A 56892-nucleotide genomic window follows, 5' to 3' on the forward strand; every position below is an offset into this window, starting at 1 on the left:
CTGCTTGCCGCAGCGCCGTGAGCACGGCGCGGACATGCAGGTCGTGGCCCGGTCCGGGGGCGCATCGTGGTGGTTCTGCCGGGTGGGCCCGGGCCGTCTTCGTGGTCTGGTCGCGGTCCGTGCCCTGGTGCCGTACGGGCCTGCCTGACCCGGGCCGCCTTTGTGGTCTGGTCGCGGCTCGTGCCCTGGTGCCGTGTGGGCCTGCCTGACCCGGGCCGCCTTTGTGGTCTGGTCGCGGTCCGTGCCCTGGTGCCGTCCGGGCCTGCCTGACCGGGCGGGTTCCTCGTCCTTGCGGACGGGGTCTGCCGGGGTGCCGGCGCGACCGTCCGCGCTTCGTGCTGCTGTCCGCGTTCCGTGCTGCTGTCCGTGCCTCGTGCTGCTGTCCGCGTTCCGTGCTGCTGTCCGTGCCTCGTGCTGCTGTCCGCGTTCCGTGCTGCCGTCCGTGCCTCGTGCTGCTGTCACTGCGAACGGCCGGGGTGTTGCCGGTAGTCCGACTGCGGCCGTGTGGGGTGGAGGGTCTTGGGTGAGTGTGTCTTCGCGTGGTGGGAGTCCTGGTGGGTTTTTTGGCGGGCGGGGTGTTCCCCCCTGCCGTGCCGGTGCCGTCGGCCGGGTTGGTGATGCGCTGTTGGCCTGCTGCCGGCGTGGAGGGGGGGCGTATCGGGCCGGGGTGCGGCTGACCGTGTTCGGGTGCGGCGGCTGCGGTCAGGTCTTTTGGCGGTAGGTTCCGGGCGGGGTGCCGTGGGTGCGTTTGAAGGTGTGGGCGAAGGCGTACTCGGAGGTGTAGCCCACTTGGGCGGCGATTGATCTCAGTGGTGCGTTTGAGGTCCGCAGCAGTCGTGCTGCCGTGGTCATCCGCCACCAGGTCAGGTAGGTCAGGGGTGGCTGGCCTACCAGGCGGGTGAAGCGCTTGGCGAAGGGTGCCCGGGAGAGTCCGGCTTCCGCGGCGAGTTTCGCGACGGTCCACGGTGCGGCCGGGTCGTGGTGGATGGCGTGGAGGGCGGCGGTGACCGGCGGGTCGTTCAGCGCGGCGGCCCATCCGGTGGTGTGGCCCCCTGTTGGGGGGCGTTGGTCGAACCAGATGCGCAGGATGTAGAGCAGCAGGGTGTCCAGGAGGGCGGGGACGGCCGCGTCCGTGCCCGGGTTCGGGGTCTCCAGCTCGGCGGCGAGGAGCTTGACCGCCGAGTCCAGCTCGGCACGGCGGCCGGGGTGGGCGGGCAGGTGGATCAGATCCGGGAGGGACAGCAGCAGCGGGTGGGCGCGGGACGGATCGAGTTGGTAGGCCCCGCAGAGCAGGACGGTGGCCGGGCCGCCGTCTTTGCTTCTGTCGACGCTGTCCGATGCGTAGGCGTCGTAGGGTTGCGGGTTGTCGGGGCTGCAGGCAGGGGTCGTCACCGGGGTCTGGGGGCTGTCGGCCAGGGTGTGGCCTTTGCCGTGTGGCAGGAACACCACGTCTCCCGTGGCCAGGTGGACGGGTTCGGCGTTCGCGGGCAGCAGCCAGCAGGAGCCCTGCAGGACCGCCTGGAAGCCCGCCGAGCCTGGTACGGAGGAGAACTCCTGTGCCCACGGGGCGTGCCATCGCACATGCGCCGACCGGGGTCGGCCGGTCCGTGTCACCGCGACCACATCGCTCAGTACGTCCATGCCCCGAGCGTAGAGCGCGAGACGATCGCGTAGGGATGGGGGAGTTCTTGCGCATGGCTCGTCCTCGTCCGCCCTCGTAGGTTCACGGCATGACGATGATGAAGACCGCACGCATCCACGGGTTCGGCGATGCCTGCGTGATCCGCTACGACGATGTTCCGCGTCCGCGGCCCGGCCCCGGTGAAGTGCTCATCCGTGTCGCCGCCGGCTCGTTCAACCCCACCGAGGCCGCGTTGCGGGCCGGACTGCTGCAGTCGTTTTTTCCCGTGGACTTGCCCTACGTGCTCGGCTGGGACGTCGCCGGCACCGTGGCCGAGATCGGCGCGGGGGCAAAGGGGTTCGCGGTGGGCGACCGTGTCATCGGACGGCTCGACGGCGGCGGTGCGGCTGCCGAGTACGTCCGGGCGCCCGCCGCCGTGCTGACCGCGGCACCGAAGTCCATCCCGCTGGCTCATGCCGCAGCGCTTCCTGTGGCCGGCCTGACGGCGTGGCAGGCGGTGTTCGAGCACGGGAGGGTGGCCAGGGGCCGGCGGGTGCTGGTCAACGGTGCGGGTGGCGGTGTCGGAGGCTTCGTCACGCAGCTTGCCAAGCATGTGGGGGCCGAGGTGATCGCCACGGCCGGTCCCCGGAGTACCGAGGCGGTCCTGCGGCAGGGGGCGGACCACGTCGTCGACTACACCGCTCGGTCGGTGAGCGCCGCGCTCGACGGCCCGGTGGACATCCTGCTCAACCTGGTGCCGTTGAGCCCGCAGGACGCTGCGGCTCTGACTCCTGTGGTGCGGCGGGGAGGGCGGATCGTGTCGATCGCAACCCCGATCGAGCCTCCTGCCGACGCCGGCGTGAGCGCGGTGCACCTGGTCGCCCGCAACGATGTGGCGGACCTGGGGGCGCTTGTGGACCTCGTCGACGCCGGCGCGGTCCGCATCGACATCAGCTCATCGCGTCCCCTGTCCGACCTCGCCGAGGTCCACCGCCTCAGCCAAGCGGGCCGGACCCGGGGCAAGGTCCTCATCATCCCGTGAGTCCAGGTGGCCGGAGCCGGGATCCGGCTCTCGCGGACGCGCGGCCGCCAGGTACGTTCCCCCGTGCCTGGCTGGGCCCGTTCCCGTGCACGCCGGCACCTGCGGCTTCCAGGACGAAGACGGCTCGCTGGCAGGCGCGGGGCCCCGGCCGGTGCGGTGCTCTCCCCGGCCCCGCCCACCGGTTCCGTCGGGCCGTTCTCGTTCCCGGCCGCTGCCGGTCGGTTCCCGGCGTTGCGGGACCGGTACCGGTTCTGCCGGGCGGGCTTGCCGGCCGGTGCGGGGTGGTCCCCGGCCGGTACCGCCGTTGTCCGGTCCTGCCGGGCTGCCGCCGGTCCCGGCCGCTGCCGCCGTCCCGGTCCTGGCGGTGCGGGGCTGTCCTCCGGCCGGCGCCGGGCCGTTGGCCGGTCCCGGTGGGCCGTCGGCGGCGGGTGCGGGGCCGCCCCCCCCGGCCGGCGCCGGCCGGTGCGGGGTGGTCCCCGGTTCCGTCGGGCCGTTCTCGTTCCCGGCCGCTGCCGGTCGGTTCCCGGCGTTGCGGGACCGGTACCGGTTCTGCCGGGCGGGCTTGCCGGCCGGTGCGGTGCCGTCGGCACCGGCCGGTGCGCCGTTCCCGGTCCTGGCGGTGCGGGACCGTTTGCCGGTCCTGCCGGTCCTGCCGGGCGGGCCGTCACCGGCCGGGGCGGTGGCGGGTTCCGCCGGGCCGGCCCGGCCGGGGTGGGGGCCGTGGCCGGTGCCGGTGGCGGGTCGTCACGGTCCGGCGTGGGGGCCGGGCGGTGCCGGTGCTGCCGGGGTGCCGGGCGGGCGGGTGCCGGGCCGGGGCCGGCGTGGATGGGGTGGTGGTTACCGGTCATTGCCGGGTGGTTACCGGTCGTTGCGGGGTGGGGGCGGGGGTGTCAGTGGTCGGGGTGGGCGAGGATTGCTTCCAGCATGCGGCGCAGGGTGTCGATGTCGTCCTGGCCGAGGTGGCGGGCCCACATGCGTTCCATGTCGCCCAGGATGCGGGCGGCGGCGAGCTGGCCGGCGCGGCCGCGGTCGGTGAGGCGGATGAGTTTGGCCCGCCGGTCGCGCGGGTCGGGGGTGCGTTCGAGGTAGCCGTGGCGTTCGAGTTCGTCGACGACCTCGGCGATGGCCTGTTTGGTGAACCCGGAGCGTTCGGCGAGCGCGGTCAGCCGGGTGCCGTCGGGGTCGATGAACCGGAAGACCGAGCCGTGCCGGAAGCGGATCTCTTCGAAGCCCTCCTCGTGCAGGTGGCGGTGGAGCCGGTCGATGGTGAGGTCCTTGGCCTGCGCGAGCAGGGTGGGCAGCGGGAGGTGCCCTTCGCCGGGTTCGTGCGCTGGGGTGGTCATCTCGGGCCGCCTTCCGGACACAGCCAAGTAGTCAGGGGGCTTGACTAAAAAGTAGTAAGGTTGCTTGACTAACTTTAGCGGCCCCATCACCCGGCCGCGAGAGCCACCACGCCCCACCGGCAGCGGAAGAGGGACCACACAGCCATGAGCACTCCGGGCGCACCCACCCCCGACACCACTCCCAGCAGCGACTTCGACCAGGCCGTCGAGGCCTTAGCCCGGCAGGTCAAGGGCGTCGTGCTGACCCCCGGCCAGGAGGGCTACGACGCCCAGCGCGCCGGGAACCAGACCGGGCGCACCCACCGCCCGGCGGTCCTGGTCGGCGCCAGCGGCCCCGCCGACGTGCAGCAGGCCGTCGTCTTCGCCGCCCGCCACCACCTGCCCGTCGCGGTCCAGGGCACCGGACACGCCCTGGGCGCGGTCGCCGCCGACGGCGGCGTCCTGATCAACACCTCCCGCATGACCGGCCTGCGCATCGACACCCGGGCCGCCACCGCCTGGGTGGCGGCCGGGGTGAGCTGGGACCAGGTCATCCACGAGGCCGCCCCGGCCGGCCTGGCCCCGCTGGCCGGCTCCGCCCCCGGCGTCGGCGTCGTCTCCTACACCCTGGGCGGCGGCCTGGGACTGCTCTCCCGCCGCTACGGCTATGCCGCCGACCACGTCCGCAGCATCGACGTCGTCACCGCCGACGGCCGGCTGCGGCACGTCACCCCCGCCTCCGACCCCGACCTGTTCTGGGCCCTGCGCGGCGGCCGGGACAACTTCGGCGTGGTCACCGGCCTCGAGATCGACCTCATGCCCGTCCCCACCCTCTACGGCGGCGGCCTGTTCTTCGACTACGCCTCCGCCCGCGAGGTCCTGGACACCTACCTGAGCTGGTCGGCCGGCATGCCCGAGGAGATGACCTCCTCCCTGGCCGTGATCTCCTTCCCCGACGCCCCCGTCCTGCCGCCGCCGCTGCGCGGCCGCCACGTCGTCCACGTCCGCATCGCCTACGCCGCCGACGACCTCAGCCCGGCCAAGGACCTCATCGCCCCCCTGCGGGCGCTCGGCCCCTTCAACGACACCGTGCGCGAACTGCCCTACGCCGAGGTCGGCACCATCCACAACGACCCGCCGGTGCCCGGCTCCTTCGAGTCCGCCACCGCCCTGCTGGGCGAACTCGGCCCCGACGCGGCCGGTGCCCTGCTCGACCTGGTCGGGCCGCACGCCCCGGTCCCGCACGTCGTCGAACTGCGCCACCTGGGCGGCGCGCTGGCCCGCCCGGCCCGCGTCCCCAACGCCGTCGGTCACCGCGACGCGCACTACCTGATCAACATCGTCTCGCGGCTGGAACGCGCCGACCTCACCGACATCCAGCCCGCCCACGAACACCTCGTCCAGGCCCTCGCCCCCTGGAGCACCGGCGGCCGGGCCCTGACCTTCCTCAACGGCCGGCGCGACGCCGAACACGTGCGCTCCGCCTACGACCCCGAGGACTACCGGCGCCTGACCGAGCTCAAGGCCGTCCACGACCCCGGCAACCTCTTCCGCCTCAACCACAACATCCCCCCGGCCACCCCCGCCTGACCCGCCCCCCGGCCGGGACACCCCCCTGCGGCCACCACCGCCAGGACCGTCCCGGCCCCACACCGGCCCCGGCGCCCCCGGCCCCGGACCCGAACCGCCCGCACGCTCCCGCCCCTTGGGCCGCGCCCGGGCATCCGGACCCGGGCATCCGGGCCCGCTACCCGGGTCCGGACCGCCCGCCCGTGCCCGCCCCCGGACCGCGCCCGGGCACCCGTGCCCGGGCATCCGGGCCGCACACCGCCGCACGCTCCCGACGCTCCGGTCCGGCCGTGCGTGCCCGGCACCCGGCCCGCACCCCGTCCGTACGCTCCGGTGCCCCGGGCCGGTCGGTCCGCACCCGGTACGCCCCGGGACCGGTCCGCCGGCCGGCGCCCGGCCCGTACACCGCCCGTACGCTCCCCATGCCCCGGGCCGTCCCGTCCGCCCCCGGTACCCGTGCCCGGTCTGCCGGTACGGGTCCGGGACCCGCACCGTCCGCGCCCGGCGCCCCGGACCCGGACCGCCCGCACCCCCCGGGGCCGTACGCCCCGCCCGGGCCGTACGCTCCCGGTACGCCCCGGGACCGGTCCGCCGGCCGGCGCCCGGCACCCGGCCCGTGCACCGCCCGTACACGCCCGGCCCCCCGGCCCGTCCCGTCCTCCTCCGGTACCCCCCCCGGGCTCGAACCGCCCGCACGCTCCCGCCCCTTGGGCCGCGCCCGGAGCCCGGCCCGGCCTGCCGGTACGGGCCCGGCACCCGGGCCGCACCCCGTCCGTACGCTCCCGGTACCCCGGGCCGGTCGGTCCGCACCCCTGCCCCCGAGCCGTACGCTCCCGATGCCTCCGCGCCCGGTCCGCCGGCCGGCGCCCGGGCCGTGCACCGCCCGTGCCCGGTACACCCCGTGCCCGGTCTGCCGGTACGGGTCCGGGACCCGGGCCGTGCACCGTCCGTACGCTCCCGGTGCCCCGGGCCGTGCCCCGGCTGCTGGCTGCCTGTGGGGCCGGAGAGGGGGTGACGCGAACGGCCGGACAGGCCCCCCTCTATTTTCTCGGGGGTCTGTCCGGCCGTTCGCCGTTCCCGGCCGGCCCGGGCCCCGGGGCTGGGGCTGGGTCCGGGGCTCGGGGTCAGTGTTTTTCCGGGCCCAGGTGGACGGGCAGGCCGGTGACGGAGTTGGAGAAGATGGAGGGGACGGGCTGGAGGTCGGCGGGGTCGACGGCGAGCCGGAGGTGGGGGTAGCGGGCGAACAGCGGGGGCAGGGCGGCCATGGCCTCGAAGCGGGCGAGGGCGGGGCCGATGCACACGTGGGGGCCGGTACCGAAGGCGAGGTGGCGCTTGACGGGCCGGGTGATGTCGAACCGGTCGGCGTCCTCGCCGTACTGGCTCGGATCGCGGTTGACGCCGCTCCAGGGGGCCAGGATCGCGTCGCCCCGGGGGATGGTGACGCCGGCGACGGTGATGTCCTGGGTGGGGAAGCGGGCGGGGAAGTTGCCCACCGGGGAGTCCCAGCGCAGGGTCTCCTCCACCACCTCGCCCCACAGGGCCATGCCGCCCTCGCGGACCATCGCGAGCTGGTCGGGGTGGGTCAGCAGGGCGCGGGTGGCGTTGACGATCAGGCTGATCGAGGTCTCGTGGCCGGCGCCGATCAGCGTCCACAGGGTGTCTTCGAGTTCCTCGTCGGTGAACGCCTCCTCGCCCTCCTCGGTCCCGGCGGCCAGCAGCGCGCTGGTCAGGTCGTCGGCCGGCTCGGCGCGCCGCATCGCGAACAGCCGGGTGAACAGCTCGTGCCGTTCGGCCTGGGCGGCCAGGAACTGCTCGGCGGTGGTGTCGGCGCGTATGACGCTGTCGATCAGTTCGCGGAACCTCGCCCACCAGGCCTCGGGGATGCCGATCAGCTCGCAGATGACCTGCATGGGGAACGGGTAGGCGTAGTGCCTGCGCAGGTCGACGACGCCGTCGGGGCCGGCCTGGCGGGGCAGGTCGTCCAGCATGCCGGCGACGATCTGGTCGATCCGGGGGCCCATGCGTTCCACCCGGCTGCGGGTGAAGGTCCGGGTCAGCGGGCGGCGCAGCCGCCGGTGTTCGGCGCCGTCCCGGGCCATCATGTTGTTCAGCCGGATCATGCCCAGCAGCGGCCAGTCGTCGGGGATCTCCCCGCGCCGCAGCGCCTCCCAGGTGCGCCAGTCCCGCCCCACCCGCGGGTCGGCCGACAGCTCGGCCAGCAGCGCGTAGTCGGTGACCACCCACATGCGCACCCCGCCGGGCAGCACGGCCCGCACCACCGGGCCCAGGGCGCGCATCGCGGCCGCCTCGCCGTGACGGTCCACGCCCGCGGGATCGATCGGGAACAGCGGTGCAGAGGCGGTACTGAGCGTCGTGTCGGTCATGACGGCGTTCCTCCTGGCGTGCTTGAGACCGGATCGCGGCCGGCTCGAGTCCGGATCCCGGCCGGCTTGAGGTCGGATCGAAAATGCCACCAGGCTCTGCTTGACAACGACTAACCCCCCACCACAGTCCGCAGGTCACACCCCCTCTTCCCGCCCCGCCCCCGCCCCGCCCCCGCCCCGCCCCGCGCGCGGCGCGGGGGCGGGAGGCGAGGGCGGCTCCACCGGGGCTCCACGCGGCGTTGCTAGCCTCCGGCCCCGATTCCGGCCAGCCACCGGCAGCGCGCGAGACGAGCAACGAGCGACGAGCAACGAGCAACGAGCAACGAGCGACGAGCAACGAGCGACGGGCGACGTGCCGGGCTCGCGCGAAGAAAAAGTGAACAAAGCGATGGGGGAGTGCCGCCATGAGCGCACCGAGCACACCGAACAACGACACCCGCCCGCACCCTGAGGCCGCACGCGAACTCAGCCCGGGCGAACGCTGGTACTGGATCATCGACCAGCTCTCCACGCTCAACGTCTGCGCCCGCGTCCGTGTCCAGGGCGAGCTGCCGGCCCGGCAGCTGCGCACCGCACTGGCCGCGCTGCAGGCCCGCCACCCGCAGCTGCGCACGGCGATAGCCGCCGGCCCGCAGCCCGGCGGCGGGCCGTGGTTCGTGCCCACCGGCCGGCCGATCCCGCTGCGCGAGATCGTCCTGGACGGCCCCGAACAGGACCGGTGGGCGGGGGAGATCGACGCCCGCGAGCTGACCGATCCGGTCGACTGGGCCACCGGCCCGCTGGCCCGCGCCGTCCTGATCAGCACCCCGGACCGGCGCACCCACGATCTGCTGCTGACCGTGCCGCACTGCATCGCGGACGGCACCACCGCCCTGTCCCTGCTGCGCCAGTGGGTCCGGCTCGCCGCCCAGCCGCCCGCCCCCCACACCCCCACCACCACCGGCGGTGCGGGTGGGGCGGGTGGGGGTTTTCCCGAGCCGTTCGAGGCCCTCTTCCCGCCCCGCCCCGACCCGGCCACCCGGCCACAGCCCGCCCAGGAACAGGAGCAGGAGCAGGGGGTGGTGGGCCGGCTGCGGCCGGAACACTTCGTCCCCTTCGACCGGCGCCGCACCCGCATGCTGCACCGCTTCCTCGACGCCGACGTCCTCGACCGCCTGGCCTCGGCCTGCCGGCGGGAGGCCACCACCCTGCACGGCCTGCTGGCCGCCGCCCTGGCCTGCGCGGTCGCCCACGACGCCCAGGCCGCGCCCCGGGCCTGGTTCGCGGTCGGCTCCCCGCTGTCCCTGCGCGACGAACTGACCCGCACGGTCCTCGAGGACGAGGCCGGCTGCTACGTCTCGGCCCTGCACTCCCAGGTCCGCTACCAGCCCGACGACGTGTGGGCGATGGCCCGGTCCATCAACGACGACCTCGCCGCCCGCAAGAAGCACGGCGAACAGTACGACGTGTTCGACCTGCTCGCCGTCCAGGGACCGGCCGGCACCGCCGACAGCGAGCCCTTCATCCGGCACTTCGAGGAGAACGGGCCCTTCAACTTCTTCGTCTCCAACATCGGCCGCTTCGCCTTCCCCACCGAACTGGCCGCCCCGACGGGCACCTGGCAGCTGTCCGGCGCCCAGTTCGTCGGCGGGATCTCGGTGGTCGGCTACCTCGGCTCCTCGGTGACCACCAGCCAGGGCCGCCTGTCGTGGAACTTCACCCACATCGAGCAGGCCGTCTCCGCCGAACGCGCCCGGCGCATCGCCGACGACAGCATCCGCCGGGTCATCGCCGCGGCCGGAAACTGACCCACCCCGGCCGCGGCCGGAAACCGACCCGCCCCGGCCGCAGCCGGAAACCGACCCGCCCCGGCCGCAGCCGGAAACCAGCCACCGGACACCGAAAAAAATTAAAGAAAGAAAAAAGGGGGGGCCGGCCGCGGTCGCACCGGGACCATTCGGCCCGGTGGCCGCGGCCGGCCCCCTTCCTTATTTTCCTGCTGCTTCTTTTCCTGTTTCCCGCAGGTCAGTGCAGCTTGAGCGCCAACTGGACGCCCTGATGCACCGGAAGCGTCAGCGACAGATACCCGTTCGCCGGATCGTCGATGTGGGCCCGGAACTCCTCGTACACCCCGCGGCCGATATCCAGATCGACATCGTCGATCACCACCAGCGCACCGGGCCGCAGCCGCGGCTCGACCAGCCGCAGAACCGGCAGCCGCAGATCCAGCCACCCGTCCAGCAGCACCAGATCCACCGGCCCGGACAGCTCCTTGAGCGTCTCGCGCGCGTCACCGACCCGCAGGTCGACCAGATCGTCCAGGCCCGCGGCGGCGAAATTCTCCTTCGCCGCGCGCGCCTTGTCCTGCTGCAGCTCGGTCGTGACCACCCGGCCGCCGCCGTTGTCGCGCACCGCGGACGCCAGATACAGCGTGGAGATCCCGAACGAGGTCCCGAACTCCACCACCGTGCGCGCCCGCACCGCACGGGTCAGCAGATACAGCAGCCGCCCGCCCTCCCGGGACACCGACATGATGATGTCCTTGGTGCGTTCGGCCAGCTCCGCGGCGCTCATCTCGGCCGGGAAGTCACCGGCCAGATCCACCCCGGCCGCCGCCCACTCGGCCGCCAGGTCCTGCTCGTCCTCCGCCGCCAGCAGCCGGTTCAGCGTCGCTGCGACAGCATCCGATTCCAACGTCGAAGACATCGACGTCACGCTCCTCGTCTCATACGGCCACCGGCCGGTGCCGGGCCGTCGGCTTCAGGGGATCAGAACGGTCTTGCCGACCGGCTTGAACACCGCGAGGTCCTCGTGCACCCCGCGCAGCTCCGCCAGCGGACGGCGCTGCGCCACATGCACCCGCACCTCGCCGGCGTCCACCTTCGCCACCAGCTCGGCCAGCCGGGCCGCGTCACTGCGCCCGAACACCTGCGCGTTGCGCACCCCGCGCCCGGTCTCGGCCACGCCCGGGGGAACGGTGTTGGCGAACACGCCGCCGTCCGCCACCAGATCCACCAGCTTCGCCAGCTCCTCCTGCTGGGGCAGGAACACCAGGTTCAGCACCACGTCGAACCGCTCACCGGCCACCGCCTGGGCCACCGGGGTCGCGGTGTAGTCGATGACCCGCCCGGCCCCGTAGGACGCCACCCGCTCGGCGCTGTCCGGGCCGGCGGTCGCCGTCACCGCGGCACCGGCCTGCGCGGCGAACTGCACCGCGTACCCGCCCACCGCACCGCCGGCGCCGTTGATCAGGACACTCTGCCCCGCGCTCAGCCCGGCGTGCTCGAACAGCGCCTGCCAGGCCGTCAGCGCCACCGACGGCAGCGCCGCCGCCTCGGCCAGCTCGATGCTGCGCGGCGCGGCCGCCAGCACCTCGGCCGGCGCCACCGCGTACTCGGCGGCCGCACCGGGACCGGCGATCGGCAGCCACGCCACCACCGCGTCGCCCTCGCTCCACCCGCTCACGCCCTCGCCGACCTCGGTGACCACACCGGCGACGTCGTAGCACGGCACGTGCGGCAGCGCCAGGTCGAACACCTCCCTGACATAGCCCGCGCGCAGCGACGCGTCGACCGGGTTGACCGCCGCGCCCGCGACCCGCAGCACGACCTGGCCCGCCCCGGCCCGCGGCACGTCCGTCTCCTCGTGGACCAGGACATCGGCATCGCCATAGGAATGGAAACGCACTGCCTTCATGATCAGAACTCTCCTCGTCAATTGCCTCAGAACTTCAACCGGCCCCATGCTCCGGCGGCATCCCCATGACGGCCCGGCCGTGAACTCCCTTTCCCCCGCGAACGCCACCGCATCATTTGAGCACCCCTCAGTTATTAGCATCGAAACACCGGCGCCGACCAGACGGATCAGCGCCACCCCAGCACGCTTCGAGGAATACTCAAGCCGCCTTTGAACAGGTGTCCGTAGCGTCGGCCAACGATCCCTGATAACCGGGGGCGAAAACCGGGGAAGAGGCTCTTGCATGCCCCCGCGTCGCTGTACACAACCCGGTATACGGCTATCCGGAAGGGCTCGGCATGACGCACACCACGCTCCTGACCACCGCACCGCCTCCGGGCCGCGCACGATGACCGGCACACCCCCCGCCGCCGGGCGCACCGGCCGGCCGGCCCCGGCCCGCTTCCACGCCCTGGGCCCCGTCCAGGCCACGGTCGCGGGCCGGACGGTGGACCTGGGCGCGCCCAAACAGCGCACCCTGCTGGCCCTGCTGGTCAGCCAGGCCGGCCGGACGGTGAGCACCGACGTCATCCTGGAGGCCCTGTGGGAAGGCAGCCCGCCGCCCTCGGCGATGACCTCCCTGCAGGCCTATGTCGCCAAACTCCGCAAGGTCCTCGAACCGCACCGCGCACCGCGCACCCCGGCCGCCGTGCTGCGCACCCGCCCCGGCGGCTACGTGCTGGACGCCCCGGCCGCCGACATCGACGTGCACCGCTTCACCGCGCATGCCGAGGCGGGCCGCCGGGCCCGGGACCGCCAGGACCCCCAGGGCGCGCTGCACGAGTTCGACGCGGGCCTCGCGCTGTGGCGCGGGCAGCCCTTCACGGAGGTCAGCGGCGTCTCCTGCGTCGTGCCGGAGGTGGCACGCCTGGAGGAGACGCGGCTGGCGGTCGTGGAGATGCGGTGCGCGGCCCTGCTGGCCCTGGGCGCCCACGAGGCGGCCGTGGCCGAACTGCGGGCCTTCGTCCAGGCCAACCCGCTGCGCGAGTACGGCTGCGAACTGCTGAGCCTGGCCCTGTACCGGGCGGGCCGGCAGGCCGACGCGCTGGAGGTCCTGCGCGCCCTGCAGGCGAGCCTGTCGGAGGAGCTGGGCGTGGACCCCACCCTGCGGCTGCAGCACATGCGCCAGCAGATCCTCCATCAGGACCCGGAACTGGACTGGCGCCCCGCCCCCCGCGTCCCCGCCGCCCGGCCGGCCCCGCACGACGACCCCGCCCCCCGCACCTTCCCCCACCCGCCCGGCCCGGCCGGCCCGGCCGCCTCGGTGCGGGGAGCCGGTGAGGAGGTGTTCGTCGGCCGGGAGGCGGCCGTGCGCCGGCTGACCGAGGCCCTGGCCGCGGCCGAGGCCGGCCGCGGCCAGGTGGTGCTGGTGTCGGGGGAGCCGGGCGCCGGCAAGACCAGCCTGCTGCGCCGGTTCGCCGAACGCTCGGGCGTCCCGGTGCTGTGGGGCACCTGCGCCGAGCACCTCGCCCCGCCGCCGCTGTCGCTGTGGCAGCAGGTGCTGCGCGCGGCCGACACCGCCTTCCCCCACCACCCGGCCCCCCGCACCCTGGCCCGCCTGCTCACCCCCACCCCCCACCCGCCCACCCCCGGCACACCGGCCTTCGGCCCCCACCCGAACCCCGGTACGCAGCCCCCCGGTACACCGGTCCTCGGCACACGGCTTCCCGGTACCCCGGCCCCCGGCCCCCACCCGAACCCCGGTACGCGGCCTCCCGGTACACCGGTCCTCGGCACGCGGCCTCCCGGTACCCCGGCCTTCGGCACCCACCCGCCGGCCCCCCACCCGCCGGCGCCCGGCGAGCCGGGGCCGGCCGACGCCCTCGCCCGGCACCTGGCCGTCCTGTCCCGGGCGGGGGCGCTGGTGGTCATGCTCGACCATGCGCACCGGGCCGACGAGGCCTCGCTGCGGATGCTGGCCCGCCTGGCCCGCCGGGTGCCCGACAGCCGGCTGCTGCTGATCGTCGCCTACCGCACCGAGGAGGCACCGGCCCTGCAGGGGGTGCTAGCCGCGCCGGCGGGCACGGGGCCCGCCCGCATCGAGCTGCGCGGGCTCGGCCCCCGCGACACCCGGGCCCTGGCCAGCGCCCTGGTCGGCGGCGAGGTCAGCCCCCGCACCGCCGAAGGCCTGTGCGCCCGCTCCGGGGGCAACCCGTTCTTCCTGCGCGAGATGATCCGGCTGCTGGCCGGCGAGCAGCGCACCGCACCGTCCCCCGGCCCGCCGGTCGCCGCCCCGGTGCGCCAGGTGGTCCTCCAGCGCCTGGCCCGGCTGCCCGAACCCGCCGCCGAACTCCTGGCCGTGGCCGCCGTCGCCGGTCGGCACTTCGACGTCGAGGTCGTCGCCGACGTGGCCGGCGTCGAGATCGACACGGCGCTCGCGGTCCTGGACCACGCGATCGCGGCCGGCCTGGTCGACGAGGACCCCCGGCACCTGGGCTGGTTCCGCTTCACCGACACCGTCGTCGCCGAGGCCCTGTACGAGACCACCGGACGCATGCGCCGGGGACGGCTGCGGCTGCGGATCGAAGCGGCCGCCGGCCGCGCCTGGACGGCCGGCCGGCCCGGCGCACACCTCGCCCCCGCCCCCACCGCCCGCGGGACATGAACCCGCCCCACCCGCCCGCCGCCACCGGCGCGGCGGGCCGGGGCGGCGGGCGGGCGTGCCGGCGCCAGCCCGCCCCAAGCCCCGGTCAAGCCGCACACCACATGCTGAGACAAGGCAGCCGCGACAAGGCACCGGCCCTTGCGCGACTCGAAGGGAACGCCCCATGACTGCACACGCCACCCTCGCCCGATTCCGCGAGTACATGGTGGGACCCGCACGGTTCATGAACCTGCTGTCCTGCTTCGAACTCGGCCTCATCGACGCGCTGCGCGACCAGCCCGGCATGACCGCGGCCGAACTCGGCGCGGTCGCCGGGGCCAAACCCGACGCCATCGCCCAGCTGCTCAACCTGCCCGTCAAGGAAGGCTTCCTCGCCCACGACGAGACCGCCGGCACCTACCGCCTGGACGCGCTCGCCGACGTCGAGGCGGCCGACCTGCAGCGGGTGCTGGACTTCATGGGCAAGATCAAGGCCACCACCCTGCGCCAGCTGTACTACCTCACCGAGAGCGTGCGCACCGGCACCCTGGTCGGGCTGAAGGAACTCTACGGATTCGACGGCGACCTGTACGGCGCGATGGCCGTCCACGCCGACCTGCGCGAACCGTGGTCGAAGCTGATGGACTCCGTCACCGACCGCATCGACCCCTGGTTCTTCGACCACATCGACGTCCCCGCCGGCGCCCGGGTGCTGGACCTGGCCGGACACACCGGCCTGGGCGCCATCCACACCCACAAGTTCAAGGCCTCGCCCGGCCTGCACGTGACCACCTTCGACCTGCCGGACAAGCGCGAGGACTGCCTGGCCAACTTCCGCGCCCACGGCCTGGAGGAGGCCACCGCGTTCATCGGCGGCGACGTCTTCCAGGGCGTGCCCGAGGGCTTCGACACCATCCTGATCAAGCACTTCCTGAACATGTTCGACAAGGACGACGTGCTCAGGATCCTGCGCAACGTCCACGCCTCCCTCCAGCCCGGCGGACGCCTGCACATCCTGGTCCCGATCTACGCCGAGGACATCAAGGAGTCCTGGAGCGTGGACTACTACCCCTCCTTCTTCCTGGGCTGCGCCACCGGACAGGGCGGCCCGCAGAAGCTGTCGACGTTCGCGAACTGGCTGGAGCAGGCCGGGTTCACCGTCACCCGGCAGCTGTCCCAGAACCCGGCGGACCTGCCGCCGGACGCCCTGCCGCTGCAGGGCATCTTGAGCGCGACGAAGAACGGCTGACCGCCCGCACCACCACCCCCTTTTTTTTCGTGTCCACCTCACCCGGGAGGGTCATGTCCCGCCGCCTGTTCACCTCGGAGTCCGTCACCGAGGGCCACCCCGACAAGATCGCCGACCAGATCAGCGACACCATCCTCGACGCCCTGCTGCGCGAGGACCCCGCCTCACGCGTCGCGGTGGAGACCCTGATCACCACCGGCCAGGTCCACATCGCCGGAGAGGTCGCCACCACCGCCTACGCCGACATCGCCGGCCTGGTCCGCGACACCATCCTCGCCATCGGCTACGACTCCTCGAAGAAGGGCTTCGACGGCGCCTCCTGCGGCGTGTCGGTGTCCATCGGCGCCCAGTCCCCGGACATCGCCCAGGGCGTCGACACCGCCTACGAAAAACGCGTCGAGGGCGCCGGCGACGACGACCTCGCCCGCCAGGGCGCCGGCGACCAGGGCCTGATGTTCGGCTACGCCACCGACGAGACCCCCAGCCTGATGCCGCTGCCCATCCACCTCGCCCACCAGCTCTCCCGCCGCCTGACCGAGGTCCGCAAGAACGGCACCATCCCCTACCTGCGGCCCGACGGAAAGACCCAGGTCACCCTCGAGTACGACGGCGACACCCCCGTGCGCCTCGACACCGTCGTCGTCTCCTCCCAGCACGCCTCCGACATCGACCTGGAGGCGCTGCTCACCCCCGACATCCGCACCCACGTCGTCGAACCCGTCCTGGCCCACCTGGCCCACGACGGCATCAAACTCGACACCGACGGCTACCGGCTGCTCGTCAACCCCACCGGCCGCTTCGAGATCGGCGGCCCGATGGGCGACGCCGGCCTGACCGGCCGCAAGATCATCATCGACACCTACGGCGGCATGGCCCGCCACGGCGGCGGCGCCTTCTCCGGCAAGGACCCCTCCAAGGTCGACCGCTCCGCCGCCTACGCCATGCGCTGGGTCGCCAAGAACGTCGTCGCCGCCGGCCTGGCCAAGCGCTGCGAGGTCCAGGTCGCCTACGCCATCGGCAAGGCCGAACCCGTCGGCCTGTTCGTCGAGACCTTCGGCACCCACACGATCGACACCGAGAAGATCGAACACGCCATCGCCCAGGTCTTCGACCTGCGCCCGGCCGCGATCATCCGCGACCTCGACCTGCTGCGCCCCATCTACGCCGCCACCGCCGCCTACGGCCACTTCGGCCGCGACCTGCCCGACTTCACCTGGGAGCGCACCGACCGCGCCGACGCCCTCAAGCAGGCCGCCCGCACCGCCTGACCCTCCTCCCGCGCCGGGCCCCGGCGGACCCCGGCCGGGACCCACCGAGCCAGTGGTGCGCGGTACCCCCCACCGCCGCGCACCACTTCCCCCCTGCCCGTACACGACCGGAAGGACCACGATGACGCCGCAGCAGGCGGGCCACGTGCTGATCGTCGGTGCCGGGATCGCCGGCATGGCGGCGACCCTCACCCTGCGCCGCATCGGAGCGCGGGTCGACCTGATCGACCTCGCCCCCGACTGGACGGTGATCGGCGCCGGCCTGACCATCACCGGCCCGACCCTGCGCGCCCTGAAACAGCTCGGCGTCTACGACGAGGTCGCCGCCCAGGGCTACGTCGGCGAGGGCATCCGGGTGTGCGGCGTCGACGGCACCCACCTGCACGACATCCCCACCCCGATGCCGCCGCAGGCCGGCGTGCCCGGCTCCGGCGGCATCGGCCGCCCGGTGCTGTACCGGATCCTGTCCTCCCACGTCCTGGCCCACGGGGTACGCCCCCGGTTCGGCACCTCCCTCACCGCGCTGCGGCAGGACCCGGACGGCGTCGACGTCACCTTCAGCGACGGCACCACCGGCCGCTACGACATGGTCGTGGCCGCGGACGGCATCTACTCGCGCACCCGCCACCAGGTCTTCCCCGGCGCCCCCGAACCGCAGTACACGGGCCAGAGCGTGTGGCGCATGTTCGTGCCCCGCCCGCCGGGGGTCGACAGCCGGCACTACTTCCTGGGCGGGCCGGTCAAGGTCGGCTGGACCCCGGTCTCGGCCACCCAGATGTACATGTTCGTCGTCGAACGCACCGAGCGCAGGGTCCGCGCACCCCACGAGCTGCCCGGTGCCCTGGCCGACCTGCTCAAACCCTACGGCGGGCACGTCGCCGCGTTCCGGGAGTCGATCGGCCCGGACACCCCGATCGCCTACCGGCCGCTGGAGTCCTTCGACCTGCCCGGCCCCTGGCACCGCGGGCGGGTCATCCTCGTCGGGGACGCCGCCCACCCCACCACACCGCAGCTGGCCTCCGGCGCGGGCCTCGCGGTCGAGGACGCGCTGGTCCTGGCCGAGGAACTCGCCCGCCACCGCACGGTCCGCGACACCTTCCGCGCCTACTCCGCCCGGCACGAGCAGCGCTGCCGGTTCGTGGTCGACAGCTCCATCGAGATCGGCCGGCTCGAACAGCGCCAGGCACCCCCCCGGGAACAGACCGCCGTGGTCCAACGCGCCCTGGCCCGCCTCGTCGAACCGATCTGACCCCACCCCGCCGCCCCCCGGCCCGAACCCGGCCCCGGCCCGACCGGACGGACCCACCCCGACCGGACGGACCGACCCGGCAGGGCCGGCTCACCCCGACCGGGCCGGCCCCACCCCGACCAGGCGGGCGGACCCGGCAGGGTCGGCCTCACCCCGACCGGGGCGGGTTCGTCCCGGCCGGGCGTACCCCGGCAGGGCCGGCGTATCCCGGCCGGGCAGGCTCACCCCGGCGGGGCGGGTGTACCCGGCAAAGGGGGGCTCGCCCGGCCGGGTCATCCCGGCCGGCAGGGCCGGCTCACCCGGGCGGGGCGGGCCCACCCCGGCAGGGCGGGCCCACCCCGGCAGGCCGGACGTACCCCGACCGGCCAGGCGTACCCCGGCCGGGGCGGTCCATGCCGGCCGGACGGGTTCACACCGGTCCGGGCGGGCTCAAGCCGGCCCGGGCGGGTGCGCCCCGGCCGGGACGAGCCGGCTGAGGTCGGCGCGGGGATAGCTGCCCAGGACGAAGGCGGCGTGGCGCCGGGCCAGGGCGGCGACGACCGGGCCCAGGGAGGGGTCGTCGACGTGGCCCTCGCACTCCAGCAGGAAGGAGTACGTGCCCAGGCCGAAGCCGCCGGGGCGTGAGAGGACCGCGGTCAGCGGCACGGCGGAGCGGGCGAACTCCTCCAGGACGGTGTGCAGGTGCTGCATCTGGTCGGCCAGCGGCACCACCAGACTGGTGCGGTCGACCCCGGTGGGCAGCACGCCGGTGTGGGGCCGGGCCACCTTCACGAACCGGGTCACCGCATCGCGCCGGTCGCCGATGCCGCAGGCCAGGACCTCAAGGCCGTAGCGGCGCAGCGTGGCCGGCGAGGCGATCGCGGCCCGCTCGGGCACACCGGCGGCGCCGACCTTCTGCGCGGCCTGCGCGGTGGAGCCGGCGGTCACCACCTCCACCCCCGGCAGATGCTCGTTGAGCCAGGTCCGGCACTGCGCCAGCGCGACCGGATGCGTCAGCACCTGCCGTACCGAGGCCAGCGACCCGGCGGGCGGCACGGCCAGCGCGAACTCCACCCGCAGCAGCGTCTCGCCCACGATGCACAGGTCCCGCCCGGCGGTCAGCGAGTCGACGGACTCGGTGACCGACCCCTCCACCGAGTTCTCCCACGGGATCACACAGGCCGCCGCCTCACCCCGGCGCACCGCGTCGAGCGCCTGCCGGACCGTCGGATAGGGCACCGCCGCCTCCGGCGGCACCTCCAGCCCGCTCAGGGCCGCCTCGGTGAACGAGCCGGACGGCCCCAGATAGGCGATGGACTTCAAGGGATACCTCCCGGCTCGACCGGTCAGAGCGCACTCCAGGCCCCGGCGACGGCGACGGCCTGCCGGGGGTTGAGCCGCGGATCGCACAGCGTGGTGTACCGGGTGGCGACATCGGCCGACTGCGCCTGGCTCCAGACGCACTCGGTCACGTCGTCCGGCGTGGTCTCCAGGTGCAGGCCGGCCGCGATCCCGCCGGCCGCGTCGACCGCCTGCTGGAAGGCCACCACCTCCTCGATGACGGTCTGCACCGACCGGGTCTTGACCCCGGCGGGCGTCTTGACCGTGTTGCCGTGCATCGGGTCGCACAGCCAGGACACCGGATGCCCGGCCTCCCGCACCGCCGCCACCAGCGCCGGCAGCCGCTCGGCGACCTGCCCCACCCCCATCCGCGCGATCAGCGTCAGCCGGCCCGGCTCCCGGCCCGCATCCAGCCGGCCGCACAGCTCCACCAGCTCCGCCGCCGCCATGCCCGGCCCGACCTTGCAGGCCACCGGGTTGGCCACCTGCGCCAGCAGCGCCACGTGCGAGCCCTGCGGATCACGGGTGCGTTCCCCGATCCACGGCAGGTGCGTGGAGGACAGATAGCTCTGCCCGCCCGCGCCCCGGCGCAGCAGCGGCCGCTCGTAGTCCAAAACCAGCGCCTCGTGACTGGTCCACACCGGCGCCCCGGTCGGCGGCATCCAGGCCCCGGTGCGCTGCCGCAGCAGCGTGGTGGCCTCATCCGCCGCCTCGTAGCACGCCAGCATCCGCTCCGCGTCCGCCCGCCGCTCCTCCAGCGTGGCGGCCGGACCGTTGACCAGATGCCCCCGGTAGACCGGCAGTTCCACGCCGTCGACGACCTCGGTGGGGGAGCTGCGCGGCTTGGCGAACTGCCCGGCGATCCGGCCGATCCGGATGACCGGCTTACCGGTGTTGATCTTCATGACGCCCGCCAGCGCGTCGATCAGACCGATCTTGCGGTTCACCGCCCGCGGCGAGCACTCGGCGGGGTCCTCCGCGCAGTCCCCGGCCTGGATGACCTGGTAGGTGCCGGCGGCCGCCTCGGCCATCAGCATGCGCAGCATCTGCACCTCCTCCCAGCCCACCAGGCCGGGCCGGGCGGCGAGCTCCGCCCGCACGGCGGCCGCCCGCCCCGAATCCGCCCACACGGGCTGCTGCTCCGCAGCGACCAGCAGGCCCGGGGCGACCGCGCCGGCCGCCGCCGGCCGCAGATCGCGGTCACGAACAAGAGACGCGAGAGGCATCGCGGACATGGTCATGCTCCTTGGGGCAGAGGGGAGTCAGTTCCCGGGGGCGGGGCACCCAGGTCGGGGCGCAGCGCGGAGGCGCCACCCAGATACACGTGGTGCATGGCGTAGCGGGGCCGCGGGCTGTGCACGTGCGCCAGGATCCGGATGACGCGGTGCAGCGAGCCGGGCACCGCGATCTCGGCGGTGCACAGCAGCGGCACATCGGTCAGGCCCAGCTTCCTGGCCGCGGCCGCCGGGAAGGCGGAGCGCAGGTCGTGGGTGGTGGTGAACACGATGCTGATCAGGTCCGCGTCGCTCAGATCGTTGCGCCGAAGGATCTCGCCGAGGAGTTCGGTAGTGGCCTGCTCGATGAGCGCGGGATCGTCGGAGGCGACCTGGGTGGCACCGCGCACGGCACGCACCGCGAGAGCGCCCGGCTCGATCACCTGACGGGTCGGGGTCGTCACTGGCTGGCTCCTGAGGTCTGCGAGGAGAAAAAAGAGGGGGGCCGGTGCGGCCGGGCGGTCAGGCCGCCTGCCGGGTCAGCAGCTCGTGCAGCGCGAAGACGGTCCGCGCCCCGGGCAGCTCCTCCAGCGGCAGCGCCACCCGGTACTGCTTCTCCACCTGCGCGACGATCTCGATGAGGTTGAGCGAGTCGGCCTGGTACTCGTCGAACAGGTCCGCGCGGTCGTCGATCTCCTCCACGCCCAGGGCCAGGATCTCCGCGACGATCGCGCGAAGGCCGAGGATCGAGTGGTCGGTGCTGTTCATCTGCCGTCCTTCGATAAAGGGGTCAAACGGAATCGGTGGGGGAGGGGAGCAGGGTGGCGGAAGGGCGCGAGACGACGAGCATCGAACCGACGCTCACCACCGTGCGGCCGTCCGCCGTGCGCGTCTGGCCGGTGAACTCGCCCACCCCGCCGGAATGGTGGGAAAGCCGTACGTGGTGTTCCAGGACGTCTCCGGGCAGCGCCGGCGCGCCGTAGACCAGGCCGCGGATGCCCACCATCAGCGGGACCTCCTCGGCCGGGCCCAGCTCGGCCAGCGACCACAGCAGCGACACCGCCTGCCCGAACGACTCCAGAAGCAGCACCGCCGGATAGGCGAAGCCGTCGATGCCGGCCCCCTGGGCCATGTCCCGGTAGCAGTCCTCCCCGCCGGTGACGGCCTTGGTGGCCACCAGCGCGTCGGGCGGCGAGAACTCCCGCACCGTGTCGAGCAGCAGCATCGGAGGACGCTGCCGCAGCCGGGCGCGCACCTGGGCGTGATCAAGCATCGGCCACCACCGCACCCAGCGTCAGGGACAGCTCCGCCGCCGGCTGCCCGTCGGAGCGCACCCCGCGGGCCCGCACCGCCACCTCGCCGTCCGCCCCGGCTGTCATCCGCAGCGACAGCTCCAGCTCGTCGCCCTCGAACAGCGGCCGGGCGAAGCGGGCCCGGTCGATCCGGCACAGCCGCAGGGGCGCACCCAGCGCCGCGGCGGCCGCCTGGCGCACGCAGTCGACCAGCAGCACCCCCGGAAAGATCGGGAAGCCCGGATAGTGGCCGGCCATCTGCGCGGCGGCCCGCTCCACGGGCACCCGCACCGTGACACCGGTGCCCGTGGAGTCCCGCTCGACCAGCGGCGCACCGTCCAGCGCGTCGAACACCTTCGCTGCCTGCGAGGAAAGGGCCACCGGACGCCTCAGCCCAGGCCCGGCTCGGACAGCAGCCGCGCCGCGAGCTCCTCGACGTAGTCGGTGATCGTCACGTCGTGGTCCAGGTACGGCACCACCTCCCGCACCTGCTCGTACAGCCGGCGCGTCGCCGGCGACAGCCCCTCGGTGCCCCGGATGTCGACGGCCTGCGCCGCGCACAGCAGCTCGAAGGCCACCACGTAGGCCACGTTCTGCAGCACCTCCGCCGCCCGGCGGGCCGCGACGAAACCGAAGGACACGATGTCCTGGAAGTCGCCGGTCGAGGTCAGCGACTGGATGGACATCGGCATGCACTTCGCGCGGGTCTCCGCGGTCAGCGACGCCGTCATGAACTGGCCGCCCATCAGACCCAGCCGCAGGCCCGGGTTCTCGTTGCACAAGAACGCCGGCAGGCCCTCGCTGTTGCTCTTGTCGAGGTACCGGTCGATGCGCCGGTTGGACAGGTTCATCAGCGTGGTCAGCGAGATCGCCAGGTGGTCCATCGCCATGGCCACGTACTGCCCGTGGAAGTGCCCGTTGTGGAACACCTCCTCCTCGTCCGGGTCGATCAGCGGGTTGTCGTTGGAGGAGTTCAGCTCGTCCTCCACGGTCTGCTCGATCGAGGCGAGGCTGTCCACCACCGGCCCCAGGATCTGCGGCGTGCACCGCACCGAGTAGGCGTCCTCGATGGACTTCGACCCCGCCTTGGCGGTGTCGCCCATCTCGCCCGACAAAAGGTGCTCGGTGTCCAGCTCGTCGACCGCCAGCGTGGAATCGGCCAGCGTCTCCCACAGGAACCGGGCGACCTGCTGCTGGCCCTTGTGCGGCTTGAGCGCATGCACCCGCGGGTCGAACGGCTTGGTCTTGCCGGCCAGGCCCTCCACCGACAGCGCCGAGATCAGCAGGTAGCTCTGCAGCAGCCGCTTGGCGCGGGCGATGTTCAAACTGCCCAGACCCACCATGCCGGAGGTGCCGTTGATCAGCGCCAGGCCCTCCTTGAAGCTCAGCTCCATCGGCTCGATGCCCACCCGCCGCAGCGCCTCGGCGCCCGGCAGCACCTCACCGTCCAGCCGGGCCTTCCACTGCCCGATGCACACCAGGGCGATCGCGGCCAGCGGCCCCAGGTCGCCACTGGTGCCCAGCGAACCCTTCTCCGGCACGCACGGCACGACACCCGAGTTGCGTATCGCGATCAGCTTGTCCAGGTTCGCCATCGAGATGGCCGAGTTGCCGCGCGACAGCGACACGATCCTGGAGGTCATGATCGCGCGGACCGTGGTGTCGTCCAGATGGTCGCCCACATTGGTCGCCACCGCGTTGAGCAGGTTCTCCTGCAGCTGCCGGGCCATCGTCACCGGCACCAGGTAGTTGACGAACCCGCCCATGCTGGTGTTGACGCCGTAGATGACCCGCTCCTCGGCGACGAACTTCTCCAGCGTGCTCCGCGAGGTCTGCACGCGGGCGCGCACCGTGTCGTCGATGGCCACGTCCTCGGCCGCCACCGCGGTCGAGGCGACATCGGTCAGGGGAACCCGCCGGCCGATGGACAGGGTGTAAGTCACGTGTGGCTCCTAAGCGTTCGTAGCGTGTCGTAGATCCGAAGCCCCCCGCGCGGAGGCCAGCGTCTGCGTGAGCAAGGCACGGTCGACCTTGCCGTTCTCGGTCAGCGGAAGCTCCGGCACGGTGTACACCGAGCGGGGCACCATGTAGGCGGGCAGCTCCCGCGCGCAGAACGCGAGCGCCGCCGCAACGTCGAGCTGCCTCTGGGGCCCGTCCAGGACGACGGCCGCCGCCAGCACCTGGTCACCCGCGCGCGGCACCAGCACGGCCGCGGCCGAGCTCACCCCGGCGATCCGGGTCAAGGTGCCCTCGATCTCGCCCAGTTCCACCCGGTTGCCGTGGATCTGGACCTGGAAGTCGGAGCGGCCCACGAACGACAGCTCCCCGTCCGCGCCCAGCCGGGCCAGGTCGCCGGTGCGCAGCACCTTCTGCCCGTGCCGCGGCTCGACCGGATCGTCCACCAGCACTCGGGCCGTGGCCTCGGGATCGTTCCAGTAGCCGGTGAACAGCGCCGGGGTACGCAGGTAGATCTCCCCGATCCGGCCCGGCTCGGTGACCACCCGGCCCCTCTCGTCCACCAGGGTCATCTCCGCCCCCGCATGCGCATGCCCGATCGACAGCCGCTCCGTACCGGCCGGCAGCGGATCGGGCACCTCGGTGAACGAGGCGGCCATCGACTCCGTCGCCCCGTACCCGTTGACCAGCCGGGCACCGGGCAGCATCTCCTGCAGCCGGCGCAGCTCGGGCAGCGGGAACTCCTCACCCGCGAACACCACCGAGCTCACCGTTCCCAGCTCCTTGAGCAGGTCCGGGTCGTGCCGCAGCACCGGACGCCACAGCGAGGGAACGCCGTGCACCTGGGTGACGCGCGCGTCCCGCAGGAAACCGATCATGCGCCGCGGCGAGCCGAGATCCTCCCGCCGCACGGGCACGAGCGTGCCGCCACTGCTGAGCGCCACCCCGATCCCGAACAGCGCGAAGTCGAACTGCAGCGGCGAAGTGCTCGCCACCCGCTCCCCGACACCGGCCAGCCGGTCCTGCAGCATCGCCCGCAGGAACGTCACGATCGAGCGGTGGCTCATCACCACGCCCTTGGGACGCCCGGTCGACCCGGAGGTGAAGACGATGTACGCGGTGTCCGTGGCCAGCACCTGACGGCGCCGCCTCACGCGGCGCGCCGGCGGACGCTCCACCACCAGGCCGCCCGGGCCGAAGTGCGCACTGCCCTCCGCCGCCACCCGCTCCCGGCGCGCCAGCTGGCCGGCCCGGGCATGCAGCGCGGGCTCGACCGCCTCGACGATCGACGCAAGCCGGGTGTCGGGGGTCTGCGGGCTGACCGTCACGAACGGCAGGCCCAGCATCGAGCAGGCCAGCAGCATCGCCACCGACGCCGCCGAGGTGTCCGCCTCGACGATCACCCGGTCGCCCACATCCAGACCCAGACCGTCCAAAACGGCCGCGTACTGCCGGGTCAGCGCGTCCAGACGACCGTAGGAGATCTCACGCAGCACTCCCTCGCCGTCCGCCTCCACCACCGCCGGCCTGTCCGGAGTGACGGACGCGGGCCCCATGAGCAGCCCGTAGAGATTGTCCGCCGAAGGACGCGGGCGTTCCATAACGTCTCCCTTGTCAGTTGAGTGACGGCGGCGAGCGAAGCCGCCGGTGCCGCCGTGTCGCTTCGGGGCCTTGGCACCACACCCTGGGGCACCGCGATGGGCGTGCGACTGGAGCGGGTCTTGAGCGGCGGTGTACCGGCAGGTCGGCGCCCCGCACACGCACGGCCGCGGGGAACAGATCCGGCCGCCCGCCGCCCCCGCCCGCCCGCTCCACCGCTTCACGAGGGACAGCCGAGGACGGCGCCCTAGCGTCCCGGTCCGTACCCGAACCAGCCGATGTCTGAAGGAGAACCCCATGGCCACCGAGGAGCACGCGTTCCAGCTGCCCGGCGCGGACCTGCCGCAGCCCGACGCCGAACTGCGCAAGAGGCGCGAGGCGGTCGTCGCGGAGCACACCATCGCCGAGTCCGCCTGGGACATCGACGGCGTCCTCGCCACCTTCCCGCGCGGCGGCGTCTACCGGGTCATGGCCTACGAGGAGAGCCCCTTCATCGGCGAGGAGGCCATCAAGAAGGGCTACTTCGCCGAACTGCAGCGCGCCTTCCCCCACCCCGAGCACGACCTGTTCCACGTCCACCACACGCCCACCGCCGTCATCCTGGAGGCGCAGATGCGCGCCAAGCAGGAGGCCGACTGGCGCGGCATCCCCAACCGCGGCAAGACCGTCGAGGCCCCCGTCGCCGTCTTCTTCCACTTCGACGGCGACGTCCTGATCGACGAGACCCTCTACTTCGACATGGCCACCTTCGCCCGCCAGCTCGCCTGAACCACCCCCCGGGCGCCGGGGCGCACCGACGCGGGCACCCCGGCAGCAGGCCCCCACCGCCGCCGACCGACAAGGACCACCACCACCATGAGCGCGTCCCGGACGGGCCGCACGGCCCCGCCGCAGACCCACTCGGCCGGCGTACGCCCGATGCTGCTGGAGGCCGCGGGCCTGACCCTGTCCGGCCTGCTGGCCGAACCCGCCGAAGCGCCGCCCAGGGCGACCGTCGTCGCCGTCCACGGCGGCGGGATGCGGGCGGGCTACTTCGACGGGCAGGCCCACCCCGACCTGTCCCTGCTCACCCTGGGCGCCCGCCTCGGCTTCACCGTGCTGGCCCTGGACCGCCCCGGCTACGGCCACTCCGCCGCCCAGGCGCCCGACGGCCTGACCCTGGAGGAGCAGGCCGCGGTCCTGACCGCCGCCCTGGACGCCTTCGCCCAAGGCCACACCGTCGGCCGCGGCTTCATGCTGCTGGCCCACTCCTACGGCGGCAAACTCGCCCTGACCACCGTCGCCCGCACCCCCGGGCTGCTGGCCCTGGACGCCTCCGGCATCGGCCACCGCTACGGCGTCGCACCGCGCGAACGCCACCGGCTGCGCCGCCACCTGGACTGGGAACGCAACTGGGGCCCCCTCGGCCTCTACCCGCCCGGCACCTTCCGCGCCGCCGAGCACCTGGTCGCCCCCATCCCGCCCCGCGAGGCAGCCGAAGTGGAACGGTGGCCGGACATGTTCGACGACCTCGCCCCCCGCGTCGACCTCCCGCTGCGGCTGACCTTCGCCGAACACGAGGCCTGGTGGCTGCACGACGAGCCCGACCTGGCGGACCTGGCCGCCCGCCTGTCCAAGGCGCCCGTCCTGCAGATCGAACGCCAGCCGGGCGCCGGCCACAACATCAGCCTCGGCCGCGCCGCCCGCGGCTACCACCTGCGCGCCCTGGCCTTCTTCGAACAGTGCCTGCAGGCCCACCAGGACACCCCGACCCGCCCCACCCGCGCCCGGCCCGCGGCCTAGGACCTGCCCGTCCACCGCCGCTCCAGCCGCACTCCAGCCCCCCGACCGCCCCGGTGCCCCACCATGAGCCCCAAGGCCCCGACGCGACCCGGCGACCCCCGCCGCCGTCGCCCGACCGACCAGGGAGACACCATGGCAAGGCTCTGGAAGCGCGCCCGGTTCGCGATCTTCCGATTCGCCGCCCGGCTGTGACGGCCCCGGCACCGCCACCCCCGCGCGCCGCCGCCCCCCGGCACGGCCCGGAAGCACGCGCCCGGCCCGCGCGGCCGCCCAACGGACCGCGCACGGCCCACGCCGCCGTCAGCCGCGGCGAAGCCGGCAGCCCCACCCCGCCCCCGGACGCCACCGGCGCACCGCGGGACCAACCGCGGGCCGTCGCAGCGCTGTTCACCCCCCCCGGCGAGACCCGGGGCGAGGCCCCCCGGCGGGGGGCCTCGCCACGCGCCGGTGCCCGCCGGCGCGCAGGGACGGTACGGTGGCGCCCTCGCCACCGGCGACGCCCTCGCCCCGACCAGGGCCCGGCCCCGGTCACCCCGGTGCCCCCACCGGCCCGGCGGCGCCGGGCCGGTGGCTGATCGGCGTCCCGACCGCCGGAACCACGGCGGGCGCGGCCACGGCCCATGATTTCCTCACGTTTTCGGTGTGAGTCCATCGCTGCTGAAGGCACGGCAAGCGCATTCATACTGAGGCGCGAGCGAGTCCGCGGGGGAGGAGCCAGCCTTTCGGTCGGCTCCCGTTACCCCCAGGAGGTGTGCTGTCGGTGATCCCGCCCCCGGAAGACTCCCCCCTGCGCCTGCACCACCTGTGGTCCCTGTGCGAGGACACGGCGGTGGGCTGGGACGAGGAGGGCCAGGCCCTGGTGCTCAGCGGCCCGCAGGGCACCGAGCGCATCGAGGCCCCCGCGACCGTGGTGACCGAGGCCCTGCACCGGATGGAACTGGGCCCCATCCGGCTCGCGAACCTGCTCCAGCCCAAGGACGAGGCGCCCGCCGGACAGGACGGCTACACCACGGTGCTGTCGGTGCTGCGCAGCATCTCCCACCTGGTGATCCGCACGCTGTCGCTGGAAGACCTCAAGGGCCCGGTGCTCTCCGTGGTGCCCGCCGCCCGCACCGCCCGCTTCGCGCCGGCCATGGTGCCCGCACAGCGCCGGGTGCGGCTGCGGACCGACGTGACCATCACGGTGCGGGGCAACGCCTTCCTGCTGGAATGCCGCAGCCTGCAGCACCGGGTGGAGATCCACCGGCCCGAGGCGATGTGGGTGGTGTCCCTGCTGGCCTGGCCCACCACCCCCGACGCCCTGGTCGACGTGGCCCCGCTGCCCGCCGAACTGACCCTGGCCATCCTGGGCCACCTGGCGGGGGCCGGCATGACCGTGCCGGCGGGCTGAGCGCCCTACAGCAGCCAGCCCGACTCCCGGGCGATGCGGATGGCGTCGACCCGGTTGCGGGCGTTCAGCTTCGCCACCACCGTGGTGAGGTAGTTGCGCACCGTGCCCACCGACAGGTGCAGCTGCGCGGCCATCTCCTGCGGCTCCGAGCCCTGCGCGGCCATCTGCAGCACCTCGGTCTCCCGTATGGTCAGCGGGCTCTCGGTGCCGCCCCAGGCCGCCAGCGCCAGCTGAGGGTCGATCACCCGCTGGCCGGTCACCACCCGGCGCACCGCCTGGGCCAGATCGCTGGGCGGCGCGTCCTTGAGCAGGAAACCCGACACGTGCGCCGACATCGCCCGGCGCAGCGTCCCGGGCCGGCCCAGACTGGTCAGGATCAGCGTCTTGCACTCGGGCAGCCGCTCGTGCAGCAGCTCGGCCGCGCTCAGCCCGTCCATCCCGGGCAGGTCGATGTCGATGATGGCCACGTCCGGCCGGTGCTCGCGCGCCCGCCCCAGGATCTGGTCACCGCGCTCCAGCTCGGCGACCACCTCCAGGTCGTCCTCCAGATTGAGCAGGGCCACCAGCGCGCCACGGACCATGTGCATGTCTTCGGCCAGCAGGATCCGAATCATCGTCGCCGTCCACCGTTCTTCCCCGTACCAGAAATCTTGCCGGATCCCGCCGCCGCGGCCCGGGCCGCCGGCGTCACCTCGACGGCCGGACACCGGCCGCGGGCGCCTACGCTACGTCCTCCGTGCGGCCGTAGCCCCGTCCTTTGTTCATCAGCACGTCCGCGGGCGGCTCCTCGGCCCGCGCCCGGCCCAGCGGTGTCTCGGCGGTGAGCCGGAACAGGTCCGTGTCGGAGGCGTCGGGCAGCCGCTGCGCCACCAGCCGGCCGCCGATGTCCTCCAGGCGCCGCTCCAGATTGCCCAGGCCGCTGCCGCTGTGCGGCGAGCGCAGATGGGAGCCGACCAGACCGTCGTTGACGATCGCCAGACGCACCGTGTCGTCCTCGACGCGGGCGGAGATCCAGCACCGCGAGGCCTTGGAGTGCCGCAGCAGATTGGTCACGCCCTCCCGCAGCACCGTGGCCAGCACGGTGGACGTCACCAGCCCCAGCCCCTCGATGCCGTCCTGGACCTCCACCGTCACCTCGACGTCCGCGGCGGCCAGCACCGACTCCGCGGAGGTCAGTTCGGACAGCAGCGACATCTCCCGGTAGCCGCTGGCGACCCTGCGCACATCGGCCAGGGCCTGCCGGGAGATGTCCAGCACCTCGTCGACCTCCTCGCACGCCCGGTGCGGGTTGGCCGGAATCAGCCGCCTGATCAGCTCGCTCTTCAGCGTCACCGCCGACAGGCTGTAGCCGAGCAGATCGTGCAGATCGCGGGAGAACCGCAACTGCTCGTTGCTCACCGCCAGCCGGGCCAGGTCGGCCCGCGCCTTGTGCAACTGGTCGACCAGACTGGTCAGCCGGCTCAGGCCGTACACCACCAGACCCGTCAGCGCCGTCGTCTGCACCAGGTACACCGTGTCGACGACGTCCCGGTCGTACACCACCCCGGGCACCACCATGCTCAGCGCCGTCAGCCCGTACAGCGTCCAGCCCGCCGCCGGCCGCAGCAGCAGCAGCAGCGAGCCGGCGAAGAACCCGGCCATCGCCCCCCAGAACGCCCCGAACCACACCAACGGCAGGTACGACAGCACCCCTTGGGCGGACAGCGTGAGCACCCTGGTGCGCAGCCTCGCCCGGGACATGTTGGGCGAGGAGTGCACCAGCTGCAGCAGGAACACCAGCAGCAGACAGGCCACCGCACGGGCCAGGCCGTACGCGCCGAGCGACAGGGAAAGGATGTTGAGGAGCGTGATGCCCAGATAACAGGCCAACGCGGCCAGCAGCACCCCCCGGGCGGTTCTCGTGGCGACGCTCCCGTAGTCCTGCGACGGGCTGGCAGGTAATGGGGACCTGTCCGGACCGGTGCCGTCCATCTCTTGTCTCCCAGCTCCCCTCGTGGCTCGATGACAATTCGAACAACAGGGCCACATTCTAAGCAGGTTGGCTGAATGGCCGGTGATGATCCACAGGACCGGGTGTGTCCCCGGGCCGTCGCCCCGCCGACGGCGTCGGCGCTGGTCCGCAAGGGGGCGGACAGCCCTGCGGGCGGCCGGCCCGCCCCGGGAAGGGAGGCGCGCCGGCCGCCCGCACGGCCCGGGTCACACGAACAACGGGATCGGGTTGAGGTTCTCGTACGGGGTGGGCCCGGGCAGCCGCCCGAGCGCGACCGGCACGTCGAACAGCCGGCCCGGCGCGTACCGCGCCCAGAAGTGCCGCATCCCCGGCACGATCACCTTGACCACCGGCAGGCCCACGTCCGGCCGGGTCTGGTCGAGCACCAGCAGCTCCATGCCCTTGGCGGCCACCAGCCGGGTGACGGCCTCGACGTCGTCGAGCAGATCGTCGCGCACCACGTGCTGCCAGTCACCGGGAGTCCGCGGCCTGACGGCCGGATCCGGCACCAGATAGGGCTGGTTGGCGATAGTCGCCTGCTGCCACCAGCGCACCGGCAGCGCGTCGGTGATGCCGTACCCGCCGCCGGGCCGCTCCCGGCTCACGGCCGGCAGCAGCTGCCCCGTCTCGGTCAGCGCCCGGCGCAGCGCGACCGCCGGGTCGAAGTGCGCGCCGAAACCGAAGACGATGTCCTCGCTGGGACCCTGGGTGCGCCGGGACACCGCCACGATCGCCGGAATCCCGAAGTCCGAGGTCAGATCCAGCGCCCACAGCTCCCGGCCCATCCGGCGGTACCCCTCGCGCAGCCGCCCGATGTACGGCTCGCCGAAGGAGTCCAGGTCGATCCCCGGCTGCCGGGTGCGGTTGTACCACCACAGGGCGACCGCGTCGCGCTCCACCAGCTCCATGAACCCCTGCAGCAGGGCGTCCTCCGGGCTGCTGCCGGCCGCGTTGCCGTTGGAGTCGGCGTACGGCCCCGGCTCGCCGGGACTGGCGCAGAAGTAGAGCATCGAGGTCGGCAGCAGCCGCCGGCGCTGCCCGGTCAGCGACCACACCGGCGTCCACTCCACCGGCCGCCGCTCGTCGAAGGGCTCGGGCACGTAATGGAACGGCGAGCCCGACCGGTTCCACCGCGCCCGGTCCCGGAACTGCTCCTCGGCGTACAGCTGGCAGGCGTTGGGGTGCAGGGCCTGCTCGCCCAGCGCCCGCAGGGTGTCCACCACCACCGGCTCGTCACCGTGCCGGGTGCCGCAGTAGCGCTCCACCGCCTCGCACAGGGCGCTGGTACGGGCCTCGGTGTCGGTCAGGCCCTTGCCGCCGCTCTGCGACCGCAGGCCCGCCGGACCGCGCTCGCGCATCGCCAGGTTGTGCCCCGACACATAGGTGGTGGCGAACTCCGGCGCACCGGGGGAGGGTTCGAGGACCGGCACGATCCCGGTGATCGGACTGACCAGGTGCGCATGTTGTCTGAGCAGCTGGTCGGGGCTGAGCGCCCGGTCGCCGCCGCCCTGCCCGGCCTTGGTCCGCGACACCGGCACGAACGGCGCCAGCACCCGCCGCTCGAGCAGCCCCGGCTCGCCGCAGGAGGGGCACTGGGGGATCCGGGACACCGCGTGGACCCGGGTGCGCAGGTTCAGGGTGTCCACCGTGCGCAGCGCCCCCTGGTCGCCGTAGCGCAGCCCGGCCAGCCACTTGGCCGCCTCCAGCACCGCGCTCTGCGCCGCCATCACCCGCCCGGCCGACAGCGAGGCGATCGGCCGCACCAGCGGACGGTCCAGGCCCAGGGCCTGCTGCAGCGGCCCCTCGTACCCGCGGTGCTGCTCCAGCCGGTAGGCCAGGCACGACCAGCACGGCCCCTCGCCGGGCCGGAAGAACGGGCCGATCCACGGCTCGTAGCCGCACAGCCGGGTCAGCAGCCACGGCCGGCCCGCCGCCCGGTGCTCGGCGTCGACCCGCTCCAGCTCGGGGGAGAGGTAGTCGTCGCACAGCACCAGCGTCAGGTCGCTGTCCGACTCGGTCACGCTCAGGCCCGACTCCACGCTCGCCGCGAGCACCGGCGCGGCGTCCACGTCGCCCAGCGGCAGGATCCGCAGCCGGGAGCCGTCCAGGCCCGCCGCGGCCCGGGCCCCGTCCAGGCCGGCCAGGTCCCAGTACGCCTCGGCGACCGGGTCGGTGCCCGCCGCCAGGGCCGGGTGGCGAAAGCGCAGCAGCCCCGCCTCGCTGAGCAGCCGCAGCCCGTCCTCGGTCTCCTCGGCGCTCAGCGCGGGCGAGGCGGCGCGCAGGACCTCGGCGACCGAGCGGGACCCGTCGAGCAGCGGCACCAGCACGTCGGCCAGGACACCGTGCAGGGTGGTCACGCCCTGGCGGGAGACCAGGTACGTCGCCTCGCCCGGCACGGTCGCCGGCCGCAGGTGACGCCGGAAACCCACCAGGGCCGAACCGTCGCGCAGCGCGGCCCGTGCGGATTTCCAGGGAAGGGACGGCTCAGAGGTCATATCCAGGCCCCCGCGACCGCATCACCCTCGACGGACGCGGAGACCGGGACGGGGGACAGGCTCGCGGGGGGCGGACCGGCGCACAGGGTGAACGCCGCGACGCCCGGCGCCGCGGGGACGGGACCGGCGCACAGCGTGAACAGCACCGTGGAGCCGAAGGTGTGGTCGGTGCGTTCGACCACGAGGAGCGGACGTGCGGGAACTGCCTCGGTGAGGCGTGCCGGGAGAGTGGCGATGGCACTGGCGTGACTCATCGGAGATGATCCTCACTGACGGGGTCGGCGTTGTGCTCCAATGGCCGGGATTCTTCGCGAGTCAGTCAGGTCGCGCACAGTGTCGCCTTCACCGGAGGCGGGTGAAGTTCTCACTCAACCGGAGGCGCCACCTCCGTCGGCCGCCTCCTTCAGCGGCTCCCACCAGGCCCGATTGTCCCGGTACCACCGCACGGTCTCGGCCAGCCCCTCCTCGAAACCCCTGCGCGGCTTGTACCCCAGCTCCTGGCGGATCTTCGTGCAGTCCACCGAGTAACGCCGGTCGTGGCCCTTGCGGTCCGCGACGTACTCCACGCTCTCCTCCCAGCTCGCCCCGCACGCGGCGAGCAGCATCGCGGTCAGCTCCCGGTTCGACAGCTCCGTGCCGCCCCCGATGTTGTAGACCTCACCGGCCCGGCCCCGGGTGCGCACCAGCTCGATGCCCTGCACATGGTCGTCGATGTGCAGCCAGTCCCGGACATGGCCGCCGTCGCCGTACAGCGGCACCTTCCCGCCGTCCAGCAGCCGGGTCACGAACCGGGGAATCAGCTTCTCCGGAAAATGATGATGACCGTAATTGTTCGAACAGCGGGTCACCCGCACGTCCAGACCGTGCGTCCGGTGGTACGACAGCGCGATCAGATCGCTCGACGCCTTCGAGGAGGAGTACGGCGAGTTCGGGCTCAGCGGATCGGTCTCGGGCCACGAACCCTCCTCGATCGACCCGTACACCTCGTCCGTCGACACGTGCACGAACACCTCCACCCCCGCCCGGTGCGCCGCGTCGACGAGCGTGTGCGTGCCGACCACATTGGTCCGCACGAACTCCGCACCCCCGTCGATCGACCGGTCCACGTGCGACTCCGCCGCGAAGTGCACCACCTGGGCGTGCTCGGCCATCAGCTTGTCGACCAGCTCCGGATCGCAGATGTCGCCCTGCACGAAGGAGAAGTCCGGGTGCGCCCGCACCTCGTCGAGGTTGGCGGGATTGCCCGCGTACGTCAGCTTGTCCAGGACGGTGATCGACACGTCCCCCGGACCGTCGGGGCCCAGCACCGTCCGCACGTAGTGCGAGCCGATGAAACCGGCCCCACCGGTCACCAGAACACGAGTGGTCATGACACGGTCCCCTCTCAGGCCACGTGGGCGGTCGGTATCGTACGGCGGCGGTGGGAGACCTCGGTGACATAGGCGCCGTACGCCGTGCCCGCCATCTCCTCGCCCAGCCGCCGGCACTGCTCGGCGGTGATGAACCCGCGGTTGAGCGCCACCTCCTCGACACAGGCGATCCACTCGCCCTGCCGCTGCTCGACCAGCTGCACGTACTGCGCCGCCTGCAGCAGCGAGTCGTGGGTGCCCATGTCCAGCCAGGCGAAACCGCGGCCCAGCTCGGTCATCCGGGCCCGGCCCTGCGCCAGATAGGCCAGGTTGACATCGGTGATCTCCAGCTCGCCGCGCGCCGAGGGGGAGAGGTTCTTGGCGATCCCCACCACGTCGTTGTCGTAGAGGTACAGCCCGGTCACCGCGATGTTCGACCGCGGCTGGGCCGGCTTCTCCTCCAGCGACAGCAGCCGCCCCTCGGCGTCCATCTCCCCGATCCCGTACCGGTGCGGATCACTCACCCGGTAGCCGAACAGGTGCGCCCCGTCCAGCCGGCGCAGCGCGTCGTCGAGCAGCAGCGAGAACCGCGGCCCGTGGAAGATGTTGTCGCCCAGCACCAGCGCGACCTGCTCGTCCCCGATGAAGTCGGCGCCGATCACCAGGGCCTCGGCGATGCCGCGCGGCTGCTCCTGCTCGGCGTACTCGATGCTCAGGCCGAGCCGGGAGCCGTCCCCCAGCAGGGTGCGGAAGCTGTCGGAGTGGTCCCGGGAGGAGATCACCAGGATGTCGCGGATGCCGGCCAGCATCAGCACGGACAGCGGGTAGTAGATCATCGGCTTGTCGTAGACCGGCAGGATCTGTTTGGACACTGCGCCGGTCAGCGGGCGCAGCCGGGTGCCGCTGCCGCCGGCGAGGATGATGCCCTTCATCTGAGCTTTCCTTACGTTGATGGTGAGTTGGTTCCGGCCGCCCGCGGGATCGGCGACGATCCCCCGGACCCCGGGGGCGGCGGCCGGGCCGGATGCGGCCCCGCCGCCGGGCGGACCCCGGCCCGCGACCCGGCGGCGCAACCGCACGGCCCGCACCTCCCGGCTCGCCGCCCCGGCCGCCGGCGCCTGGCCGAGTCCTCCTGCCCGATGGTGCGGCGCCGCGATCGAGAGCGGGCGGAGAGGCGGCGGAGAGGCACTGGAGGCGGCCGCCGACCACCGCCCGCCCCTCCCGGCTCGACCGGCGCTTGAGTGCGCCTTTCTAGCCTCGGCCCGATGCCCTGCGCCTGCGCGTCGGGCCGGCGCTTCGCCGCCGACCAGGCGACGAAAGCCCGTTGCCCCCTCCATGGTGAAGTCGGAAGGAAATCCCTGAATGAGTACTGACAAGCTCGCCGCCGCCGGCGACGCGGCCGGGGGAGGGAAGTCCCCGGGCATGGCCATCCTGATCACCTCCCTGGCCACCTTCATGGCGGGCCTGGACAACCTGGTGGTCCTCGTCGCACTGCCCACCATCAGGGGCAAGCTCGGCGGCAGCCTGGAAGACCTGGAATGGACGGTGAACGCCTACACCCTGTCCTTCGCCGTCCTGATGCTGTTCGGCGCCGCCCTCGGCGACCGGTTCGGCCGCCGCCGGGTGTTCATGGCCGGCCTGCTGGTGTTCACCGCCGCCTCCGCCGCGGCCGCCATGGCACCGGGCATCGGCGAACTGATCGCCGCCCGCGTCGTCCAGGGCGCCGGCGCCGCCGCCGTCATGCCGCTCTCCCTCACCCTGCTCACCAGCGCGGTGCCCGCCGCCAAGCGCGGCGCCGCCCTCGGCATCTACAGCGCGGTGGGCGGACTGGCCATCGCCGGCGGCCCGCTGGTGGGCGGACTGGTCACTCAGCACCTGTCCTGGACGTGGATCTTCTGGATCAACGTGCCGGTCGGCCTGCTGCTCATCCCGGCCGCCTGGCGCGGCCTGGCCGAGAGCCGCGGCCCCAACAACCGCCTGGACGCCCCCGGCACCCTCCTGGTCAGCCTCGGCATCCTCGGCATCGTCTACGGCCTGATCCGCGCCAACGGCCACGACGGCTGGGGCGCCCCGATGGTCGCCGGCCCCATGGTCGCCGGCGTCGTGCTGGTCGCCCTGTTCGTCCTGTGGGAGCAGCGCAGCAGCGCCCCGATGCTGCCCATGCGCATGTTCCGCAACCGGGCCTTCAGCGCCGTCAACGCCGGCGGCCTGCTGCAGGCCTTCGGCATGTACGGCGTGGTTTTCCTCATCACCCAGTTCATGCAGAGCATCCAGCACATGTCGCCGACCGAGGCGGGCGTGCGGATGCTGCCCTGGACGGCGATGCCGCTGCTGATCGCGCCCGTCGCGGGCATCCTGTCGGACAAGGTCGGCGGACGTCCCGTCGCGGTCGTCGGCCTCGCGCTGCTGGCCGCCGGCTTCGCCTACTGGGCGCTGGTGATCAGCCCCGACTCCTCCTACGTCGAGCAGCTGCCCGGCTACCTGCTGGGCGGCGTGGGCGTCGCCTGCTTCTTCGCCCCGCTGATCAACCTGACGATGAGCTCGGTCGACGAATCCGAGCAGGGCATCGCCTCCGGCTCGACCTCCGCCATGCGCGAGCTCGGCGCGGCCTTCGGCATCGCCGTCCTGACCAGCGTCTTCACCCACAACGGCGGCTACGGATCGGGCCGCAGCTTCGTCGACGGCTTCATCCCCGCCCTGTGGGTCGGCGCGGCGGCCATGGCGCTCGCCGCGGTCGTGATGCTCTTCGCCGCCCGCCCCGCCGCCGCGCAGCGGCAGGAGCAGGGCGGCGAGCCGGAGCGCGCGCAGCCGCACGCCGAGCCGGCCACCCGCTGACCCCCGCACCCCCGCCCGCGGCCCGGCGCGACGCAACCCCGCGCCGGGCCGCGGGAATTCGGCATCCCGCCACCCCCCCGTCACGTCACCGGCAGAAAGGCCGCGCACGACATGAAGGTCCTCTTCGCAAGCCTCGGAAACTACGGACACATCTTCCCCCTGATGCCGCTCGCCCAGGCGGCGAAGGCGGCCGGACACGAGGTCTGGTTCGCCACCAGCGAGCAGTTCCACCCCATCCTCGACAAGGCCGGGCTGCGCCCGGTCGCCGCCGGCCTGACCGTCCCCGAGGCGTTCATCGAGGCCGCCGGCGGCCAGGCGTTCCTGGAGGCCAACGGCGGCGCCGCCCAGGCCAGCGACATCCCGCCCGAGGTGCTGGCCCGCCTGGCCGTCAAGGCCTTCGGCTCGGTCCTGCCGCGCAGCGTCTTCACCGACCTCGCCCCCGTCCTGGACTCCGTCGCCCCCGACCTGGTCGTCCACGAGATCCTCAACCCCGGTGCCGCGTTCGCCGCCGCCGCCGCCGGCATCCCCGGCCTCTGCCACGGCATCGGCCGCGTCTCCGCCGACCCCGCCATCGACCCGCTGATCCAGCAGGAACTGTTCGCCACCGCCACCGACCTGGGCGTGGCCGGCAAGATCGGCCACAGCCAGTCCCTGGGTAACCCCTTCATCGACATCTGCCCGCCCTCCCTGCAGAACCCCGACTTCCTGGCCTCGGGCGTCCAGATCGTCCCGCAGCGGCCCGTCGCCTTCGCCGAACCCGGCGAGCTGCCCGCCGGCGTCACCCAGGGCGAAGACCCCCTGGTCTACCTCAGCTTCGGCACCGTGGTCACCTCCGCGCAGCTGCTGCGCACCGCGATCGACGGCCTGCTGCCGCTGGAGGCCCGCGTCCTGGTCGCCACCAGCTCCGTGGTCGACCCGGCCGAGCTCGGCCAGCTGCCCGACCGCGTCGTCGCACTGCCCTGGGTGCCCCAGCCCGAGGCCCTGCGGCACGCCGCCGTCGTCGTCCACCACGGCGGCCACGGCACCACCCTGGGCGCCCTGGCCGCGGGCCTGCCCCAGCTGATCCTGCCCGCCGAGGGCGACGGCTTCAGCAACGCGCCCGCCGTCGCCGCCGCCGGAGCCGGCCGCCTGCTCATCGGCGAGGACGTCTCCGCCCCCGGCGTGCAGGCCGAGGTCCACACCCTGCTGACCGACCCCGCCTACCGCGCCGCGGCCCGCAAGATCGCCGACGAGATCGCGGCCCTGCCCGACCCGGCCGCCACCGTCGCCCGCTTCCCCGAGTTCATCGCCTGACCCACCCCCGCACGCACGCCGCGCCCCGCGCTCACCAGGAGCGCGGGGCGCGGGTGCGGGTACGTGTCCCGGGGGAGCGGGTGTCAGGCCGCACCCCGGATCCGGCGCACCGTGCGGGCGTACAGCGACGGCCCCACCAGCCGCCATATCAGCCGCACCGGCGCGGGCAGATTGCCCAGCATGATGGCGCGCTCCCGGGCGTCGGCGTCCTCCATGACCATGCCGAAGTACGTGAACAGCTTGGTCTTGGGCGTGTTCAGCACGAAGTGCTCGCCCAGCGCGCCGAACTCCTTCGCCGTCAGATACCGCTCGGCCAGCGGCAGCAGATGCGCCTCCTCGTCGTCGAGGTGCTCCACGAGCACGGCCCGGTGCTCTGCCAGCGCGGCCACCACCCGGTCCCGGGTCGGCGCGTCCGCGACCGGCGCCCACCGCTCGACCAGCGCCGCGAGCGCGGTGAGGGTCTCGGCGACCCGCTCGTGCTGGGCCTCCATGCGCACCACCACCTCACGCTCCAGACCGACCCGGTCCAGCATCAGCGGCCACAGCAGCTCGTCCTCACCGTGGTGGTGGTTGAGCAGCCCGGCATGCAGATCGGCGAAGTGCCCGGCCAGGACGCCGGCCCGTTCGACGTCTCCCGGGGCCACCACGGCGATCAGCTCGCCCAGCAGCCGCAGCTCCCGCCGGAAGGCGCGGTGGACGATCACCATCTCCTGGGCGTCGAACCCGCCGTACCCGAAATCGCTCCCGGTCGCCGGGGACTGGCCGTGCGCGGAGGGGGTCATGGGCGTGCTTCCTTTCGCGGGGGGTCACCGGACCAGAGCCGGACCTGCCTCCAGCTTGACCCCGCAGCACTCGAATCCCGCTCGAGCCGCCACCCCCACCCGCCCGCTCCACCGCTTCACGAGGGACAGCCGAGGACGGCGCCCTAGCGTCCCGGTCCGTACCCGAACCAGCCCCCGCACGAAGGAGAACCCCATGGCCACCGAGGAGCACGCGTTCCAGCTGCCCGGCGCGGACCTGCCGCAGCCCGACGCCGAACTGCGCAAGAAGCGCGAGGCGGTCGTCCTGGAGCACACCGTCGCCGAGCACGCCTGGGACATCGACGGCGTCCTCGCCACCTTCCCCCGCGGCGGCGTCTACCGGGTCATGGCCTACCAGGAGAGCCCCTTCATCGGCGAGAAGGACATCAAGGAGAAGTACTTCGCCGAACTCCAGGCGGCCTTCCCGCACGCCGACCACGGCCTGCTGCACGTCCACCACACCCCCACCGCCGTCATCCTGGAGGCGCAGTTCCGCGCCAAGCAGGAGGCCGACTTCCGCGGCATCCCCAACCGCGGCAAGACCGTCGACGCCCCCGTCGCCGTCTTCTTCCACTTCGACGGCGACGTCCTGGTCGACGAGACCCTCTACTTCGACCTGGACACCTTCGCCCGCCAGCTCGCCTGACCCGGACCGGGCCCACCGCCGCCGACCGACAAGGACCACCACCACCATGAGCGCGTCCCGGACGGGCCGCACGGCCCCGCCGCAGACCCACTCGGCCGGCGTACGCCCGATGCTGCTGGAGGCCGCGGGCCTGACCCTGTCCGGCCTGCTGGCCGAACCCGCCGAAGCGCCGCCCAGGGCGACCGTCGTCGCCGTCCACGGCGGCGGGATGCGGGCGGGCTACTTCGACGGGCAGGCCCACCCCGACCTGTCCCTGCTCACCCTGGGCGCCCGCCTCGGCTTCACCGTGCTGGCCCTGGACCGCCCCGGCTACGGCCACTCCGCCGCCCAGGCGCCCGACGGCCTGACCCTGGAGGAGCAGGCCGCGGTCCTGACCGCCGCCCTGGACGCCTTCGCCCAAGGCCACACCGTCGGCCGCGGCTTCATGCTGCTGGCCCACTCCTTCGGCGGCATGGTCGCCCTGACCACCGTCGCCCGCACCCCCGGGCTGCTGGCCCTGGACGCCTCCGGCGTCGGCCACCGCTACGGCGTCGAGCACGACGAACGCCAGCGGCTGCGCCGGCGCATGGAGTGGGAGCGCAGCTGGGGCCCCCTCGGCCTCTACCCGCCCGGCACCTTCCGCGCCGCCGAGCACCTGGTCGCCCCCGTCCCGCCCCGCGAGGCAGCCGAAGTGCCCCGCTGGCCCGAGCACTTCGACGACCTCGCGCCCCGTATCGACCTCCCGCTGCGGCTGACCTTCGCCGAACACGAGGCCTGGTGGCTCCACGAGGACCAGGATCTGGCGGACCTGGCCGCTTGTTTCACCAAGGCCCCCGTCCTGCAGATCGAACGCCAGCCGGACGCCGCCCACAACATCAGCCTCGGCCGCGCCGCCCGCGGCTACCACCTGCGCGCCCTGGCCTTCTTCGAACAGTGCCTGCAGGCCGCCGCCCCCTGACCCCGCCCGCACCCGCCGGGCGTTCAAGTCGCCCTCAACTTCCACGACCGGTCACGCGACGCACACTGAGGCACCCCTGACCACCGCGATCTGGGCGTTCTTCAGCCAGCCGGTCCGGCCGTCCGCCGGTGTGGCAGTCATGGCCCGTGAAGTCGGAAGGAAGTAGCAGGATGCAGCCCGAGGTGTACGGTGCCGACGACTTCTTGGCGTCGGCGATGGTGTCGCAGTCCCCGCTGACCCCGGACGCAGGCGCCTTCCTCAAGGAACGGGAGGTCTCCGCCTCCTACGACGTCGAACGGGTGCCCCTGGCCAGCCTCCCCAACTGGCACCTCGGCGACCGGCTCAACCGCGCCGACGGCCGCTTCTTCACGGTCGAGGGACTCTCCGTGCGGACCGACTTCGGCCCCGTGCCGCACTGGTCCCAGCCCATCATCGTCCAGCCCGAGATCGGCATCCTCGGCATCCTCGTCAAGCGGATCGACGGCGTGCTCCACTTCCTCATGCAGGCGAAGATGGAGCCCGGCAACACCACCTTCGTCCAGTACGCGGCGACCGTCCAGGCCACCCCCAGCAACTACCAGCGCGTCCACGGCGGCCGGGCCACCCCCTACCTGGACTACTTCCTGCAGGGCCGGCGCGGCCGGCGCATCCTGTTCGACCAGCTGCTGTCCGAACACGGCTTCTGGTACCTGTACAAGCGCAACCGCAACATGATCGTGGAGGTGCCCGAGGACGAGGACGTCCCCGTCCACAGCGACTTCACCTGGCTCACCCTGGGCCAGCTGCGCCAGCAGCTCGCCCAGGGCAACGGCGTCAACATGAACGCCCGCACCGTGCTGTCCGGCATCGCCTACGGCGGCGCCGCCCTGGGCCGGCTGGCCGCCCGGCCCGACGGATTCCACGCCGAACTCGTCACCTCCCACCAGGCGCTGCGCTCGGACGACGACCTCGCCGGCGCGCTGACCTGGCTCATCGACCAGAAGGCCACCTACAGCCTGGACGTGCGGCGCACCAGCCTGCGGGAGATGGACGAATGGATCGTCGACGACGACAGCGTCCGCCACCGCGACGACGGCCGCTACTTCGAGATCAACGGCGTGTCGGTGCAGGCCACCAGCCGGGAGGTCGGCGCCTGGTCGCAGGCCATGCTCGAACCCGCCCCCGGCAACACCGTGGCCCTGATCTGCCAGCGGCGGGCCGGCGTCCTGCAGTTCCTGGTCCAGGCCACCGTCCAGCCCGGCCTGACCGACCGCCTCGAACTGGGCCCCACCGTGCAGTTCGCCCCCGGCTACCACCGCGGCCCCCAGGACATCCCGCCGCTGGCGCAGTACCTCGACGCCCCCGCCTCCTGGAACCGGCTCAAGGCCATCCAGTCGGAGGACGGCGGCCGCTTCGCCAAGGCGGACACCCTCCACCAGGTCATCGAACTCCCCGAGGACCACACCCTGGAGGCACCCGCCAACTACCGGTGGATGACCCTCGGCCTGCTCAACCGCATGACTCGATTCGGCTACCACGTCAACGTCGAGGCCCGCAGCCTCGCCGCCTGCCTGCTGTGACCACCGGCCGGTGACCTGCCCGGCGGACCGCCGCCGCCCACGCCACCCCCACCCCGCGCCCGGACACCCCCGCGGGCGCGGGGCGGCCGCCCCCCGAACGAGACCCATGAGAGTGATATGGACCTCCTCCTGATCGGCATGTCCCGGTTCGCGCAGCGCCGCGTCCTGCCGGCCGCCGCCGCCATGCCCGGGATCACGACGATCGACATCGCCAGCGCCCACGCCGACCCCGCGGCCCTCGCACCGCTGCCCAAAGTCGGCCGCGTCCACCGCGACTGGCGCACCGCCCTGGACACCACACCCCCCGCCCTGGTCTACGTGTCCCTGGTCAACAGCCAACACGCGGCCGCGGTGCGGCACGCGCTGAACGCCGGACACCACGTCGTCGTCGACAAACCGGCCCTGCCGGACCCGGACACCGCCCGCGAGCTGGTGGACCTGGCCCGCGCCCGGTCCCGCGTGCTCGCCGAGGCCGTCTGCTACAGCTTCCACCCCATGTTCGCCGAGGCCCGCGCGCTCACCGAGCGGACCGGCGGCGACATCACCAAGGCCGTCGCCGTCTTCACCCCGCCCGTGCCCCGCGACGACTTCCGCTTCGACCGCGCCCGCGGCGGCGGCGCGTTCGCCGACACCGGCCCCTACCTGGCGTCCCTGGGCCGGGTGCTGTGGCAGGCCGAACCCGAGCAGCTGAGCGTCCTGGTCGGCGAACGCACCGACGACGGCCTGGAGACCGCCTACAGCGTGCTGGCCGGCTACCCGGGCGGCCGGACGGCCGTCGGGCACTTCGGGTTCACCACCGTCTACCAGAACACCCTGCGGCTGCTGGGCGAGAGCTGCGCCATCGACATCGAGCGCCCCTTCTCCCTGCCCCCCGACCTCACCCCCGCCCTGCGGGTCCAGACCAAGGACCAGCAGTACGTCCACCGGATGGAACCGGCCGACAGCATGCGGCTGTTTTTGGACCGGGTCCTCGCGGCCGCGGAGAGCGGATCGCGCGAGTTCGACGACGCCCTGCTGAGCGACGCCCGCACCCTGGGCCGCCTCACCGCCGCCGGCGAGGGCACCCGATGACCACCCCCGCCCGGCCCACGCACCACCCACACCCCTCTGGAGGCAGCGCCGTGACCCCCCACCCCCCGCTCGTCGTGGTGCTGGGCGCCGCGGGCTTCGTCGGATCCGCCGTCTTTCGCGAACTGGCCCGCCACCCCATCCGGCTCCGGGCCGTCTCCCGCAGGAAGACCCCCCTGCCGCACGACGCCCGCGCCGACATCGAGGTGCTCTGCGCGGACCTGACCCAGCCCGGCCAGATGGCCGCCGCCGTCGCCGGCGCCGACGTGGTCATCCACTCCCTGGCCTACATCGCCGGCGCCTCCACCTGGCGCATCGCCGACGGCGACACCGTCGCCGAACGCGTCAACGTCGGCCTGATGCGCGACCTGCTGCGGGCCCTGGCCGAGCGCAGCGGCACCCAGCAGCCCCCCACCGTCCTGTTCACCGGCTCGGTCACCGCCGTCGGCCCCACCGACAAGGAAGTCCTCGACGGCACCGAACCCGACCGGCCCCAGGGCGAGTACGAGCGGCAGAAACTCGCCGCCGAACGCCTCCTGCTGGACGCCGACGCCGCGGGCACCGTACGCGGCGCCTGCCTGCGCCTGACCACGGTGTACGGCTACAGCGCCGGATCCACCACCCGGGACAAGGGCATCGTCTCCTCGATGGCCCGCCGCGCCGTGGCCGGCGAGCCCCTGACCATGTGGCACGACGGAACCGTCCGCCGGGACCTGCTGCACGTCGACGACGTCGCCCGCGCCTTCTGGGACGCCGTCCCCCGCATGGACGCGCTCGCCGGAAAACGCTGGCTGATCGGCACCGGCCAGGGCGCCCCCCTGGGCCCGGTGTTCACCCGGGTCTCCGAGCTGGTCTCCGCCCAGACGGGCAGGCAACCGGTCCCGGTCGTCTCCGTCACACCCCCGGACTACGCCGAGACCCGCGACTTCCGCAGCGTGATCATCGACTCCTCCCCGTTCCAGGCCGCCACCGGCTGGAAACCGCGGGTGTCCCTCGACGAAGGCCTGCGCCTGACCACTCAGTTCTGCTCCAGCGGCCGCGAGGCCGAACTGTCCTGAACCCACCCCCCGCTCGACACCCAGCCGAAATGAGGCCCCTATGCCCAACCACCACGCCGTCGTCCAGAGCTTCGTCGACATGATCAACAGTCATGACGTCAGCACCATGGAGGAGCACACCGCGGCCGGACACATCGACCACAACCCCGCCGTGGCCGACGGCATCGAGGCCAACCGGGCCTTTTGGACCCAGGTGTTCACCGCCTTCCCCGACCTGAAGGCCGTGCTGCACGACGTCATCGCCGAGGGCGACCGGGTCGCCGCCCGCCTGGAGTACAGCGCCACCCACCAGGACACCTTCCTCGGCATACCGGCCACCGGACGCCCGGTGAACTTCCAGTCCATCGACATCTGGCGGATCGAGGACGGGCTGCTGGCCGAGCACTGGGACCAGCTCAACATGGACGACCTCTTCCGGCAGCTGGGGGCCGGCCCGGCCGCCGCACAGGCCTGAGACCCCCGCACGCCCCGGCGCGGCGGCCGGCCCCGCCCGGCCACCGCGCCCCCGGCCGCACCACCCGCACCGCCCCCGCCACGCGCAGGGCGGTGATCGGCATGTCCGCCCCCGCCTGCGGCGGCACCGCGCATCAGCACTGCTCCAGCCGGTCTTGAGCGGCGGCCGCTACCGTCGCCACCATGGAACTCAACAGCCTGGAAATCAGCGAACTCGCCCTCCCGGGCGCGTTCTTGCTGTCGCCCCGGGCCGTTGAGGACGAGATCGTCGTCCGCTACGAGACCTTCCGCCAGGACGACGTCGAGCAGGCCGTCGGACGGCCCTTCGCGATCCGCCACAGCGACCTGTCGGCCGCACGCCGCCTGGTCCTGCGCGGCATCCACGGCACCGCCGGCGAAGGCGCCCGCGCCCGCCTGTTCGACTGCGTGCGCGGCTCCGCCGTCCACGTCGTGGTCGACCTGCGCGTCGGATCCCCCGACTACGGCCGGCACCAGATGGTCTGGCTCGACCACCGCGACGCGGCCGGCGTGTTCGTCTCCGAAGGCCTCGGCCACGGCTGGCTCGCCCTGGAGGACGACACGGTCGTCGCCTGCCACAGCTCCCGGCCCGACACCCCCGGCACCGGCTACACCGTCAGCGCCCTGGACCCCGCGCTCGCCCTGCCCTGGGGGCTGACCACGGAGCCGCTGATGTCCGACGAGGACCTCGCCGCCCCCACCGCCGCCGAAGCACTGGCCCAGGGCCTCCTGCCCGCCTACGAGGACTGCCTCGCGCTCTACGACCGCCCCGTCCTCACCGGAGACTGACCCCCACCACACCGGAGCCCGACCCCCCCCACCGAGCCGGACCGCAGGCCCCGCACGCCGCAAGGACGCGCGGGGCCTGCGCCATGCCCGCACCCCACCCCCCGGACGGACCCGTGAATCGATCACACCCCGGCCGGGAGCAGCACACCAGCAGGAGCGGGAGCTGCGCACTGTCCGCACGAGGCGGGCTCGTGGGAGGTTCAAGGTCCGATGACAGAGACATAAGGGGGCCGCATGCGCATCTCTGTTCTGGGGTCTTTGGAAGCCGAATTGAAGGGCGTCCCGATCCTGCCCACCGCGGCGAAGCCGCGCCAGATCCTGGCACTGCTCGCCATCTACGCCAACCAGGTCCTGCCGGTGTCCGCGCTGATGGAGGAGATCTGGGGCGACGCCCCGCCCCGCAGCGCGCTCACCACGCTGCAGACCTACATCCTCCAGCTCAGGCGCTGCATGGAGAAGGCACTCGACGGAGAGCCCGGCGGCTCCAAGGAACTGCTGCTGACCCGGCACGGGGGATACCTCCTGCACACCGAGCCCGGCAGCATCGACGCCCACGAGCACGACCGGCTGTCCGCCCTGGGCCAGCGGGCCTTCGACCGCGGCGAGCACGCCCAGGCCGCGGAGCTGTTCCGCCAGGCCCTCGCCCTGTGGCGGGGCCCGGCCCTGGTCGACGTGCGCACCGGCCCGCTGCTGGAGATCGAGGCGATGCGCCTGGAGGAGAGCCGGCTGGGCGTGCTGGAGCGGCGCATCGACGTCGAGCTCAGGCTCGGTCGGCACGGCGAACTGCTCACCGAGCTCACCGCGCTCGCCGCCCGCCATCCGCTGCACGAGGGACTGCACGCCCAGTCCATGGTGGCCTTCTACCGGGCCGGACGGCCCTCCGCGGCGCTGGACGTCTTCCAGAACCTGCGGACCCGTCTGGTGGAGGAGCTGGGCATCGAGCCCTCGCAGCGCCTGCAGCAGCTGCAGCGGGCCGTCCTCGGAAGCGACCCGGCGCTGGACGTCGACGCCGGGACCGGGCGGGTGCTCGACCGCTTCGCCAGATAACCCCAGGGAGGAACTGTGCGTGTGCTCTTCTCGGCGGGCCTCGGCATGCCGGCGGCACTGCGCCTGGTGTTGCTCGCGAGGGAACTGCAGTCGGCCGGCCACGAGGTCCGTTTCTGTGCCCCGGCCCGGACCCGCCACCGCGTGGTCCGGGCCGGGCTCGTCCCGGTCCTGGCCGCGCCGCGGCGCTTCAGCCGGGCCTGGCGGCCCGACCTGGTGGTCCACGATCCCCTGTGCCCGGAGGCCACCGACATGGCGGCCGAGTCCGGGGTGCCCAGCATCGGCTATCTGCCCTACGCCCACCCGCCGCTGTCGCCGCGGCCCACCGTCTGGATCGACCCCTGCCCCCCGCTGCTGCGGGACCGGCCGGAGCCCGACGCCTGGCAGGTGCGCTGCGACGCCTACGAACTGCCCGCGCAGCCGGTGCCCTGGCTCACCGAGCTGTCACTGCGTCCACGCGTGTGCATCACCGGGATGCCCGGCGGGACCGGGCCCGCCGACCGGCGCCGGGCCCGGCTCTTCGGCCGGGTCGCCGAGGGCGTGGAAAGCCTCGGCCTGCAGGTGGCCGTGCTGAGGGGCGAGGACCATCCCTGGAGCGTGGTGCTGCGGGGCAGCGTCCTGGTCGTCCACGGCGGGGACGAGGGCATCGTGTACGCGGCCGCCCGGTACGGGGTCTCCCAGCTGGTGCTGCCGGCGGGCCCGGAGGAATGGGCGGCGGGCAAGCGCCTGGAGCGGGCCGGCATCGGCCGCTGCCTGACCGAGGACGAACTGGCGGGCGACTCCACCATGCTGCGGCTGCGTTTCCACATCGCCGAGCTGGTCAACGGCGGCCGGGTGCTGCCCGCGGCCGCGCAACTGGGCCGGAGCATCGCCCGGATGCCGCAGCCCGCCGACCTCGTCCCCGGCATCGAGGCACTGCTGCGGTGAACCCGCCCCCGAAGCGGGCACGTTGACGGGCCCGCGCCGCCGGGGGAGGTACGGCGCGGGCCCGTCGTCCAGGGGGAGACCCCAGTGTGCCGACCGGGCCTGGAGGGCGGCTGGAACCGGGGTCGGCAGACCGCAAGGCCCCTCAGCGCGCCCCGTCGGAGCGGTCCGAGGTCAGCTGCGGCGGCACCGTCCAGGCCAGACCGGCCGACTCGTAGGAGGTCGCGGGGCCGATCCAGGGGTCCTCGCCGTGGATGTCGAGGAGCTGCTCGCGCAGCCACCGGTCGAAGGGGTGCTCCGACTGCGCCCAGCGCTTGCGGGTGCGCTCCGGGTCCGCCGTCTCGAAGTGCACGATCACGTGGTCGCCGTCGGGCCGCGGGTCGATGCGCAGCACCTCGCCGGTGATGCCCAGCCGGCGCCGGGACGCCTCGTACTCGCGCAGCCGCGGGCCCTGCAGCTCCTCGACCAGCCGCTGCCAGGCCAGGGGCTTGCCGGGCTTGAGCGGCACGGTCCGCGTCACGGTCCGGGCCCCCTCCACCGCGCGCCGGCGGCCCTTGCGCGGCGCCAGCATCCGCAGCCCGAGCGCGGCGAACATGTTCGACGCCACGTTGTGCTCCCAGCGTTCGGCGATCTTCCCCTCCTCGTCGAACCGCCAGATGACGATGCCGACGGACAGGAACGAACGGCCGGTGGGCGCGATGCCCAGCAGCTCGCCCAGGTGGGTGCCGCGCCAGGTGTTGTGGATGACGACCATGTCGTCGTGGGCGCTGATGTCCTCGATGGTGACGTGGAAGTCGGGGAACGCCTCACGCAGTCCGGCGATGGTGTACTTCACGCCCTCGGCGCCCTCCGGCGCCCCGGGCAGGCCGGCGTGGTCGACGATGTCCGGCCGGTAGTGCTCGTCCACGAGCGAGGCGTCGCCCTGGTTGACGAACTCGGCGAAGACGCGCCGGATCGTCGCCTTGTTGCGTTCCTGGGCGTTGTCCCACAGTCCTCGCGCCGGGTCGGTGGTGGTCGCGGTGGTCACAACAGCTGTCCTCTCGTCGTCGGTCGGATACGCACGTGCTCACACCGAGGCGGTGGCGCCGGACTTCCATCGCGTGCCGTAGGCGACGTGGTCACGTTCGGTGGACTGGAAGGTCTTGTTCCAGGTCAGTGCCATGAACCGGTCGCGCAGCCAGACGGCGGCCGGGTTGTGCAGGGAGCCGAGCACGCCGATGCGGTGCGCCAGCAGCTGCATCGGCCGGGTGCGCTCCTGGCGTTCGGCCTCGTAGGCGCGCAGGGCCTGGGTGATGCCGTTCCCCGGCGAGACCAGGTGCCCGGCCAGGACCAGGCCGTCCTCGATGGCCTGGCAGGCGCCCTGCCCGATGTTGAAGCTCATCGCATGCGCGGCGTCGCCGAGCAGGGTGACCCGGCCCCGGCCCCAGACCGGGTCGGGCTTGCGGTCCAGCACGTCGCCGCGCAGGATGCTCTGCGGCACGGTGGCGTCCAGGATCTGCCGCACCCTCGGGTCGGCCCAGCCCGCATGCCGGGCCCGCAGCATGTCCAGGGTCTGCTCGGGCGTGCCCTCGTCGCGGCCGCCGGCGGGGCCGTCGGCGACGCTCATCCAGTGCACGACGCCGGGGGCGATGTCGTAGTACGTGAAGCGGGTCCCGGGGCCGAACAGGGCCTGGAAGGTGCCGGGCGGGAACTGCTCGGGGCTCAGCTCGGCGTGGCCGCGCCAGGCGATGTAGCCGGTGTAGTCGGGCGGCTGGGGGCCCAGCAGCTGGGCGCGGACGGCGGAGCGCACCCCGTCGGCGCCGATCAGCAGGTCGCCGTCCTCGGAGGTGCCGTCGGCGAAGTGGAGGCTGACCCCCTCGTCGTGCTCGGTGTAGCCGGTGACCTCGGCGCCGGTGATGACCGGCGCGGTCACGGCGTCGCGCAGGATGCCGTGCAGGTCGGAGCGGCCGATGGCGACCGTGGGCTGCCCGTAGCGCTCGATGAACTGGCCCACCGGCCAGGTGCCGATGGGCCGGCCGGCCGAGGTGGCGAAGTGGCAGGCGGCCTGGGCGGGGGCGATCGCGGAGACCTGGTCGGCGACGCCGAGGCGGTCCAGGGCGAGCATGCCGTTGGTCCAGATGTGCAGTCCGGCGCCGCCGTCGCGCAGCTGCGGCGCGCGTTCGAAGACGACGGAGTCGATGCCCTGCTGCTGGAGGGCGAGGGCGGTGGCGATGCCGCCGATCCCGCCGCCGGCGATGAGGACCCGGCGTAGGGGGCGAGGCGTCTGAGCGGACATGTGCGTTCTCCCGGAGGTCGGGGCGAAGGGCGGACGGCGGACGGCGGGTCGACGGACGAGGTGGGGGGTGACGTGGGGTGTGGGGGAGTGGGAGAGGGGGTTCAGCGGCTCAGCGCCGACATCTCCGCGTCCGGGTAGCGGTTGCCGGCCGTGACCCCGTACGGGGCGATGGCGTCGATCGCCGCCAGGACGTCGGCGGACAGCTCCAGGCCGGCCGCGGAGACGTTCTCCTCCAGGTAGGTGCGCCGCTTGGTGCCGGGGATGGCGACGACGTCCTCGCCGCGGGAGAGCACCCAGGCGAGCGCGAGGCGGACGACGGTGGTGTCGGCCGCGGCGGCCAGATCGCTGAGCTGGTCGACGACCGGCAGGTTGCGGCGGATGTTCTCGTCCTTGAACCGCGGGGCGATGCGCCGGAAGTCCAGGCCCTCGGGGATGTCGGAGGTGTCGCGGATCGTGCCGGTCAGGAAACCGCGGCCGAGCGGGCTGTAGGCCACGAAACCGATGCCCAGCTCGCGCACGGTGTCCAGCACGCCGTTGACCTCGACGTCCCGGGTGAACAGCGAGTACTCGGTCTGCACGGCGGTCAGCGGGTGCACCGCGTGCGCGCGGCGGATGGTCGCCGGCCCCGCCTCGGAGATCCCCAGGTGGCGCACCAGCCCGGCCTGCACCAGCTCGGCGAGCGCGCCGAAGCTCTCCTCCACCGGGACGTCCGGGTCGACCCGGTGCAGGTAGTACAGGTCCAGGTGGTCGGTGCCCAGCCGGCGCAAAGTCCCCTCGATCGACCGGCGGATGTAGTCGGGACGGCCGTTGATCCGCCACGTCAGCTGCCCGTCGTCGCCGATCTCGTTGCCCACCTTGGAGGCGAGCACCACCTGCTCGCGCCGCCCGGCGATGGCCCGGCCGATCAGCTCCTCGTTGGTGTACGGGCCGTACATGTCGGCCGTGTCCAGCAGATTGACCCCGAGCTCCAGCGCCCGGTCGATGGTGGCCAGCGCCTCGGCCGCGTCCGCGTTGCCGTACCCGAACGTCATGCCCATGCAGCCCAGGCCCTGGGCCGGGACGTCCAGTCCGGGCGTGCCCAGCGTGCGGTGCTTGATTGCCACGTGATTCCTCCAGGAGCTGCGCCTTTACACTGAGGCGACTTGAGAAGACTTCGAATGAGTAAGAGGGGGGCGGGGCGGGGCGGTCAGGGCGCCGGCGGGGCCTGCCAGGTCAGCGACAGGCCGGTGTAGATGTACCGGCTGGCCTCGATGCCCAGCAGCACGACCCGGTCACCGGCCTTGATGCGGCCCGAGGTCCAGCCCGCGTCCAGCGACAGCGGCACCGCGGCCGAACCGGTGGCCCCCACCTCGGCCAGGTTCTCCACGATCCGCCCGTCCAGCGCCCGGATGTCCTCGGCGGACAGCCCCGCGGACTCGAACTCGTCCGCGAAGTAGTCGGCGTTGCCCTCCGGCAGCACGATCGCGTCGAACTCGCCGAGCGCCCGGCCGTCCTTGCGGGCCATCTCCTGGATCGCCCGGACGAACACCTGCGGCCCGAACGTGGTGGTGCCGGGCACGTCGATCTTCATCTGGATCAGCTGCTTGCGGCGCAGCTGCTCGGCCTGCGGCACGTCCGTACCACCGCCGATGATCTCCATGCCGGGCTTGCGCAGACCGCCCACACAGGCGTTGACGAACGCGAACTCCTCCGCCGGCGACTCGCCCGCCGGCTCGGCCCGCAGCACCACGGCCCCCGCACCGTCACCGAAGGTGTACAGCGTCAGGCGGTCACGCATCCGCACCCGCGCCGGGTCCTTGCCCAGGAAGTGAGGCGCCAGCACCGGCGAGCCGGCCTCGCTGCCCACCACCAGCGCGGTGCGCGCGGTGCCGTCGGCCAGCTGACGCCGGGCCAGGTCCAGGGCCTGCACCCAGCCCGCGCACGCCCCGCGGATCTCGATCGCGGCGACGCTCTCCAGCCCCAGGTAGTGCTGCAGGGTGGTGGCCACGTTGGGCAGCGTGTACTCCGGCGTCGCCGTGCACACCACGATCAGGTCGAGCTCCTCGGGCTCCACCCCGGCCCGCTCAAGGGCCTGCCGGGAGGCCCGCTCGGCCATCCGGCTGTTGTTGATCCGGTGCTCGCCGGTGACCGGGTCGATCATCCAGTACCGGGTCTTGACCTGGATGCCCTCCAGCACGTCGTCCGGCAGCGGCCCGACGTACTTCTCCAGCGTGGCGTTGTCCAGCGGCTCACCGGGCACATAGGCACCGGTGGAAAGGATCTTCACATCGTACGCGGTGGTCATCGAGCGGACTCCGTTGCGGAAAGAGGGACGGGGGACAGGACGAGCGAGGTGTGGGTGCCGCCCAGGGAGGAGCTGTTGACCAGGACCGGACGCCGGTCCCCGCCGGCGCGCCAGGCGCCGACGGCCAGCACCGCCGACAGCTGGGCGCCCGCGCCGACCGGCTCGCCGAGCACCCGCTTGGGGGCCTCGACACGCACCCCGCCCGGCCCGAACACCCGCTCCACCGCGGCCTGCTCGGGACGGTCGGCGGCCGCCAGACCCGCCGCGCTCGCCCACACCGATCCGACGTCCCGCGGCGTGAGCCCGGCACGGTCCAGCGCCTGGCGCATCGCCCGCTCCACCCCGTCACCCGACGCGTCCCAGCGGCCGATGCCGCACGCGTCCGAGGCGGTCGCATGCCCCAGCACCACGGCGTGGATCGTCGCGCCGCGCCGCTCGGCGCTCGACCGGCGCTCCAGCACCAGCGCGATGCCGGCCTCGGCGAGCGTGTACCGCCGCCCGGCGGCCGACCCGAACAGCGGGATGCCGCGGTAGGCGGCCAGCGTGGCCGGCGAGAACGCCTCCACCGCCGGCACCAGCAGCCGCTCGGCCCGCCCGGCCCGCAGCAGGTCGTAGGCCACCCCCAGCGCCGCCGCGCCCGCCGCATGCCCCGACGTCAGCGTCGAGGTGGGCCCCTTGGTGCCCAGCGCCATGGCGACATGGCCGGCCGCACCGCTGTACACGGTGTTGGTGAACACCGCCGGGTTCGCCTCCTTCGCGCCCTCGGACAGCACCGGAACGGTGAACCGCTCGCTGCTCTCCATCGGCCCGATCGCGGTGCCCAGCACCACACCGGTCGCGGCCAGCGCCTCGGCGTCGCCCTCCGCGCCCGCCGCGCCCAGCGCGGCCCGGCACGAGGCGACGGCCAGCTGGGAGACCTTGTCCATGCGCCGGCGCTCCCGGGGCGTGCCGACGACCGAGCGGTCGAACTCCACCCGGGCCACCCGCAGCCCGTCCTCGGCCACGCCCTGCTCCACCCCGGCCGCGTACGCCTCCCACAAGGCCTCCGGCCCCTCACCGGCCGAGGTGATCACACCGAACCCGGTCACCACCACGTCGTCCGCGCCCACCGCGGGAGCCGGCGCACCTCGCCCGCCGGGCCGGGCGAAGGCGACGGTCGCGTTCGCGCCGGCGAACCCGAAGTTGTTCGACAGCGCGGTCTCCAGGACCATCGGCCGGCCCGTGCCGGCCACCGGGTCCAGACCGCACTGCGGATCGACCTGCGTGAACGACGCCGTGGGCGGCGCCACCTGGTCGCGCAGGGCCAGCGCCGTGACGATGCCCTCCACCGCGCCGGCCGCGCCCAGCAGATGACCGATCATCGACTTGGTGCTGGACAGCGCGACCTTCTCGGCCGCCCCGCCCAGCGCGGCACGCACCGCGTTGCTCTCCGCCGAGTCGTTCTTCTCCGTGCCCGTGCCGTGCCCGTTGACGTACCGGATGTCGTCGGGGGCCAGCCCCGAGGAGGCCAGCGCCGCCCGGATCGCCCGCGCCGCGCCCTCGCCCTCCGGGTGCGGAGCCGTCGGATGGTGGCCGTCGGCCGACAGGCCGTAGCCCAGCACCTCGGCCACCACCGGTGCGCCGGTGCGCTCGGCCGCCTCCTTCGACAGCAGCACGAGCATCCCGCCGCCCTCGCCCAGCGTCAGCCCCGACCGGTCCTTCGAGTACGGGGCCGCCGGCTTGGGGGAGAGCGACCACAGACTGCTGAACCCGGCGAACGCCGACTCGGTGAAGGCGTCACTGCCGCCCACCAGCATCGCGTCGGCCGCCCCCGCCCGGATCACCTCCAGGGCATGGGCGAGCGCATGGGCACTGGCGGCACACGCCGTGTTCGCGCTGAACACCGGCCCCTTCAGGCCGAAAGCGGCCGACAGCGCCTCCGCACCGGCCTGCGGCGGCACGAAGGTGTAGCGCCGCCAGTCCGGCGTGCCGCCCTCCTGCACCTCGCGCAGCGCCAGCTCGGCACTGCGCCAGCCACCGTGACAGGTGCCGTAGGCCACCCCCCACCGCTCGGCCGGGATGTCCGCGCCCACCCGCAGGCGCGAGGCGGCCATCGCCTCCTCGGCGGCCACCAGCGCGAAATCGACCGCACGGTCACGCGCCTGCGAGCCCGCGGCGTAGTCGTACACCGGCGCGCACGCTTCGGTGATCTCGCCGCCCAGCGTGGTCTGGTAGTGGTCCATGGGCAGGCCGCGCACGGGCGAGATCGCCACCCGCCCGGCGCGCACCGCCTCCCACAGGACCTCGGCCGAACCGCCGTGCGGGGTGATCGCCCCCACGGAGGCGACCACCACGCCGACGGGCTGATCGGGAACGTCACTCATCGCGTCTGCTTCCTTCTCTGCACGGGGCCGCTCGGCCCGCTCACACCGGCCGGGACAGGGTCAGGGCCACGGCCTGCCCCTCGATGCCCCGGGCCAGCGCCATCGCATGGGCGGGCCTGGTCTCGCGGGCACCGCCGCGGACATGGTCCAGGGCGCATGCCGGGTCGGGATCGTCGAGGTTGAGCGTCGCGGGCACCACCCCGTGGTGCAGCGCCAGCGCGGACACCGCCGCGTTCAGCGCACCGCCGCCGCCGACCAGATGACCGGTCTGCGGCTTCGGCGTGCTCACCGGCACCGAGGAGACCGCCTCGCCCAGCGCGGCCCGCAGCGCGACGGCCTCGCTCACGTCGCCCAGCCGGGTCCCCGACCCGTCCGAGGCGATGTAGCCCAGGTCCCCGGCCGACAGCCGGGCGTCCTCCAGCGAACGCCGCACCGCCCGGGCAAGACCGCGGCCCTGCGGGTCCGCCGCCGGCGGCGTGCGCCCGTCGTGCCCGGCCCCGTACCCGGTGATCTCGGCGTAGATCCGGGCCCCGCGCGCCAGCGCCGCCTGCTTCTCCTCCAGCACCAGCAGCGCCGCGCCCTCCCCGGGCAGCCCGCCGCTGCGGTCCCGGTCGTAGGGCCGGTAGGCCTGCTGCCCCCGCTCGTTGCGGGTGGTCAAGATCCCCAGCCGGTCCAGCAGCGTCATCGACCACCAGCTGGTGGCGTCGTCGTAGCCGCCGGCGAGCGCCACGTCCGCGTCCCCGCGGCGCACCGCGCGCATGGCCCGGCCGATCGCGGTGGCGCCGGCGTCCGCGTACCCGGCGAAGAACGTGCTGGAACCCCGGATGCCGTAGGTCTGCGAGATGGTGAACACCGCGCCGGCCGGCAGCCCCTCGACGAAGAACAGCGGCGGCATGATGACATCACCGTGCCGGGCCAGGTGCTCCAGGTCGGCCGTGCCGTCCGGGCGGCGGATCACCTTCAGTTCCTCGATCAGCTGCTCCATGCGGCCCAGCGACTTGTTGCCGCCCAGATACAGGCCCGTGCGGTAGCCCAGCTCGCCGCCGCCGGACTGCTTGTGCGCCAGGCCCGCGTCGTCCAGCGCGATCCGCGCCGCGGCCATCGCCAGGCGGTCGCCGCGGTTGACGGTGCGCAGCTGACGCTTGGTGGCGTACTTGGTGGCGTCGAAGTCGGCGATCTCACCACCGAGCCGGGTCTGCAGCGGCGACGGATCGTACGCCTCGATCGGCCCGATGCCGCTCTCGCCGGCCACCAGCGCCTTCCAGTTGGCCTCCGGGCCCTCGCCCAGGGCGGTCACCAGGCCGATGCCGCTGATGACGACCTGACGTCCGCTGCCGCTCATCGCGCTCCTCCGTGTCGCTGTCGGCTGGTCATCGCTTCTCCTCGTAACGCCCCACGACCAGACCGACGTTGGTGCCGCCGAACGCGAACGCGTTGACCAGGGCGTGCCGCACCTCCTGCCGGCGCGCCGTGTTCGGCACGAAGTCCAGGCCCAGGCGCCTGTCGGGCGTCTCCTGGTTGATGGTCGGCGGCACCACCCCGTGGTTGATCGCCCCCACCGCGGTCAGCAGGCTCAGCGCCGCCGACGCCGCCGTCAGGTGGCCGGTCATCGACTTCGGCGAGCTGATCAGCAGCCGCTCGGCGGCGTCCCCGAACACCTTCCTGATCGCCGTGGTCTCCGACAGGTCGTTGCCCGGGGTGCTGGTGCCGTGCGCCACGACGTAGTCGATGTCGCCCGGCTCCAGACCGGCGTCCGCGATCGCCGCCGCGATCGACTCGATCGCACCGCTGCCGTCCGGCGGGGAGTCCGTCATTCGCCAGGCGTTCAGACTGGTGCCGTAGCCCAGCACCTCGGCCAGGATGTGCGCCCCGCGCGCCCGCGCCGCCTCCAGCTCCTCCAGGACCAGCACCACGCCGCCCTCACCGAGGACGAAGCCGGAACGCTGGTCGTCGAAGGGCCGGCTGGCCCGCTGCGGATCGTCGTTGTACTCCTTCGTCAGCGCGCCCAGCAGCCCGAAGCACAGCACGTCCAGCCAGGTCGTCAACGAGTCGTAGCCGCCCGCGAGCATCAGCGTCGCATCACCCTCCTGCAGGGTGCGAAACGCCTCGCCGACCGCATGCCCGGAAGCCGAGCAGGCGGTGGACACCCCCAGCATC

The 56892-nt window shown here is 73.5% G+C and carries 48 protein-coding genes (1 of these 48 running past the window's edge); 21 read left to right on the forward strand and 27 right to left on the reverse strand.

Translation table 11 applies throughout. The features are described 5' to 3' along the window. Positions 1 to 702: 702 nt before the first annotated feature. The gene (locus tag ACH4TP_RS31810; protein ID WP_398439863.1) at positions 703 to 1641 is read right to left on the reverse strand and encodes an AraC family transcriptional regulator; all 939 of its coding nucleotides are present in this window, start codon (positions 1639 to 1641) and stop codon (positions 703 to 705) included. A gap of 89 nt (positions 1642 to 1730) precedes the next feature. Between ACH4TP_RS31810 and ACH4TP_RS31815 the strand changes: the two genes are divergently transcribed. Then, positions 1731 to 2663 (forward strand): NADP-dependent oxidoreductase, encoded by a 933-nt coding sequence (locus tag ACH4TP_RS31815; RefSeq protein ID WP_398439864.1) that lies wholly within the window; start codon positions 1731 to 1733, stop codon positions 2661 to 2663. Between the two features lie 890 nt (positions 2664 to 3553). On the opposite strand, the gene ACH4TP_RS31820 is transcribed toward ACH4TP_RS31815, so the two are convergent. Next, positions 3554 to 4006 (reverse strand): MarR family winged helix-turn-helix transcriptional regulator, encoded by a 453-nt coding sequence (locus tag ACH4TP_RS31820; RefSeq protein ID WP_389234736.1) that lies wholly within the window; start codon positions 4004 to 4006, stop codon positions 3554 to 3556. Positions 4007 to 4150: 144 nt separating this feature from the next. Here ACH4TP_RS31820 and ACH4TP_RS31825 point away from each other — a divergent pair, with 144 nt between their 5' ends. Next, positions 4151 to 5575, forward strand: a complete 1425-nt coding sequence (locus tag ACH4TP_RS31825; protein WP_398439865.1) for an FAD-binding oxidoreductase — start codon at positions 4151 to 4153, stop codon at positions 5573 to 5575. Positions 5576 to 6678: 1103 nt separating this feature from the next. Here ACH4TP_RS31825 and ACH4TP_RS31830 read toward each other — a convergent pair. After that, positions 6679 to 7938, reverse strand: a complete 1260-nt coding sequence (locus ACH4TP_RS31830; RefSeq protein WP_398439866.1) for a cytochrome P450 — start codon at positions 7936 to 7938, stop codon at positions 6679 to 6681. Between the two features lie 404 nt (positions 7939 to 8342). Between ACH4TP_RS31830 and ACH4TP_RS31835 the strand changes: the two genes are divergently transcribed. Then, positions 8343 to 9725 carry a hypothetical protein gene (locus ACH4TP_RS31835; protein ID WP_398439867.1) on the forward strand — a complete coding sequence of 461 codons (1383 nt, stop codon included), beginning with the start codon at positions 8343 to 8345 and terminating at the stop codon, positions 9723 to 9725. Positions 9726 to 9942: 217 nt separating this feature from the next. Here ACH4TP_RS31835 and ACH4TP_RS31840 read toward each other — a convergent pair whose 3' ends face one another. Continuing rightward, on the reverse strand, positions 9943 to 10623 hold the full coding sequence (locus ACH4TP_RS31840; protein ID WP_389234748.1) for an O-methyltransferase: 681 nt from the start codon (positions 10621 to 10623) through the stop codon (positions 9943 to 9945). A gap of 54 nt (positions 10624 to 10677) precedes the next feature. After that, the gene (locus tag ACH4TP_RS31845) at positions 10678 to 11613 is read right to left on the reverse strand and encodes an NADP-dependent oxidoreductase (protein ID WP_398190524.1); all 936 of its coding nucleotides are present in this window, start codon (positions 11611 to 11613) and stop codon (positions 10678 to 10680) included. A gap of 388 nt (positions 11614 to 12001) precedes the next feature. Between ACH4TP_RS31845 and ACH4TP_RS31850 the strand changes: the two genes are divergently transcribed. The 4 genes from ACH4TP_RS31850 (at position 12002) to ACH4TP_RS31865 (ending at position 18002) form a co-directional block, all read left to right on the forward strand. After that, positions 12002 to 14257 carry a BTAD domain-containing putative transcriptional regulator gene (locus ACH4TP_RS31850; RefSeq protein WP_398439868.1) on the forward strand — a complete coding sequence of 752 codons (2256 nt, stop codon included), beginning with the start codon at positions 12002 to 12004 and terminating at the stop codon, positions 14255 to 14257. Positions 14258 to 14420: 163 nt separating this feature from the next. Beyond that, positions 14421 to 15485 carry a methyltransferase gene (locus ACH4TP_RS31855; RefSeq protein WP_389234757.1) on the forward strand — a complete coding sequence of 355 codons (1065 nt, stop codon included), beginning with the start codon at positions 14421 to 14423 and terminating at the stop codon, positions 15483 to 15485. 53 nt (positions 15486 to 15538) lie between these two features. Further along, on the forward strand, positions 15539 to 16753 hold the full coding sequence (metK, locus tag ACH4TP_RS31860) for a methionine adenosyltransferase (RefSeq protein ID WP_398190530.1): 1215 nt from the start codon (positions 15539 to 15541) through the stop codon (positions 16751 to 16753). 121 nt (positions 16754 to 16874) lie between these two features. Beyond that, a complete protein-coding gene (locus tag ACH4TP_RS31865) occupies positions 16875 to 18002 on the forward strand; it encodes an FAD-dependent oxidoreductase (RefSeq protein WP_389234762.1) in 1128 nt (375 codons plus the stop codon). 429 nt (positions 18003 to 18431) lie between these two features. Here ACH4TP_RS31865 and pheA read toward each other — a convergent pair whose 3' ends face one another. From pheA to ACH4TP_RS31905, 8 genes are read right to left on the reverse strand one after another with little or no spacing between them, the layout of a single operon-like run. Further along, on the reverse strand, positions 18432 to 19304 hold the full coding sequence (pheA, locus tag ACH4TP_RS31870; protein WP_398190534.1) for a prephenate dehydratase: 873 nt from the start codon (positions 19302 to 19304) through the stop codon (positions 18432 to 18434). Positions 19305 to 19327: 23 nt separating this feature from the next. Further along, positions 19328 to 20548, reverse strand: coding sequence for a 3-deoxy-7-phosphoheptulonate synthase (locus ACH4TP_RS31875; RefSeq protein ID WP_389234995.1), 1221 nt, complete (start codon positions 20546 to 20548; stop codon positions 19328 to 19330). An 11-nt stretch (positions 20549 to 20559) separates the two neighbouring features. Then, positions 20560 to 21000 (reverse strand): chorismate mutase, encoded by a 441-nt coding sequence (gene aroH, locus ACH4TP_RS31880; protein WP_389234768.1) that lies wholly within the window; start codon positions 20998 to 21000, stop codon positions 20560 to 20562. 58 nt (positions 21001 to 21058) lie between these two features. Then, the gene (locus tag ACH4TP_RS31885) at positions 21059 to 21304 is read right to left on the reverse strand and encodes an acyl carrier protein (RefSeq protein WP_389234771.1); all 246 of its coding nucleotides are present in this window, start codon (positions 21302 to 21304) and stop codon (positions 21059 to 21061) included. Positions 21305 to 21326: 22 nt separating this feature from the next. Continuing rightward, complete coding sequence (locus tag ACH4TP_RS31890) at positions 21327 to 21809, reverse strand: 3-hydroxyacyl-ACP dehydratase FabZ family protein (protein WP_398439869.1); 483 nt, start codon at positions 21807 to 21809, stop codon at positions 21327 to 21329. Continuing rightward, positions 21802 to 22182 carry a hypothetical protein gene (locus tag ACH4TP_RS31895; protein ID WP_398439870.1) on the reverse strand — a complete coding sequence of 127 codons (381 nt, stop codon included), beginning with the start codon at positions 22180 to 22182 and terminating at the stop codon, positions 21802 to 21804. Before ACH4TP_RS31895 ends, ACH4TP_RS31890 begins: the two co-directional genes overlap by 8 nt. A 35-nt stretch (positions 22183 to 22217) precedes the next feature. Then, complete coding sequence (locus ACH4TP_RS31900) at positions 22218 to 23771, reverse strand: phenylalanine aminomutase (D-beta-phenylalanine forming) (RefSeq protein WP_389234780.1); 1554 nt, start codon at positions 23769 to 23771, stop codon at positions 22218 to 22220. A gap of 9 nt (positions 23772 to 23780) precedes the next feature. Then, positions 23781 to 25385, reverse strand: coding sequence for an AMP-binding protein (locus ACH4TP_RS31905; RefSeq protein ID WP_389234782.1), 1605 nt, complete (start codon positions 25383 to 25385; stop codon positions 23781 to 23783). A 295-nt stretch (positions 25386 to 25680) separates the two neighbouring features. On the opposite strand from ACH4TP_RS31905, the gene ACH4TP_RS31910 reads away from it, so the two are divergent. The 3 genes from ACH4TP_RS31910 (at position 25681) to ACH4TP_RS31920 (ending at position 28555) form a co-directional block, all read left to right on the forward strand. Continuing rightward, positions 25681 to 26151 carry a nuclear transport factor 2 family protein gene (locus ACH4TP_RS31910; protein WP_398439871.1) on the forward strand — a complete coding sequence of 157 codons (471 nt, stop codon included), beginning with the start codon at positions 25681 to 25683 and terminating at the stop codon, positions 26149 to 26151. 87 nt (positions 26152 to 26238) lie between these two features. After that, positions 26239 to 27165, forward strand: a complete 927-nt coding sequence (locus ACH4TP_RS31915) for an alpha/beta hydrolase (RefSeq protein ID WP_398439872.1) — start codon at positions 26239 to 26241, stop codon at positions 27163 to 27165. Positions 27166 to 27925: 760 nt separating this feature from the next. Next, a complete protein-coding gene (locus tag ACH4TP_RS31920; protein WP_389234790.1) occupies positions 27926 to 28555 on the forward strand; it encodes an NADH oxidase in 630 nt (209 codons plus the stop codon). A gap of 5 nt (positions 28556 to 28560) precedes the next feature. Here the strand turns inward: ACH4TP_RS31920 and ACH4TP_RS31925 are convergent, their stop codons facing one another. The 6 genes from ACH4TP_RS31925 to rfbA form a co-directional block, all read right to left on the reverse strand. After that, on the reverse strand, positions 28561 to 29169 hold the full coding sequence (locus ACH4TP_RS31925) for a response regulator transcription factor (protein ID WP_389234793.1): 609 nt from the start codon (positions 29167 to 29169) through the stop codon (positions 28561 to 28563). Positions 29170 to 29275: 106 nt separating this feature from the next. Beyond that, complete coding sequence (locus ACH4TP_RS31930; protein ID WP_398439873.1) at positions 29276 to 30439, reverse strand: sensor histidine kinase; 1164 nt, start codon at positions 30437 to 30439, stop codon at positions 29276 to 29278. 312 nt (positions 30440 to 30751) lie between these two features. Beyond that, entirely contained in the window at positions 30752 to 33040 is a 2289-nt protein-coding gene (locus ACH4TP_RS31935) for a TOMM precursor leader peptide-binding protein (protein ID WP_398439874.1), read from the reverse strand. After that, entirely contained in the window at positions 33037 to 33294 is a 258-nt protein-coding gene (locus ACH4TP_RS31940; protein ID WP_389234801.1) for a hypothetical protein, read from the reverse strand. The genes ACH4TP_RS31935 and ACH4TP_RS31940 overlap by 4 nt, the downstream gene beginning before the upstream one ends. A gap of 114 nt (positions 33295 to 33408) precedes the next feature. After that, positions 33409 to 34410, reverse strand: coding sequence for a dTDP-glucose 4,6-dehydratase (gene rfbB, locus ACH4TP_RS31945; protein WP_389234804.1), 1002 nt, complete (start codon positions 34408 to 34410; stop codon positions 33409 to 33411). Positions 34411 to 34424: 14 nt separating this feature from the next. After that, complete coding sequence (gene rfbA, locus ACH4TP_RS31950) at positions 34425 to 35321, reverse strand: glucose-1-phosphate thymidylyltransferase RfbA (protein ID WP_389234807.1); 897 nt, start codon at positions 35319 to 35321, stop codon at positions 34425 to 34427. A gap of 430 nt (positions 35322 to 35751) precedes the next feature. On the opposite strand from rfbA, the gene ACH4TP_RS31955 reads away from it, so the two are divergent. Next, positions 35752 to 37224 carry a DHA2 family efflux MFS transporter permease subunit gene (locus ACH4TP_RS31955; RefSeq protein ID WP_398439875.1) on the forward strand — a complete coding sequence of 491 codons (1473 nt, stop codon included), beginning with the start codon at positions 35752 to 35754 and terminating at the stop codon, positions 37222 to 37224. 162 nt (positions 37225 to 37386) lie between these two features. Further along, entirely contained in the window at positions 37387 to 38517 is a 1131-nt protein-coding gene (locus ACH4TP_RS31960; protein WP_398439877.1) for a glycosyltransferase, read from the forward strand. A gap of 83 nt (positions 38518 to 38600) precedes the next feature. Here the strand turns inward: ACH4TP_RS31960 and ACH4TP_RS31965 are convergent, their stop codons facing one another. Next, positions 38601 to 39299 (reverse strand): hemerythrin domain-containing protein, encoded by a 699-nt coding sequence (locus ACH4TP_RS31965; RefSeq protein WP_389234816.1) that lies wholly within the window; start codon positions 39297 to 39299, stop codon positions 38601 to 38603. 193 nt (positions 39300 to 39492) lie between these two features. On the opposite strand from ACH4TP_RS31965, the gene ACH4TP_RS31970 reads away from it, so the two are divergent. The 9 genes from ACH4TP_RS31970 to ACH4TP_RS32010 all read left to right on the forward strand — a co-directional run bounded on the left by ACH4TP_RS31970 (position 39493) and on the right by ACH4TP_RS32010 (position 47816). After that, complete coding sequence (locus ACH4TP_RS31970) at positions 39493 to 39963, forward strand: nuclear transport factor 2 family protein (RefSeq protein ID WP_389234819.1); 471 nt, start codon at positions 39493 to 39495, stop codon at positions 39961 to 39963. Between the two features lie 46 nt (positions 39964 to 40009). Then, entirely contained in the window at positions 40010 to 40900 is an 891-nt protein-coding gene (locus ACH4TP_RS31975; protein WP_398439878.1) for an alpha/beta hydrolase, read from the forward strand. Between the two features lie 170 nt (positions 40901 to 41070). Next, positions 41071 to 42459, forward strand: a complete 1389-nt coding sequence (locus ACH4TP_RS31980) for an NDP-hexose 2,3-dehydratase family protein (protein ID WP_398190566.1) — start codon at positions 41071 to 41073, stop codon at positions 42457 to 42459. 117 nt (positions 42460 to 42576) lie between these two features. Then, positions 42577 to 43530: a Gfo/Idh/MocA family protein gene (locus tag ACH4TP_RS31985; RefSeq protein ID WP_398439879.1), complete on the forward strand. Its 954-nt coding sequence runs from the start codon at positions 42577 to 42579 to the stop codon at positions 43528 to 43530. A 50-nt stretch (positions 43531 to 43580) separates the two neighbouring features. Further along, the gene (locus ACH4TP_RS31990; RefSeq protein ID WP_398439880.1) at positions 43581 to 44585 is read left to right on the forward strand and encodes an NAD-dependent epimerase/dehydratase family protein; all 1005 of its coding nucleotides are present in this window, start codon (positions 43581 to 43583) and stop codon (positions 44583 to 44585) included. A 40-nt stretch (positions 44586 to 44625) separates the two neighbouring features. Continuing rightward, positions 44626 to 45039 carry an ester cyclase gene (locus ACH4TP_RS31995; protein ID WP_389234834.1) on the forward strand — a complete coding sequence of 138 codons (414 nt, stop codon included), beginning with the start codon at positions 44626 to 44628 and terminating at the stop codon, positions 45037 to 45039. A gap of 182 nt (positions 45040 to 45221) precedes the next feature. Beyond that, on the forward strand, positions 45222 to 45845 hold the full coding sequence (locus tag ACH4TP_RS32000; protein WP_398190575.1) for a dTDP-4-dehydrorhamnose 3,5-epimerase family protein: 624 nt from the start codon (positions 45222 to 45224) through the stop codon (positions 45843 to 45845). A gap of 234 nt (positions 45846 to 46079) precedes the next feature. Next, a complete protein-coding gene (locus ACH4TP_RS32005) occupies positions 46080 to 46892 on the forward strand; it encodes a BTAD domain-containing putative transcriptional regulator (RefSeq protein WP_389234839.1) in 813 nt (270 codons plus the stop codon). A 15-nt stretch (positions 46893 to 46907) separates the two neighbouring features. Beyond that, positions 46908 to 47816, forward strand: coding sequence for a glycosyltransferase (locus ACH4TP_RS32010; protein WP_398190578.1), 909 nt, complete (start codon positions 46908 to 46910; stop codon positions 47814 to 47816). A gap of 142 nt (positions 47817 to 47958) precedes the next feature. Here ACH4TP_RS32010 and ACH4TP_RS32015 read toward each other — a convergent pair whose 3' ends face one another. The 7 genes from ACH4TP_RS32015 to ACH4TP_RS32045 all read right to left on the reverse strand — a co-directional run. Further along, on the reverse strand, positions 47959 to 48840 hold the full coding sequence (locus ACH4TP_RS32015; RefSeq protein ID WP_398190581.1) for an ester cyclase: 882 nt from the start codon (positions 48838 to 48840) through the stop codon (positions 47959 to 47961). 39 nt (positions 48841 to 48879) lie between these two features. Further along, a complete protein-coding gene (locus ACH4TP_RS32020) occupies positions 48880 to 50088 on the reverse strand; it encodes an FAD-dependent oxidoreductase (RefSeq protein ID WP_389234849.1) in 1209 nt (402 codons plus the stop codon). A gap of 101 nt (positions 50089 to 50189) precedes the next feature. After that, the gene (locus ACH4TP_RS32025; protein WP_389234998.1) at positions 50190 to 51185 is read right to left on the reverse strand and encodes an aldo/keto reductase; all 996 of its coding nucleotides are present in this window, start codon (positions 51183 to 51185) and stop codon (positions 50190 to 50192) included. Positions 51186 to 51274: 89 nt separating this feature from the next. Continuing rightward, positions 51275 to 52372 (reverse strand): 3-oxoacyl-ACP synthase III family protein, encoded by a 1098-nt coding sequence (locus ACH4TP_RS32030; protein ID WP_398190584.1) that lies wholly within the window; start codon positions 52370 to 52372, stop codon positions 51275 to 51277. Continuing rightward, positions 52369 to 54735 (reverse strand): beta-ketoacyl synthase N-terminal-like domain-containing protein, encoded by a 2367-nt coding sequence (locus tag ACH4TP_RS32035; protein ID WP_398439881.1) that lies wholly within the window; start codon positions 54733 to 54735, stop codon positions 52369 to 52371. The genes ACH4TP_RS32030 and ACH4TP_RS32035 overlap by 4 nt, the downstream gene beginning before the upstream one ends. 40 nt (positions 54736 to 54775) lie before the next feature. After that, positions 54776 to 56077 (reverse strand): beta-ketoacyl-[acyl-carrier-protein] synthase family protein, encoded by a 1302-nt coding sequence (locus tag ACH4TP_RS32040; protein ID WP_389234856.1) that lies wholly within the window; start codon positions 56075 to 56077, stop codon positions 54776 to 54778. 28 nt (positions 56078 to 56105) lie between these two features. Next, positions 56106 to 56892: the 3' portion of a beta-ketoacyl-[acyl-carrier-protein] synthase family protein gene (locus ACH4TP_RS32045; protein ID WP_398439882.1), read on the reverse strand. It continues 473 nt past the right edge of the window; only the last 787 of its 1260 coding nucleotides appear in the window; the start codon falls outside the window, past its right edge; it ends in the stop codon at positions 56106 to 56108.

Source organism: Streptomyces sp. NPDC021012 (assembly GCF_044333355.1).
In the GTDB taxonomy this organism is placed as follows: domain Bacteria; phylum Actinomycetota; class Actinomycetes; order Streptomycetales; family Streptomycetaceae; genus Streptomyces.

Bases quoted from the DNA above. Each gene is read 5' to 3' on its own strand.
- rfbA (WP_389234807.1), bottom strand. From the start codon at position 35,321: ATGAAGGGCATCATCCTCGCCGGCGGCAGCGGCACCCGGCTGCGCCCG.
- ACH4TP_RS31935 (WP_398439874.1), bottom strand. From the start codon at position 33,040: ATGACCTCTGAGCCGTCCCTTCCCTGGAAATCCGCACGGGCCGCGCTG.
- ACH4TP_RS31915 (WP_398439872.1), top strand. From the start codon at position 26,239: ATGAGCGCGTCCCGGACGGGCCGCACGGCCCCGCCGCAGACCCACTCG.
- ACH4TP_RS32040 (WP_389234856.1), bottom strand. From the start codon at position 56,077: ATGAGCGGCAGCGGACGTCAGGTCGTCATCAGCGGCATCGGCCTGGTG.
- ACH4TP_RS31810 (WP_398439863.1), bottom strand. From the start codon at position 1,641: ATGGACGTACTGAGCGATGTGGTCGCGGTGACACGGACCGGCCGACCC.
- ACH4TP_RS31865 (WP_389234762.1), top strand. From the start codon at position 16,875: ATGACGCCGCAGCAGGCGGGCCACGTGCTGATCGTCGGTGCCGGGATC.
- metK (WP_398190530.1), top strand. From the start codon at position 15,539: ATGTCCCGCCGCCTGTTCACCTCGGAGTCCGTCACCGAGGGCCACCCC.
- ACH4TP_RS31840 (WP_389234748.1), bottom strand. From the start codon at position 10,623: ATGTCTTCGACGTTGGAATCGGATGCTGTCGCAGCGACGCTGAACCGG.
- ACH4TP_RS31830 (WP_398439866.1), bottom strand. From the start codon at position 7,938: ATGACCGACACGACGCTCAGTACCGCCTCTGCACCGCTGTTCCCGATC.
- ACH4TP_RS32030 (WP_398190584.1), bottom strand. From the start codon at position 52,372: ATGACCACCGCGTACGATGTGAAGATCCTTTCCACCGGTGCCTATGTG.
- ACH4TP_RS31985 (WP_398439879.1), top strand. From the start codon at position 42,577: ATGGACCTCCTCCTGATCGGCATGTCCCGGTTCGCGCAGCGCCGCGTC.
- ACH4TP_RS31875 (WP_389234995.1), bottom strand. From the start codon at position 20,548: ATGCCTCTCGCGTCTCTTGTTCGTGACCGCGATCTGCGGCCGGCGGCG.
- ACH4TP_RS31970 (WP_389234819.1), top strand. From the start codon at position 39,493: ATGGCCACCGAGGAGCACGCGTTCCAGCTGCCCGGCGCGGACCTGCCG.
- ACH4TP_RS31845 (WP_398190524.1), bottom strand. From the start codon at position 11,613: ATGAAGGCAGTGCGTTTCCATTCCTATGGCGATGCCGATGTCCTGGTC.
- ACH4TP_RS31855 (WP_389234757.1), top strand. From the start codon at position 14,421: ATGACTGCACACGCCACCCTCGCCCGATTCCGCGAGTACATGGTGGGA.
- ACH4TP_RS31820 (WP_389234736.1), bottom strand. From the start codon at position 4,006: ATGACCACCCCAGCGCACGAACCCGGCGAAGGGCACCTCCCGCTGCCC.
- ACH4TP_RS31965 (WP_389234816.1), bottom strand. From the start codon at position 39,299: ATGACCCCCTCCGCGCACGGCCAGTCCCCGGCGACCGGGAGCGATTTC.
- ACH4TP_RS31825 (WP_398439865.1), top strand. From the start codon at position 4,151: ATGAGCACTCCGGGCGCACCCACCCCCGACACCACTCCCAGCAGCGAC.
- ACH4TP_RS31835 (WP_398439867.1), top strand. From the start codon at position 8,343: ATGAGCGCACCGAGCACACCGAACAACGACACCCGCCCGCACCCTGAG.
- ACH4TP_RS31955 (WP_398439875.1), top strand. From the start codon at position 35,752: ATGAGTACTGACAAGCTCGCCGCCGCCGGCGACGCGGCCGGGGGAGGG.
- ACH4TP_RS31960 (WP_398439877.1), top strand. From the start codon at position 37,387: ATGCCGCTCGCCCAGGCGGCGAAGGCGGCCGGACACGAGGTCTGGTTC.
- ACH4TP_RS31905 (WP_389234782.1), bottom strand. From the start codon at position 25,385: ATGGAACGCCCGCGTCCTTCGGCGGACAATCTCTACGGGCTGCTCATG.
- ACH4TP_RS31980 (WP_398190566.1), top strand. From the start codon at position 41,071: ATGCAGCCCGAGGTGTACGGTGCCGACGACTTCTTGGCGTCGGCGATG.
- ACH4TP_RS31925 (WP_389234793.1), bottom strand. From the start codon at position 29,169: ATGATTCGGATCCTGCTGGCCGAAGACATGCACATGGTCCGTGGCGCG.
- ACH4TP_RS31885 (WP_389234771.1), bottom strand. From the start codon at position 21,304: ATGAACAGCACCGACCACTCGATCCTCGGCCTTCGCGCGATCGTCGCG.
- ACH4TP_RS31995 (WP_389234834.1), top strand. From the start codon at position 44,626: ATGCCCAACCACCACGCCGTCGTCCAGAGCTTCGTCGACATGATCAAC.
- ACH4TP_RS31890 (WP_398439869.1), bottom strand. From the start codon at position 21,809: ATGCTTGATCACGCCCAGGTGCGCGCCCGGCTGCGGCAGCGTCCTCCG.
- rfbB (WP_389234804.1), bottom strand. From the start codon at position 34,410: ATGACCACTCGTGTTCTGGTGACCGGTGGGGCCGGTTTCATCGGCTCG.
- ACH4TP_RS32020 (WP_389234849.1), bottom strand. From the start codon at position 50,088: ATGTCCGCTCAGACGCCTCGCCCCCTACGCCGGGTCCTCATCGCCGGC.
- ACH4TP_RS31815 (WP_398439864.1), top strand. From the start codon at position 1,731: ATGACGATGATGAAGACCGCACGCATCCACGGGTTCGGCGATGCCTGC.
- ACH4TP_RS31850 (WP_398439868.1), top strand. From the start codon at position 12,002: ATGACCGGCACACCCCCCGCCGCCGGGCGCACCGGCCGGCCGGCCCCG.
- ACH4TP_RS32035 (WP_398439881.1), bottom strand. From the start codon at position 54,735: ATGAGTGACGTTCCCGATCAGCCCGTCGGCGTGGTGGTCGCCTCCGTG.
- ACH4TP_RS31975 (WP_398439878.1), top strand. From the start codon at position 40,010: ATGAGCGCGTCCCGGACGGGCCGCACGGCCCCGCCGCAGACCCACTCG.
- ACH4TP_RS31940 (WP_389234801.1), bottom strand. From the start codon at position 33,294: ATGAGTCACGCCAGTGCCATCGCCACTCTCCCGGCACGCCTCACCGAG.
- ACH4TP_RS32000 (WP_398190575.1), top strand. From the start codon at position 45,222: ATGGAACTCAACAGCCTGGAAATCAGCGAACTCGCCCTCCCGGGCGCG.
- ACH4TP_RS32005 (WP_389234839.1), top strand. From the start codon at position 46,080: ATGCGCATCTCTGTTCTGGGGTCTTTGGAAGCCGAATTGAAGGGCGTC.
- ACH4TP_RS31910 (WP_398439871.1), top strand. From the start codon at position 25,681: ATGGCCACCGAGGAGCACGCGTTCCAGCTGCCCGGCGCGGACCTGCCG.